The organism is Deinococcus wulumuqiensis R12, assembly GCF_011067105.1.
Taxonomy (GTDB): Bacteria; Deinococcota; Deinococci; order Deinococcales; family Deinococcaceae; genus Deinococcus; species Deinococcus wulumuqiensis.
This window is the reverse complement of sequence record NZ_CP049357.1, coordinates 2,406,599-2,452,500: the sequence shown is the minus strand read 5'-3', so window position 1 is coordinate 2,452,500 and position 45,902 is coordinate 2,406,599. Positions and strand designations below refer to the sequence as shown.

Here is a 45,902-nt window from a genome sequence, read left to right as displayed (position 1 = left end):
TAGCCCCAGTGTTCGAGCAGCGTGCGGGCGGCGCGGCCATGCAGCGCGAGCGGGTGGTTGGCGTCGATGTCGCACTCCGGGGGGGCGAGGCGCAGCAACTCGCTTTCGGGCAGGTCACGGGCGAGGTCGTGGAGGATTCCGGCGGCGTAGGCCCGTGCCACCTCGTCGGCACCGAGCCGGGCGGCTTCGGCAATCTGCTGCGCCAGGTCGGCCACCCGCAGCACGTGTTCGTAGCGCCGGGGCTTGACCATCAGCCGCACGCGCTCTTGCCACAGCGGCAGCTCGGCCAAGGCCCCCGGCAGCGCCTGGGGGAAACGGACAGCCATCACGCGGAGGGCCTCATGCGGGTTGGCGGACTCTCTCCCACACCATGTACTCAGTATACGGCAAGGCGTCAGGAAGACCGGGTGCTGCTGTCTGGGGCCGGGCCGCGCTTTGCACCCGATCCAACGAGACGCGCAGCGGAGGAAAGCGCCGTTATGCTGACCGGCGATGCCGAAATCGCCCCCCGTATCCCGCTACTACGATGTCAAACGCGACGAGCAGGGCCAGCGTTATATCGAGGTCAAGGTCACCGGCCTCGCCCTGCTGCAAAACCCGCTGCTGAACAAGACCACCGGCTTTACCCCCGAGGAGCGGCGTGAGCTTGGCCTGGAAGGACTGATTCCGCCGCATATCAGTTCCTTCGAAGAGCAGAAGCGCCGCACCTACCTGCGCTACCTCGACGCGCCCACCGACCTTGCCCGGCACGAGTACCTGCGGGCGCTGCAGGACCGCAACGAGGTGCTGTACTACGCGATTCTCGAAGACCACCTGGAGGAGATGCTGCCCATCATCTACACCCCCACGGTGGGCGAAGCGGTCAAGATGTACTCCAACAACTACCGCTACCCGCGCGGCTTTACCGTGAGCACCCAGGACATCGACCGGGTCGACGAGATGCTCGACAACGTTTCGGTCAACGACGTGCGAATGATCGTGGCGACCGATTCGAGCGCGATTCTGGGCATCGGGGACCAGGGCTTCGGCGGCATGGCGATTTCTATCGGCAAACTGGCGCTGTACACGGCGGCGGGCGGCGTTGGCCCCGACAAGACGCTGCCGGTGGAACTCGACGTGGGCACCAACCGCCAGGACCTCATCGACGACCCGCTGTACCTCGGCGTGCACCACCGCCGCTGGCAGGGGCAGCAATACGACGAGTTCGTAGACGCCTTCGTGGAGGCGGTGGCGGCGCGGTACCCCAAGGCCATCATCCAGTGGGAGGACTTTTCGCGCGGCACGGCGTTCCGGGTGCTGGAGCGCTACCGCAAAGTCATTCCGAGTTTCAACGACGACATTCAGGGCACCGGCGCGATGGCGCTGGCCGGGCTGCTGCGGGCCAGCCGCATGAAGGGCGAATTCCTGGCCGACCAGGTGTTCGTGGTGGTCGGCGCGGGCGCGGCGGGTATCGGCGTGGCGAGCGCCATTCGGCAGGGCCTGGAAGCCGAGGGCCTGTGTCCCGAAGAGGCCCACGCCCGCGTCTATGTCGTGGACCGCTACGGCCTGCTGATGGAAGGGCAGCCCGACCTCGAACCGCAGCAGATGCCCTTCGTGCGCCGCCGCGCCGACCTGCACGGCTGGAGTTATGAAGGCGAATATCCCAACCTGCACGAGGTGATTGTCCAGGCCCGCGCCACCGCCCTGCTGGGCTTCACCGGGGTGCCGGGCCTCTTCAGGCAACAGGACATAGGGGCGATGCTGGCGCACACGCCCCGGCCCATCGTCTTTCCGCTGTCCAACCCGTCGAGCCATGTCGAGGCGCGGCCCAGCGACATCGTGGAGTGGACGCGCGGCGGCGCGATTGTCGCCACCGGCAGCCCCTTTTCCGACGTGAACTACGGCGGCGAGCAGATTCCGGTCGGGCAGGGCAACAACGCCTTCATCTTCCCGGGGCTGGGCTTCGGGGCGGTGGTCAGCCGCGCCCGCGAAATCACCGACCACATGGTGATGGCCGCCGCCCTGACCCTGGCGGAATACACCACGCAGCATCACCCCCACCTCGTCTACCCGCCCATCAGCGAGCTGCGCGAACTGAGCATTCAGGTGGCGGTGCGCGTGGCAGAGCAGGCGATTCAGGACGGGGTGTGTGCCGAGCGCAAGGTGCGCAACCTCAACCGCGAGGAACTGGAAGCGGTCATCCGTGAGCGGGCCTGGTTGCCCAAGCCGCTGCCGCTTCGCCGGGGAAAAGGAGTCTGAGTTGACCGCCGCGCCCCCGGCCCTGCCCCCGCTGACCGACCACGCCGGGGCCACCGCCCACCTGTCGCGTGACGCGGTGATGGCACAGGTGATCGCGCTGTGCGGAGAACTGACGGTGCTGACCCCCACGCCGGACCCGTTCGGGCGGCTGGTGCGCAGTGTGGCGGGGCAACAGGTGAGCGTGAAGGCGGCGCAGGCGGTCTATGGCCGACTGGAAACGCTGCTGGGGACCGTCACCCCGGCGGCGCTGCTCGGCGTGACGGGGGACGACCTGCGCGGCGCGGGGCTGTCGTGGGCCAAGGTGCGCACCGTGCAGGCCGCCGCCGTTGCTGCCGAAACCGGGCAAATCGATTTCGCGCACCTCGCGCAGCAGCCCGACGCGACGGTGGTGGCCGAACTCGTCGTGTTGCCCGGCATTGGCCAGTGGACCGCCGAGATGTTTCTGCTGTTCGCGCTGGCCCGGCCCGACGTGTTCAGTTACGGCGACCTCGCGCTGCGGCAGGGGGTGGCGCGGCTGTATCCGGGCGAGGACTGGCAGGCGGTCACGGGCCGCTGGGCGCCCTACCGCTCGCTGGCCTCGCGCTACCTCTGGGCCGACAACGCGCGGCTGCGGGCGGGTGGGGCGCCGCTCTGAAGCTCAGTCCTCCTGCCCGCTCCACTCGGCGTAGGTCCGGCGCTTCAACTCGAAGGTGTCGCGGGTGTGCGTATACGTCCCGCGCCCGCCCATGCGTCCGATGAGGTCGAGGGCCGCCGTGTCCACATGGTGCTTTTCGGCGTCGAGCACGGCATCCTCGCGCAGCCACAGCGCCAGCACTTCCCCCAGGATGATGCGGGTCTGCCCTATCCGGACCGTCTGGACCTCGCGGCATTCGAGGGCGGCGGGGGCGTCCTGCACACGGGGCACCTGCACCTGACGCGAGGAGGCGAGCCGGAGGCCGAGCACCTGCGCCTCGTCCATGCCACGCGGAAAGTCGGTGGCGCTCAGGTTCATCGCCTCAGCGAGTGCCGCGCTCACCAGACTGACGGTGAATTCTCCACCGGGGCCGATGTTAAGCGCGGTGTCTTTCGGCGTGCCGTCGGGCCGGTCTCCGGGTGCGAAGGCGACGACCGGCGGCTCGGACCCCATCAGCCCGAAAAAGGAGTAGGGCGCGAGGTTGAAGCCGCCTTCGCCCTGCGTGCCCACCCAGGCGATAGGCCGGGGCACCACCGTCGCCGTGAGCAGCTTGTAGCGGGCCGACTGTGGCAGCGCGGTCAGGTCGAAGTGGGCATGCGACATGGAAGCAGGGTAGCGGTCTGCTTTACGCTGTGGGCGTGAGTGCTTCTGCCAGCTACCGTGACGCCTACGCCCGGCTTTCGCGCATCGCCGCCGAGCTGGAAAGCGGCGAGGCCGACCTCGACCGGGTGCTGCCGCTGCTCGAAGAGGCCCGCGCCGCCTACGCCGAGTGCCGCAGCCGTATCGAGGCGGTGCGGGCGGTCCTGAGCGGCGAGTGGGGACAGGGCGAAGAGGAAGAGGTTGAGGACACCGAAGACGAGGGGACAGCCTTCTGACCTGACGGGCGTATGCTCAGCCCCATGACCGACGGTGCAGTTTCGGTGCCCCCGGCCCCCGAAGAACAGTTTCCCCATGTCAACCCGCAGGTGTACCGCTTCGTGGTGGACGTGACTTTCCTGCCCGTGCTGCTTTCGGGGATGCGGCTCGACATTCACGGGCGCGAGCATGTGCCGCCGCCCGGCACCCCGCTGGTGGTCGCCGCCAACCACCAGTCGGCGCTCGACCCCTTCCTGATTGCGCGTGCCCTGCCGCCGGGCCGCTTTCTGCAGTTCATGGCCAAGCGCGAGCTGTTCGTGCCGGTCATCGGGGACATCATCCGCGCCGGGGGCAGCTTTCCGGTGGACCGCGACGGCAGCGACGTGAAAGCCATTCGCACCAGCCTGCGGATTCTGAAGGCGAACGGCACGGTGGGGATTTTCCCGCAGGGCACGCGCGGGGGGCAGGAGATTCACGGCGGGGCGGCGCTGATTGCCGCGCGGGGGCGGGCGCCGATTTTGCCCGCCGGAATCAGCCGCGACGGTCGGCGCTGGGTCATCCGGTTCGGCGAACCCATTTCGGCCCGGGGAGGCATCAAGGCCAACACCGAGGAACTGGCGCGGCGGTTGCAGATGCTCTCGCAGCCGGTGGGCCGCCGGGTCTGAACCTTCGCTCTATACTCCTCAGCAGCAGGCACAGGGAAAGTCCGGTTTCAGTCCGGCACTGTCGCGCAACGGTTTTCAGTCCGAACACCTGACCTGCTCGCGCCCTCCCCGGGCGTGCGGCCTGACCTCTCGCGGAAAGAGGGACCGCCCGGCTTTTTCGTGCGGACGTTCCCTGTTTTCGCTTCCCAGACTGGGGGGCGTTTTTTTGCGTCCCGCCGAGGAGAACCAGATGCGTACCCGTTTTGTCCTGCTGACCCTGAGTGCCGCCCTCGCCACCTCTGCGGGGGCCACCCGCTACCCGCTGAGCCTCACCGACGACCTCGGGCGCAAGGTGACGGTGAAGGCCGAACCCGCCCGCATCGTCAGCGTGCTGCCGAGCAACACCGAAACCCTGTGCGCCATCGGGGCCTGCGCCAAGCTGGTGGGTGTGGACGACTACAGCGACTTTCCCGCGCAGGTGACCAAGCTGCCCAAAGTGGGCGGGCTGTACGACTCCAACGTGGAAAAAATCGTGAGCCTCAGGCCCGACCTCGTGATTGTCAGCAAGTACGGCAAGCTGGCCGAGCAACTGGGGCAACTGGGCGTGCCCACCGTCGCCGTCAACCCCGAAACCTACGCCGACGTGTTCAGCAAAACCACCCTGCTGGGCAAAATCGTCAACCGCGAGGCGCAGGCCAAGGCGCTCAATATCCAGATGCAGCGCGACATCGCCAAGGTCGAGATTCTGACGCGAAACGCCGTGCGCAAACCCACCGCCTACTTCGAGATCGACCCCACCCCCTACTCCATCGGCCCGAACTCGTTCATGGGCGTGCTGCTGACCAAGGCGGGCGCAAGAAACGTGATTCCGGCGTCCCTGGGCGACTTTCCCAAGGTGGACCCCGAACTCATCGTCAAGCAGAACCCGCAACTGATTCTGGGCACCGACCTCAAGACCGCGAGTGCGCGTCCCGGCTGGAAAAGCATCACTGCCGTGAAAACCGGCAAGGTCATCGACATTCCCAAGGAACTGAACACCATTCTGGGACGCCCCGGCCCCCGGCTGCCGCAGGCGCTGCGCGGCCTCGCCAAAATCGTTCACCCTGAACTGTTCAGGTGAACGTGGCGGCCCTGGCGACGCGGCGTTCGCGGGCGTATGTGGCCTCGGGCACCGTGCTGCTGCTGGGGCTTTTGCTGGTCGCGGTGGTGCTCGGCACCGGCCTGGGCAGCGTGAACATCGCCCCCGGCGCGGTGCTCTCGGCGCTGTGGCAGGGCGTGACCGGGCAGGCGCTGGAGGGCGACGCGGTCATCATCTGGCAGATTCGCCTGCCGCGTGTGGTGATGGGCGTGCTGGTCGGCGCGGCGCTGAGCGTGTGCGGCGGGGCGTTTCAGGGCGTGTTTCGCAACCCGCTGTCGGACCCCTACCTGCTGGGCGTGGCGAGTGGCGCGGGGCTGGGGGCGACGGTGGCCCTGACGCTGGGCTGGCCGCATTCCCTGATTCCGCTCGCGGCGCTGCTCACGGCGCTGGCGGCGGTCACCGTCACGCTGCTGCTGGCGCGTGAGGGCCGCCGTTTTCCGCCCACGCGCCTGATTCTGTCGGGCGTGGTGGTGGGCAGCGTGCTGAGTGCGGCCACCACCGCGCTGATGCTGCGCGGCGAGGACCGGGCGCGGGAGGTGCTGGCCTACACGCTGGGCGACCTGAGTTTTTCGGGCTGGCGCGACGTGCTGACGGTGCTGCCTTACGTGGGGCTGGGCTGCGGGGCGCTGCTGCTGCTGGCCCGCGCCCTGGACACCCTGCAACTCGGCGACCTGACCGCCCGCTCGCTGGGTGTGCCGGTGGAGCGGCTGCGGCTGCTGGTGGTCGCCTGCGCGAGTCTGGCGACGGCGGGCGCGGTGGCGTATGTGGGCATCATCGGGTTTGTCGGCCTCATCGTGCCGCATCTGGTGCGTCTGGCCTTCGGCGCGGGGCACCGCACGCTGCTGCCGCTGTCCGGGCTGCTGGGCGGGTCGCTGCTGGTGCTGGCCGACCTGCTGGCCCGCACCACGCCGCTCTCGCAGGTCGGCATCGTGACCACGCTGCTGGGCGGGCCGTTTTTCCTGTGGTTGCTGAGGCGGGAAAATGGCTAGGACGCAGAGGGCAGAGGGTGGAGGGCAGAGGGCAGAAGCGCTGCTGGAGGCCACTGGTCTGCAGGTCAGGGCGGGGCCGACGCTGGCCGTGCGCGGGGTGGACGCTGAATTTCGGGCGGGCGAACTGACGGCCATCATCGGGCCGAACGGGGCAGGCAAAAGCACGCTGCTGCGCGCCCTGCTGGGCCTGAGTCCGCTGGACGGGGGCGAGGTGTATCTGGAAGGCCGTCCGCTGCGCGAGTGGAGCCGGGCCGAGCGTTCGCGGCGGCTGGCGTACCTGGCGCAGTCCGAGGGGTTGCCGAACGAAACGCGGGTGCGCGACGTGGTGACGCTGGGACGCGGCGCGGGCGAGTGGCGCTGGGGCCTGATTCCTGCCCGGCCCTGGTCACACGCCGACGAGGACGCCGTGGACGCGGCGCTGGACCGCACCGACACCCGGCAGTTCGAGGAGCGGCGCGTGACCGAACTCTCGGGCGGTGAGCGGCAGCGGGTGGCGCTGGCCCGTGCCCTGGCCGCCGAGCCGCAGATGCTGCTGCTGGACGAGCCGACCAACCACCTCGACCTCGCCTATGCCCTGGAGCTGTTGCGTTCGCTGCGGCGCGAGGTGGACGCCGGGCTGGGCGCCGTAGCCGTGCTGCACGACCTGAATCTGGCGGCCCGCGCCGACCGGCTGCTGCTGCTGCACCACGGGCAAGTCATGGCGGCAGGAACGGCGGGCGAGGTGCTGACGCCGGAGCACCTCTACCTCGCCTACGGGGTCAAGGCCGAGGTCATCGAGCGGGGCGGGCGGCTGGTGGTGGTGCCTGTAGACTGAACCCTTTTCCTTCCACCCTTTACGCTTCACAGGAACATCCATGACCCACCCCAGATACTTCCCCACCTCCGGCCACCTTCTGCTGTGCCGGGGCAGCAGTTGCCAGCAGCGCAATTCGGTTCTGCTGCACAAAGCCCTCTGGAACGCCCTTGAGCGCGACGGCGTGGCCTACTACAAGCAGGGCGGCAGCGTTCGCCTCACCGACAGCGGGTGCCTGGGCGCCTGCAAGTTCGGCCCGACCCTGTGTGTCTACCGCGAGCGTGACGGACAACTGGAGCAGGCGTGGTACGCCGGGGTGGATTTTCCGCTGGCCCGCGCCGTCGCTCAGGCCGTGCATGAGGGCAGGGAGCTGCCGAGTGAAGGGCGGTACGACAGCCCACCGAACCCCACCGGCAACCTCTGACCCTCTGTCGGCGTAGAGTGGAGCATGAGACAACCTCTCTGGCGGGCTTCTCTCGTTCTCGCGTCTCTGGTGCTCGGGGCGGCTCAGGCTCAGGGCACCCCACCCACTCCGGTCCTGGGCGCCGCGCTGTTCGAGCGGCTGACCCCCGCCGAGCGTCAGCTGCTGCTGGCGGTGGTCGGGGTGTCTGGCAGCGACCAGTTTCAGCCGGGGCAAGTGCTGCCGGGCCTGCCGTTCCCCGCGCCCACCCTGCCCGGTCAGCAGGTGGTCGGCAGCGTGAGTCAGACCGGGGGCAGCCGGGTGATCGTGCGAACCACTCTTGCTCCCACCGCCGCTCAGCAGACGGCTGAAAAAGCTCTGCGGGCGGCGGGCTGGCAAAATCTCTATCCCGACGCGGGCATGACGGGACTTGTCTTCGAATCTTCACGCCGGGGCGAATACGTCTCGCCGCTGTGCAAACCCGGCGTTCCCGGCACCCTGACGGTCTACGCTTTCGGAGGTGAGACGGGCGGTGCCCAGGTCAGCTACGGGTACAGCCTCACCGGCTTTTCGCAGAGCTGCCCGGCGAACATGCCGCAGGACGACCCCGCGCAGCTCAATTTCTATGCGCCCTACCGCAACCAGACGGTGTACCGCCCCGCCGACCGCCTGGAAAAACGCGGCCTGAAGCTGCCGCAGCTTCCCGCTCCGGACGGAGCGCAGGTCGAGAGCACCAACCTGACCTCGGGCGACACGGAGGTCAGCGCCTACACCTCGATCTACGGTTCGCAGGACACCGAGGCGCTGCGCCGCCACTACGCCGCCGCCCTTCAGGCGCAGGGCTGGCAACTGGTGGACACCCGCACCTTCGCCGGGCAAAGCGTCACCCGCTTCACCTTCCGCGCCGGCAAGGAAGAAGGGGTGGGCACGCTGTCGCTCAAGGCGCGAACCGACCTGAAAGACACCACGCGCCCGCCCCGGCACGACGTTCAGTTGGAGTTGCAACTTCCCTGAGCCGTGCCCTCTGCCGGAACTCTCGGCCATTCCGGAGCGTATTCCCAGCATGAGCAAACTCGACGGACGCATCGGTGGCCTGACCGCCGGCTATGACCTTCACGCCGACTGGGACGGCTCGCGACTCACGGGACGCATCGGGGGCCAGTTTCAGGGCAAGGACATCCGGCTGGAGGTGCAGTCGGGCGACGTGAACGGGCGCGTGGGCGGCGTCTTTGCAGGCTTCGACGTGGACGGCGACGTGAGCGGGCAGCGGGTGGACGTGCGGCTCGGTGGTCGCGTGGACGGCGACTCGCTGAGCCTCAGCATCGGTGGCGACGACGTGCGCGGGCGCTTCTCGGGCCGGATTGCGGGCAAGGACGTGGCCCTCACCCGGCGCGGCGAGCGGCTCAGCGGGCGCATCGGTGGACACGTAGACGGCAAGGACGTGACCCTCAACCTCGGCGACGTGCCGCTCGAAATCGCGGCGCTGGCGGCGGTGTGCACGTACAAGGCGCTCGAAGACACGCAGCAACAGAGCGCGGCGGCCAGCAGCTCGGGTGGGGCGAACTGAGCCCGTTCCCTCCCGCACATTCCCGCCATGAGGCGCGTGCTACGTTCCGCGACATGACCGCCCAGACCACAGCGCAGACCAGAGCCAGGACCCTCGGCGAGCTTTTGCAGACGCCCGAATACGCCGGGCGCACGCCCTTCGACGGCCAGCGCCGACTGGTGCAGGACGAGGTGCGCGACAACCTGACGCGCAAGCTCCGCAGCGGTGAAGAGCTGTTTCCCGGCGTGGTCGGCTACGACGACACGGTGATTCCGCAACTGGTGAATGCCCTGCTGGCGCGGCAGAACTTCATCCTGCTCGGGCTGCGCGGTCAGGCCAAGAGCCGGATTCTGCGGGCGATTACGGGCCTGCTCGACGAGGAAGTGCCGGTGATCGACGGGGTGGACATGCCCGACGACCCCCTCAACCCGATCGGCGCCGAGGGACAGCACCTGCTGGAAGCGCACGGACTGGACCTGCCCATCCGCTGGCTGCCGCGTGACGCCCGCTACGTGGAAAAACTGGCGACCCCCGACGTGACGGTGGCCGACCTCATCGGTGACGTGGACCCCATCAAGGCCGCCCGCCTGGGCACCTCGCTGGGGGACGTGAGAAGCATGCATTTCGGCCTGCTGCCGCGTGCCAACCGGGGAATTTTCGCGGTGAACGAACTCGCCGACCTTTCGCCCAAGGTGCAGGTCGCGCTGTTCAACATCCTTCAGGAAGGCGACGTGCAGATCAAGGGCTACCCCATTCGCCTCGAACTCGACGTGATGCTGGTCTTCTCGGCCAACCCCGAGGACTACACCGCGCGCGGCAAAATCGTGACGCCGCTCAAGGACCGCATCGGCAGCGAAATTCGCACCCACTACCCCACCGACATTCGCCTCGGCATGGACATCACCGCGCAGGAAGCCGTCAAGGAAGAGGGCGTGGTGGTGCCGCCCTTCATCGCCGAACTCATCGAGGACATCGCCTTCCAGGCCCGTGAAGATGGCCGCATCGACAAGCTCTCGGGCGTGTCGCAGCGCCTCCCGATTTCGCTGATGGAACTCGCCTGCGCCAACGCCGAGCGCCGCTCGCTGGTGTCGGGTGACTCCCCGGTGGTGCGCGTGACCGACGTGTACGCGGGCCTCCCGGCGATCACGGGCAAGATGGAGCTGGAATACGAAGGTGAACTCAAGGGCGCCGACAACGTCGCCAAAGACCTGATTCGCAAGGCGGCGGGCGCCGCATATGCCCGCAGCTACGGCAGCGCCGACACCCGCGAGCTGGAAAAGTGGTTCGACCAGGGCAACGTGTTCCGCTTTCCGCAGGGCGGCGACGCGGCGGCGGCTATTAAGGCCAGCAGCGAAGTGCCCGGTCTGAGCGACTTTGCCGCGCAGGTGGCGCAGAGCAGCGACGACGCCGTGCGCGTCTCCGCCGCCGAGTTCATCCTGGAGGGACTGTACGGCCGCAAGAAGCTCTCCCGCGCCGAGGAACTGTACGCCGCGCCGGAACCCGAGCTGAAGCGCGAACGCGGCGGACGTTGGAACTGAGCGGCTGGGGCGTTGTCCAGGGCAAGGTCAAACCGTCTAACCGTCTACAGCACCTGACATAAGAAAGAAGGGCTTGCTTTTTAGACCCTCTCCCCTTGTGGGGGACTCGTTAGAGCTGCTTGCAGAGGGCGTTGCGAAGCAACGGGACTTGAAAAGCTGCGAAGCAGAGGGGGGGCGTCCGGACCAGCTTTCTTTCTGTCAAATGCTCTAACGGCAAAAAAAGAGAAGCGTAAGCTCCGTGCCTACGCTTCTCTTTTTGCGGTTTTGCGGTTTGACTTCCAGCCGGTTCGACTTCCAGCCCTCAGAGCTGGTTGTAAGGCAGGCTGAAGGTGTCGCACTGGTTGGGGTTGCCGGTCTGGAAGCCCTTCATGAACCAGTTCATGCGCTGCTGGCTGCTGCCGTGGGTAAAGGAATCGGGCATGACCTGGCCCTGGCTCTGCCGTTGCAGGGTATCGTCACCGATGGCGGCGGCGGTGTTGATGGCCTCGCGGATGTCGTCCTGGGTGAGGTTGGCGGCGTCGGTGCCCTTGACGCTGTTGCCCCACACGCCCGCGAAGCAGTCGGCCTGAAGTTCCAGGCGCACCCCGTAGGAGTTCTGCTCGGCCTCGGTGCGGGCGGCCCGCTGCTTGCGCTCGACCTGTTCGGCGATGCCGAGTTCGTTCTGGACGTGGTGCCCGACCTCGTGGGCGATGACGTATGAGTAGGCGAAGTCGCCGCCGCCGCCCAGCCTGCGGTCCATCGTGGCGAAGAAGCTGGTGTCCAGATACACCTTGGAGTCGAGCGGGCAGTAGAAGGGGCCGGTGGCGGAGCTGGCCTGCCCGCAGGCACTCTGCACGTACTGGTCGAACAGCACCAGCGTGGGTTTGGTGTACTGGCGGTTCGACTGCTGGAACACCTGCGTCCAGGTCCGGTCGGTGCTGGCGACGATGCGGTCCACGAACTGGTACGTCTCGTCGCTCTGGCCGGTCTGCGTCTGGCTCTGCGTCTGTACGGGGGGCTGCTGCACGCCCCCGGTGACGATGCTGGGGTCCACGCCGAAAAAGTAGGCGATGAGCGCCAGAATCAGGCCGCCGATGCCGCCGCCCACCGCCAGGCCGCCGCCGGGCAGCCCGCCGCCTCCGCGTCTGTCTTCGATGTTGCCGCCGCCGGGTAAGTTTTTCCAATCCATAGCTGGACTCCTTTATCAAAAAAGTGGGCTGTCAGGCACCCTGTGGGCAAACCTTCAGCGCATCGTTTTCAGATTCTAGAGGGCAGCGGCTGATGCGGCCTTTACATGGGGTTATTCGGGCGGGGTATGAACGGGGCAGCCGGAAGCCACCGCCGCCCGCACGAAGCGCGGCGACTCCTCGCGGCCCCGGTACGAGCGGCTCCACAGCGGCGTGGTGGCGGGCGACAGCGGCGGAATCAGCCACGACCACTTGCCGCGCACCTCGCGTCCGGCGCGGGCCTCGCGCTCCTCGAAACGGACGTGGTGGGCCGTGACCGTGTGGTGGTCGGCCAGCTTGACCCCGGCAGCGTCGAAGGAATGCAGCACCGCCACGTTCAGCTCCACCAGCGCCCGGTCACGCCACAGCGTGCGCTCGCGCCGGGTGTCCAGCCCCAGGGCGCGGGCCACAGCGGGCAACTGGTCGTAGCGGTCCGTGTCGGCCAGGTCACGGGCGGCAATCTCGGTCTGGACGTACCAGCCGTTGAAGGCGCAGGGCAGAGGCAGCCCGCCCACGTCCAGCCGCATGTCGCTGATGACCGGCAGGGCGTGCCAGCGCAGCCCCAGCTCGCCTATACCGGGGCAGTCGGGGTGCGTGATAGCGATTTCCTGCACGGCGTCCGGGGGCAGCGGAAAGAGCCGGGTTTCGCCGTTCGCCTCAATCAGCAGCGGCAGCACCTCGAAGCGTGCGCCGCTCGGCTGCCAGCCGTGCCGGGCCAGCCGCGCCACGAACGGGGCATTCAGCGGGTCGTCGGCGTAGCGGATAAGTTGCGGATTGTGCAGCCGCACACCGGGGCCGAACACGCTGATAACAGGCCGGATGTGCCCGCCGCAAAAGGCGTCGTGCAGATGCTCCAGCAGCGCCGCGTAGACCGCTTCGGGTGTACCCAGCCCGCGCAGGTCGCGCACTTCCAGCGCCTCCCAGTACAGCCGCCCCACGCAGCGGGTGGAGTTGCGCCACGCGACTTTGGCCCCCCACGTCAGTTCGGCGGACGTGGGCGTCCACTCCTGCGCCGCCTCTGCCAGCCGCGCCGCCAGCCCCGGCGTACCCGTTTCGGTGTGAAACCGGGTCAGAAAGTCAGTGACTTCGGGGGGCAGCGGCGCGAGCATCCCCTCACCTTACCGAGCGGAAAGGCTGGGAATGTCCCCTGAAAGGCGATGGATGATGGGTCCGCTGCGCTGATGGATGATGGAAAGAGGGATGCCCAGCACTCATACGGATTCCGATTGAATCTGAAACTACCAGATTCAATCCGAGCGGATGCGAGTAGGAAAAAATACGGATTCTGCGATATGGATGCACAGGCGGCGCTTTCCCGACTGTGCAGGAATCAAGCGGAATCCGTATCAGTCGCCCTGCAACGTCAGCACCAGCCGCCGCGCACTGGCCCGGTCACGGTGTTCGCACAGGTAGATGCCCTGCCACGTCCCCAGCGCCAGCCGCCCCGCGCTGACCGGCAGCGTGAGTGACGGCCCCAGCACGCTCGCCTTGATGTGGGCGGGCATGTCGTCCCGGCCCTCCAGCGTGTGCTCGAACTCGGGCCAACCGTCGGGCACCGCGTGGTCGAAGTACCGCTCGAAGTCGCGCCGCACGTCGGGCGAGGCGTTCTCGTTCACCGTCAGGCTGGCCGAGGTGTGCTGAATCCAGACATGCAGCAGGCCCACGCGCACCTGCGCGAATTCGGGCACGGCGTCCACGATTTCGCGGGTCACCAGATGAAAGCCGCGCCGCTTGGGGGGCAAGGTCAGGGTGTGCTGAAACCACATGGGGAGAAGGTAGAGGGTCAAGCGTGGAGGGAGGAGGGTGACAGCGTCCCTCTACTCTTCACCCTCCTCCCTTTACCCTCTGCCTCATGCGCCGCTTTCTCACCCCCGTGCTGTTGACTCTGGGCATGTCCCTGCCCGCTGCCGAGGCCGCTTCGACCCTGACCCTGCCGGTGCAGGTGCCGCTGTCCGGCGTGCAGCGGGCCGCCAATGCCCAGGTGCCGCAGGAATTTGCCCGCATCGACCAGACCCAGACGCTGCTGGGCGGGGCTGTGCCGGTGCGGGTGCGCGGCACGGTGACCCGCACGGCGCAGGTGAGCGTGGGGGCCGACGGCGACGCGCTGGTGCTGCGCGTGCCCATCCGCGCCGAGTTCCGCGCCGAACCGGGGGGCCTGCTGGCAGGTCTTGCCCGCGACTTCGGCGGAGCGGCCACCGTCACCCTGCGCCTGACGCCGTACGTGACACCGAACTGGGACGTGGGGGTCAGGGCCAGCGCCGAACACCACTGGACCGACCCACTGGCCGTAGACCTGGGCCGGGGCATGAAACTGAGCGTGCAGTCGCTGGTGGACCCCCAGGTGCGGGCACAACTGGAGCAGCTCACGGCCCGAATCGAGCGGCAGGTGCGTGAGGGAGCCAATCTGCGACAGCGCGCCGGAACGCTGTGGGCGCGGGCGCAGCGTCCCTGGCCGCTGCCGACGCCCGAACCCGCCTACGCGCTGGTGCGTCCGCTGGGCCTGAGTGTGACCCCGCCGCGCCTGACGCCCGACGCACTGAAGCTGGACGTGGGCGCGACCCTGGACCTGGGGGCCGCGCTGGGGAAGCCGCCCACCACCGTCCACGCCTCGCCCCTGCCCGCGCTGAAGGTGGGGCCAGTCGGCACGCCGGGAATCGAACTGGCGGTGCCTCTCCGCTTGGCTTACCCCGAACTTTCGAGCCTCGCCACCCGCTATGCGCAGCAGCAGTCATTGACCCTGGACGTGCCGGGCAAACCGGTGCTGCGGGTCACGGGCGTGCAGGTGCAGCCCAGCGGCACGCGCCTTCGGGTCACGGTCAGGACGCGCCTGGACGGGCCGCTCGGCCTGAGCCTGCGGGCCACCACCGACGTGACCGGCACCCCCACCGTCGCTGCCGACGGACGCACCGTGTCGCTGCGGGGCGTGCAGGTCCAAACCCGCCGCGAGGGGCTGACCGGCAAGGCGGTGTCGTGGCTGGCCGACGCCCGTGCCCAGGCCTACCTGACCCGCGCCGCCCGCTTCGACCTCGGCCCGCTGCTCAGCCGCGCCCAGGCGCAGGCCCAGGCCGGGCTGCCGCTGACGCCGGTGCCGGGCGTCACAGTGAGCGGCAAGGTCGGTGCCTTCAGCGTGCAGGGCCTTCAGGTGCAGCCCGCTGCGTTGGTCGTCACGGCGCGGGCGGCGGGGCGCTTGCAGGCCGAGGTGAACGCCGGGGCGCTCGTCGGGAGCGGTCAGTAGGCGGGCCGCTCGACTGGGCAGTTCAACTGGGCCGCCCGGCGCGAGGAAGCCTTCACGCGGTCAGGCTCTATAATACGGATTCCGATTGAATCTGGTCGTTTCAGATTCAATCCGACTTGCAAAGCTGCGCAGCAGAGCGGATGCGAGTAGGAAAAAATACGGGTTACGCGATATGGATGCACAGGCGGCGCTTTCCCGACTGTGCAGGAATTAAGCGGAATCCGTATAAGCTGAGGCCATGCGTCGCCTCGCTTTCCTTCTCGCCGCTCTGCTGACCAGCGCCGCGCGGGACGCTGCCGCGCAGGTGCAGGTGATTCCGTTTGCTGCCCCGGCACCGGCTCTGCCGCCCGCGCCTGTTCCTGCACCGCCCGCGCCCACATCCCCCGTCGTCCCAGCCCCCGTCGTCCCAGCCCCCGTTGTTCCGGCCCCCACCCCGGCAGCCCCCAGTTCCGCGACACCCAGACCCACGACTCCCGGCCCTGCTGCCGCTCCCACCCCCACCGGCTGCACGGCGCCGCTTCCGGCGCTCGACCTGGCCGCCGCCGACCTCGCGGCGGGCGCCGACGCCTACCGTGCGCTTACCCAGCGCACCGGAGCGCCCAGCGCCTACCGCTACTGGAAGGTCAGCCCCGCACAGGTGGCCGCCACCGTGCGGCAGGCGTGCGCCCTGGGATTTGCCGGGTACGGCACCGCGCCCAGCGGCTCCCTCGTGACCGTGCTGGCGGCGCGGTGGCCGGGCGGAGTGCCCGCCGTGAACCCGGCTGCGCCCCTGCTCCCTGCCCGGTCCACGTCTGCTCCGGCGACCCCCAACACGCTGGCTTCCACCTCACCAGCCTCCCAGCCGACTGCGGAACGCTCCGTTGCAGGCCAGCCCGTCGGTCCCGTGGCGGCACGACCCGCTGCCGGGCCGCTGGAAGAACTCCTGGCGGGAATCAACGCCGCCCGTGCGCAGGGCCGCCGCTGCGGGGGAACGTGGCAGCCCGCTGCGCCGCCGCTGAAGGTAGATATCCGGCTCGTGGCAGCGGCCCAGGGACACGCGGCGGCAATGGTCGCGCAGGGCTTTGCCGACCACGTCAACCCGCGCACCGGCAGCACCCCGGACAGCCGCGCCCGTGCCCAGGGCTTTACAGGCCGGGTCAGCGAGAACATCCGCTACGGCACCCCGACGGTGGACGGCGCCCTGATCTGGTGGCTGGGCAGCGCGGCCCACTGCACCAACCTGATGAACCGCGACTGGACCCACGTGGGCGCAGGCAGCGAGGTGCAAAACGACCAGAGCACCTTCTGGGTGCTGATGCTGGGACGCGAGTAGCCCCCAGGCCTACTTTGGCCCCTTGCGGCGCGGCGCGTCGGTCGGCTGCCAGATGGCGGCCTTGCCCACCTCGGCGCCCACCTGCCGGGCGGCGTCCCAGGCCGTCGTGGGGGCCGGGGCGTCACGCAGGGCCTCTTGCTGGGCGAGTTCGGCCTCGCGCTCCTGCCGGGTGGGACCGGGGCGGCTGGGCTGACCGATCAGGGCGAGCAGCAGTTCTCGCAGGACATTCCACAGGGCGCTGAACATGCCGCCATTCTCACCCGTTTCGCGCATCATGGGGCCGATGCCGCGCCTGCTGTCCGCTTTGCCCCTGCTGCCCTGCCTTCTGCTCACTTCCTGCTCCCACGCCGGGGGCCTGCAGGTGGAACGGATGACGGCGGGGGGAATGCTCTACACCGTGGCGACGGTGGACCCAGCGCGTGACCGCCTGACGCTGCACTGGCTCAATCCGGGCACCGGCAAGCCCTACTCGTCGTTCGCGCAGCTCGGGCAGCGCCTGGGCAAACAGGGGCAAAAGCTGCTGTTCGCCACCAACTCGGGCATCTACGCGCCCGGCCCCCGGCCCCTGGGCCTGCATGTGGAAGGCGGCAAGACGCTGGTGCGGCTGAACAACGCGGGCAAGGGCGGCGGCAACTTCGCGCTGCTGCCCAACGGGGTGTTCTGGCTGCGCGGCCAGAAGGCGGGCGTGACCGAGACGCAGGCCTACAAGAAACTGGCACTCACGCCCGACTACGCCACGCAGTCCGGGCCGCTGCTGGTCGCGGGCGGCAAGCTGCACCCCGACTTCAACCGGGGCGGCACCAGTTTCAAGGTCCGCAGCGGCGTGGGCGTGTGCGCGGGCGGCAAGGTGCGCTTTGCCATCAGTGCGGGGCCGGTCAACTTCTACACCTTTGCCACTTTTTTCCGTGACAAGCTCGGCTGCCCCGACGCGCTGTACCTCGACGGCTCCATCAGCGCCTACGCCACGCCCGACACCGACACGCAGTTTGCGGAGTTCGCGGGCATCTGGGCCGTGACGAGGAAATAACGGGGGGGCCGCCCTGCCCCCGGTACACTCACCCCATGTGGACCCTCGTTCTCAACAGCGGCTCCAGCAGTCTCAAGTTCGCGCTCCTGAACCCGGCCTCCGGCGAGGTGCGGCTTTCCGGCTTGGCCGAGCGGCTGGGCGGCGGGGAAGCGACCATTCGGCTGGAACGCGGCGGCGAGAAGGTCAGCCGCTCGCTGGGCGGCGGCAGCTACGCCGAGGCGCTGAATGAGGTGCTGCGCGAGCTGGACGCGCTGGGCATCCGGCAGGAGGTGCGGGCGGTGGGGCACCGCATCGTGCACGGGGGCGAACGCTTCAGCGCCCCGGTGCTGCTGACCCCCGAGGTGCTGGACGCGGTGCGGGCCTGCGTGCCGCTGGCGCCGCTGCACAACCCGGCGAACATCGTCGGCATCGAGGCCGCGCAGGGGGCGTTTCCAGAGTTGCCGCACGTGGGCGTGTTCGACACCGCCTTTCACCAGACCATGCCCGAGGTCGCCTACCGCTACGCCGTGCCGCAGACGTGGTACCGGCAGCACGGGGTGCGGCGCTACGGCTTTCACGGCACCAGCCACGCGTATGTGGCGGGCAAGGCGGCAGAGTTGCTCGGGCGGCCCCTGCCGGAGCTGAATCTGGTCACGGCGCACCTGGGCAACGGCGCGAGCGTGTGCGCCGTGGCGGGCGGGCGCAGCGTGGACACCAGCATGGGCCTGACCCCGCTGGAGGGCCTCGTCATGGGCACGCGCAGCGGCGACGTGGACCCCGGCCTCCACGACTATCTGGCGCGGCAGGCGGGGCTGAGCCTGAGCGAAATCACGGCGGCGCTGAACAAGGAAAGCGGGCTGCTGGGCCTCTCCGGACTGACCAACGACCTGCGCGAACTGGAGGAAGCGGCAACGAAGGGCCACGCCGGAGCGCGGCTGGCGCTGGACGTGTTCGTCTACCGCCTCGCCAAGCAGGTGGCGGGCATGGCGGTGGCGCTGGGGCGGCTGGACGGCGTGGTGTTTACCGGCGGCATCGGGGAAAACAGCCGCACGGTCCGGGCGATGACGCTGCGGCGGCTGGGCGTGCTGGGGCTGGAACTCGACGAGCACGCCAACGACCACCTGCCGCGCGGCGAGGCGGGCGTGATTTCTAAGTCGGTCCAGAAGAAGTCGGGCCAGAAGAAGTCGGGCCAGGGAGAAGCGAGAGACCCGCTGGCACTCGTCATTCCCACCAACGAGGAACTGATGATCGCCCGTGAAACCGCCGTCATTGTGGGCGGGCGGGGGTACGCCCTGTGACCCCGACGGGGGAGCGGCGACTGGTGGTCGGCGTGTCGGGCGGCAGCGGGATTCCCTACGCGCTCGACCTGCTGCGGGCGCTGCACACACTGGACATGGAAACGCACCTGATCGTCAGCAGCGGCGCCAAACGGGTGATGTCGGCGGAGGGGGGGCCGCAACTTTCCGACCTGACCGCCCTCGCCAGCGTGGTCCACGATGACCGCGACCTCGCCGCCAGCGTCGCCAGCGGCAGCTTCCGCACCGGCGGCATGGTGGTGGTGCCGTGCAGCGCGGGCACGCTCGCCAAGGTCGCGCACGGCTTTGCCGACAACCTGATTTCCCGCGCCGCCCACGTCACCCTCAAGGAGCGCCGCCCACTCGTGCTGGTCGTGCGCGAGGACCCCATGCCCCGCCCGATGCTGCAGAACATGCTGGCCGCCCACGACGCCGGGGCCACACTCATGTCGGCCTCGCCGGGCTTTTACCACGCGCCGGAGTCGCTGGGCGAGCTGCTGGGCTTCGTCACCGCGCGGGTGCTCGACCAGTTCGGACTGGACCTGCCGGGCTTCCGGCGCTGGCGGGAGGACGCGTGAGGACAGGGGAAAGGAAGCGCACCGCCGCGCTGATTCCCGCCGCCGGGTCCGGCACGCGGCTGGGCCTGGGGCCGAAGGCGTTCGTGGAAGTGCGCGGCAAAAGCCTGCTCGCGCGCAGCGTGGCGGCCCTGGCCCCGTATGTGAACGAGGTCATCGTCGCTTTGCCGGAAGGTCTGGAGCTTCCCCCCGGTCTCCCGGCCCGCGCCGTCGTCGGCGGGGACACCCGGCAGGAGAGCGTGCGGCGCCTGCTGGAAGCGACGGACGCCGACACGGTGCTCGTTCACGACGCGGCGCGGCCCTTTTTGCCGGAACACGTCCTTCTGGCGCTGCTCGAAGCTGTCCCCGAAACCGGCGCGGCGACGGTGGCCCTCCCGGTGGCCGACACCCTGGTGCGCCAGAGCGCGGCGGGCGACTGGGGCGAACTGACCCCGCGTGAGGGGCTGTGGGCGGTGCAGACCCCGCAGGGCTTTGACCGCGCCGCGCTGCTGGATGCGCACCGGCAGGCCGCACGAGACGGATTTGCCGCCACCGACGACGCCGGACTGCTCGCCCGCCTCGGGGTGCGGGTGCGGCTGGTGCCGGGCGACGCCCGACTGTTCAAGGTGACGACGCCCGGCGACCTCGCGCTGGCGCAGGCGCTGGCCCGTACCCTGGACGAAGCATGACCCGTTTTTTTGCACCCGCCAAAATCAACCTCGGCCTCTCGGTGCTCGGCGTGCGCGAGAACGGCTACCACGACCTGCACAGCCTGATGGTGCCGCTGACCGTGGGCGACGAGCTGGAGATTCGGCCCGCCGAGGCGCTGACCCTGCGGGTGGAGGGCGCCGACCTGCCGACCGACGAGCGCAATCTGGTGTACCGCGCCGCCCGCGCTTACCTGGACGCGGCGGGGGTGACGGGGGGAGCCGACATCGTGCTGCACAAGCGGCTGCCGCTCGCGTCCGGGCTGGGGGGAGGCAGCAGCGACGCGGCGAGCACGCTGCTGGCCCTGGCGGAACTTTACCCTTCAGACGTGGATTTGCCCGCGCTGGCGCTCTCGCTGGGGGCCGACGTGCCGTTCTTCCTGCTGGGCGGCGCGGCGCTGGCGCAGGGCGTGGGCGAACGGTTGACCCCCATTCACGACCTGCCGCCCGTGCATTTGGTTCTGGCAAACGCGGGCGCGGAAATCAGCGCGGGCGACGCTTACCGCTGGCTGGACGAGACGGGCGATTTCAGCTCTCCCCTAAGGCTGGACGCGATTCGGCAGGCGCTGGCCAGCGGCGTAGAAGTGCCCTATTTCAACTCGCTGCAAGCGGGCGTACTGGCGCACTTTCCCAGTGTCCTGACCACGCTGGAGGCGCTGGCCGACGCGGGCCTACATTCGGTGCTGATGTCGGGTTCGGGTGCGACCTGCTTCGGGCTGGCGCGGGACGAGGCGCAGGCACAGGCTGCAGCAGGGGCGCTGGCGGCGCAGTTTCCGCAGTGGTGGGTGAAGGTGGCGCGGGTTGAGGCTTAAGGGCCGTCATTCACTGTCGGCAGCCACCAGTCGCCCGTACATCTGCTCCAGCGTCAGGGTCAGGCCCAGGCAGGGGATGTCCACCTCGCCCTGATTGCGAAGTTCACGCATGGCCCAGCCGCCGTCCGCTTGGCGCTCGTAGGCCACCACATACCGCTCGGTCTGCGAGACAATCAGGTAGGTGTGCAGGCTGGGCAAAGCGGTGTAGGCGCGGTATTTGTCGCGGCGGTCATTGTGCGCGGTGCTGGGCGACAGCACTTCCACCAGCAGGCAGGGCAGCGTTTCGTAAAACTCGCTGGGTGGGTCGTGGTCGCACGCCAGCATCACGTCGGGGTAAAAAAAGCTGTTGCTGGCGGGAATGTGCAGTTGCATTCCTTCCTGATACAGGCGGCAGTCTCGCGCCTCGGCCGCGGCATGAAGGGCCACTTGAATGCGCCCAGCGATACGCGAATGTGTGCCGCTGCCCCCCGCCTGAGCGTGCAGCGGATAAATGAAGCCGCCGACATACTCGTGCTTTACGTCGCCAGCGCGTTCGCGGCGCAGGTACTCGGCTACCGACATGGCCTGAGGGGCGGGGTCAGTCATAGGGAAAGTCTAGCGTTATACGGATTCCGCTTAATTCCTGCACAGTCGGGCCTATACAGTTGGGAAGGCGCCGCCTGTGCATCCATATCGCAGAATCCGTATTTTTTCCTACTCGCATCCGCTCTGCTGCGCAGCTTTGCAAGTCAGATTGAATCTGAAACTACCAGATTCAATCGGAATCCGTATTAGCGAATCTGAAAGCGGATTTCCTGCGGCGGAGGCGTGAGCGGCAGCCTGGCTGCTTTGGCTCGGTGCTCCGCTGGGCTAAGCTGCCGCAATTGCTCAGGCGTGAGACGGTACTCACCTGCCGGATAACCGCTGATGATGACGTGATATTCGCCCGCGTGGCTTTCGTTGGGAGCCAACGTTTTTAAGGCGGCGGGGATGGTAGGGCAAGCGTAAGTTGTTCTTGGCTTGGGCGCTTTGCCGCTTTCTATCTGCTCTGCTCCCCAGATATAGGCACAGTCCAGCGGGTCGGACAGGTTCAGCGTCCGTTTTCCCTTGTTCGTATACGTCACCTTCAGCGGGTAAAACTCTTGCCGCGTGACCCACTTGGGCGCGGAGACGGTAATTTCCAGGTCGCCCGCCCGCATGGTTTGAGTCGCCGCCTCACCCGACACTTTGGGCGCACAGGCGGTCAGGCTCAGCAGCAGCAGGGGCAAGAGGCGTCTACACATGCTTTCAGTCTGTCGGAAAGACATGACGGGAGTGTGACCCCCTCGCTTCCTTTTTCCACCCGCCGCGCTAGCCTGGGGCAGTGACCCTCTGGACTGACCCACCCGCCCCACCGTCCAGAGCGGAAGAGGAAAAAGCCGTGCAGCACGACGCCGCGCCTGCCGACCAGACGTGGCAGGTGTGCGTGCCGCTGCCCATCGCCGCGCTCGACTTTCTGCCGCCGCACGGCACATCGCTTTCGCAGGTGCCGCTGGGCTGCCGGGTGGTGGTGCCCTGGCGCGGGGGCGAGGTGCAGGTGGGGCTGGTGGTCGGGGCAGGCAACGGCGCGGGCCGTCACCGACTGCGCGAGGCGCTGGCCCTGCTCGACCCGCCCGACTCTCCCTGGGTGCCGCCCGCCACCGTGCGCGGCATGTCCGGGTGGGCGCACGAGGCCCACCTGCCCCCCGGTCTGGTGTGGGACGACCTGCTCGGCACCGGCTGGGAACTGTCGCATGTCCACGAAGTCCGGGCCGTGGCGGGGGCCGACCTCGCGCCCTACGGGGACACGCTGCCCGGAGCCGACTGGAGCCGCGCCGACCTCTACCCGCCGCTGCTGCTGGACGCGGTGCGCGAGCAGGGGCTGCTCGACGAACGCTTTTCCCCGGTCGTGCCGCAGGTCAGCCGCATCGAGGCCCGCGCCCTGGACGACGTGCCGCCCGCCGCCCGCACGCAGGTGATGGTGGCCGCCCGGCCCTGGCAGGACGCCGACCCGGAGGTGCGCTCGCCGCTGCACTGGGAAGCCGTGACCGGCGAAACCGCGCTGACGGCCAAGCAGGCACAGGCCCACGACTGGCTGCGCTTGCACGGGCCAGTGCCGGGTCTGAACGCCTGGGCCAGCGGGTCCGGCGTCGGCCTGGCGGTGGTTCGCAAAGTGGCCGAGGCGGGCTGGGCGCGGGAAACGCCGCGTGCCGTGCCCCCGCCCCCCGCCTGGACCTGGCTGCGCGAACACGGCCCGGTGTCCTCGCCTGCGGCCTGGGCCGCCGCCGCCGGGGTGCGCCCCGCCGAGGTGCGCCGCCTGATGGAAGGGGGCGGGGCCGACTACACCTTCGTCCCGGTGCCGCCGCCCCCCGCGTGGACCTGGCTGCGCGAACACGGCCCGGTGGAAACGCTCAGCGCGTGGGCGAGCGGTGCGGGCGTTCGTCCCTCGGCGGTCTCAGGTCTGCTCGCCCGAGGCTGGGCGGTGCAGGCCCAGGGTCCGGCCCCCGCCCCCGAGTTGCCCGCCGCGCCGCTGTGGAACGGGCCACCGCTGGACGACCTGACCCCGCTGACCGCCGACCCGCTGACCGAGGAAAGGCACTGGCGGCTGCACGGCGGGCGGCCCGCGTCGCGGTTTGCCACGCTCGCGCCCCGGGTGGCCCGCCTGCTGTCGCAGGGACGCGGGGTGCTGGTCGTCGCGCCCGACCACGCCAGCCTGCGCCGCGCCTGGGCCGGACTGGGAGGCCTGGCCGAACTCGCGGGCACCCGCGCCGCGCTGCTCAGCGGGCAGCTCTCGCCCCGGCAGCGTGAAGAAACGTGGCGGCAGATTCGGGCGGGCGAGGTCCGGCTGGTCGTCGGCAGCGCCCTGGCCCTGACCGCCCCGCTGCCAGACCTGGGGCTGCTGCTGGTGCTCGAAGAAGGCTCGGACGCCCACAAGCTGCTCTCCGGGTCCCGCGCCTTCGTGCCCGACGTGGCGGCGCGGGTGGCGCAGAGCTGGGGCGCGGCGCTGGGGGTGGTGGGCAGCGTTCCGGCGGTGGAAAGTGTGCCGCTGCCGGGGCTGGTGCTGCCGCCGCCACGTGCCCGCGTGCATGTGGTGGACTACGCCAAGCCCCCGGAGCAACCCGAACTCGGCCCGCTGTCCAGCGTTCACCTCACGCCCGGCGACCTGGGCTATCCCATCAGCCACGACCTCGCCCGGCTGCTGCGGCAGGTGCAGGAACGCGGCAGGCAGGCGGCGCTGCTCGCTCCCCGGCGCGGCTACTCGGCGCTGCTGCGCTGCCCGCGCTGCGACCATGTGCCGGGTTGCCCCAACTGCGACGTGCCGCTGCGGTTTCATCAGGACACCCGGCAGCTCGCCTGCCACCAGTGCGGTCACCGCCAGAGCGTGCCGGACCGCTGTGACCAGTGCGGCGAACAGATGTGGAAGGCGCGCGGTCCCGGCACCGAGTGGATTGCCGCCGAGGTGCAGAAGCTGCTGCCCGGGTTTCCGGTCTACCGGCTCGACAAGGACCGCCAGGACGACCTGACCCCGCTGCAAGAGGGCGAGGCGGGGGTGGTGGTCGGCACGCAGCTTCTGCTGTCGCAGCCGTGTCCGCCCAATCTCGCGCTGATCGGCGTCACGCTGGCCGACACCTGGCTGGGCGTGTCGGATTTCCGCGCTTCCGAGCGCTACCACCGGCTGCTGCGGCAGCTGGCCGAGTGGCACCCCGCCCGCGCCCCGCTGCTGCTGGTGCAGACCTTTCAGGGCGAGCACCCCGCGCTCAGGGTGCTGGAAACGGGCCGCGACGCCCTGGCCTACCCCGCCGCCGAGGAGCGTGTCCGCGCCGAACTGTTCTACCCGCCCCACGCCCGCCTCGCGCAAATCGAAGTGGCGGCCCGTGACCGGGAGCGGGCCAGGGTGGCGGCTCAGGCCCTGGCCGACGCGCTGCACGGGGCCGGAGCGACCGCCGCCGAGGTGCTTGGTCCGGCCCCCGCCGCCGTCGCCCGGGTGCGTGGGGCGTATGTGTACCAGCTTCTCCTGCGCGCCCGCAACGACGCCCGCCTGTCTGCCCTGCTCGCCGTCCTCGACACCCGCACCTGGGGCGCCCGCCTGCGCGTGGACGTGAACCCGCGCTCGACCTGAGCGGCAGCAGGAGGGGACAAATAAAAAAGCCGCCCTCTCGGACGGTGATAGAGAAAGAATAGTGCGGTATACGCGCGTTGTCAAGCCCATAAACGCATCCGGATTTTTGCCCACTGGCACAGAGAAGACGGCGCTGGAAGTCAGGCCGATTATTCAGGGCGCACGAGCCAGTTGCTTCTTTGCTGTCCGCCGAATCCGGGCGAAAACCAAAACGAAAAATCCGCCCTTCGCGGACGGTGATAGACAAAGAATACCGGGGTATTCACCCTTTGTCAAGGCTATACATTTGGGCATGTTTTGATCGGCTGATACGGATTCCGATTGAATCCAGCAGATTTCTGGATTCAATCCGACTGAAAGGAGTAGGAAAAAATACGGATTTCGCGATATGGATGCACAGGCGGCGCTTTCCCGACTGTGCAGGAATTAAGCGGAATCCGTATGACACGACATTTTCTGTCTTTAGCCGACCAAGCCTTCCCAGGGCACCACACACGGGGCACAAAAAAAGCCGCCCTTGCGGACGGTGATAAGGAAAGAATAGTGCGGTATGCAGCCCCTGTCAAGTCGATGCAGGGGCGGCTGTTTTTGCTGTCCAGAACGGTATTTCTACCGGTGCCTCACAGCGTGTCGTGCCCTGCCGTGCCCGGCACCCAGTGTTCGCCGCGTCCATCGACCTCGTGTTTCCAGACCGGAAGCTCGATTTTGAGGTGCTCGATCAGAAAGTCGCAGGCTTCGAGGGCGGCGCGGCGGTGCGGGCTGGCGACGCCGATGACGATGCTGGCGACGGCGGGGGCGAGGCGACCGGTGCGGTGTTCAAGCCACACCCGCAGCTCGCCGTGGCGCTCACGAGCGAGGGCGGCGGCTTCACGCATCACCTTTTCGGCCATCGGGGCGAAGGCTTCGTAGTCGATGTACTCGACGACCTGGCCCTGGTTGGGCGAGCGCACCGTGCCCACGAAGTACGCCTGGGCGCCGCATTCGGGCCGCACCAGAAAGGCGTCGGCGGCGCTCAGGCTCAGCGCGTCGGCAGTGACGCGGCAGTGGGTGTCCTCCCCGGCATCCGGGGCGCCGCCCGCCACCGGTGGCAGGAAGGCCACCTCGTCACCGGCTTGCAGGAGGTGTTCGGGGCGGGCGTAGGTTTCGTTGACCGCCACCATGCAGCCGCGCAGGTTCAGGCCATGTTCGCGCCCGAGTTGCTCGGCCACCGCCCGCACGTCGGCGCCGTCGGGCACGTCCAGGGTCAGTTCTTCCATGCCCAGCTCGCGCCTGAGGCGGGCGAAGAACACGGCGCGAATCCGCATCAGCCCTGCTCCTGGGCTTCGGCCCAGCGGCGGCGCAGGTCGTCGAAGCCCGCGTCGATTCTGGTCTGCGGGAGCAAGACCTGGGTGGTGGCGCCGTGGCCGATTTCGTCGCCCAGTTCGTTCACGGCCCGCATGGTCGCGTAAATGCGGCGGCCCTCCACCCGGTCCAGCGTCGCCGTGACCGTCACCGTCATGCCGGGCAGCGCCGAGGCGGTGTGGGTCACGTCCACCTGCGCCCCGATACCGCCCTCGCCGTCTTCCAGAAAAGGCAGGATGATCTTGCGCCCGGCTTCCTCAAAGTGTTTCGCCATCCAGTACGTCGCGTAGACCGGGTGAACCTGCCCGAGTTCGCCGAAGTCCACCGTCATGTCGGCTGTCACCGTGACCGTCAGGGTCTGGGTAAAGCCTTCGGGAATGTTTTGCATACGCTCAGCGTATCAACCGCCCGGGCCGCGCCTTTACACTGCGCGGTATGACGGTCCGAACTCCTTCCCCGCTGCCGCCCGCCAGCGGCCTGTCCGCCGCGCCGCCGCAGAAGTTCAAGGCCGGTGACCTGTTTGGCCTGATGGGTGACTCGGCCAAAGCCTTCGGTCAGGACAAGGCCCCCCGGCTCGCGGCGGCCATTTCGTACTACGCCATTTCCAGTCTCGCCCCGCTGCTGCTGTTCGCGGTCGCCATCGCGGGATTTTTCCTGAGCGACCCGGCGGTGGTGGACAAGCTGTTCGGGCCGGAAGGCAGCGTCGCGCAGAGCGTGGGCGGAGACGCCGCCGAATTCCTGCGCAACCTCGTCAGCAACCAGGAAGGCCTTCAGCGCGGCTCGGTCATCGCTACCCTGGTCGCCTTCGTGGTGACGTTCATGGGTGCCACCGGGCTGTTCGTGCAGCTTCAGGACGCCCTGAACTCCATGTGGGGCGCCGACCCGGCCCCGCCGCAGGGCATCGCCAACATTGTCAAGACGCGCGTGGTGTCCTTCCTGATGATTCTGCTGATCGGGCTGGTGCTGATGCTGTTTCTGGCGCTGAACACCTGGCTCTCGGCGCTGGCGCACACCCTGGGCGACTCGCTGGGCATCGGGGCCGTGCTGGTGCGGGTCGGCACTTTCCTGCTCTCGGCACTGCTGCTGACGCCCGTGTTCGCTGCCATCTTCAAGTTCCTGCCCGCCGTCAAGCTGGAGTGGCGCGAGGTGCTGGTCGGCGGCGCGATTACCGCCGTGCTGTTTTCCATCGGTCAAATCCTGATCGGCATCTACTTTGGCCGCGCCGCGCCGGGCAGTGCCTTCGGGGCCGCCGGGGTGCTGGTCGCGCTGCTGGCCTGGATCTACTACAGCGCCATGATCTTCTTCTTCGGCGCCGAGGCCACCTGGGTCTACTCGCAGAAATTCGGCACCCACGCGGGCGGAGCGGGCAACCCGGCCAAGAAAGCCGCGCTGAGCGAAAGCGGCGCCGACGTGGACCACGGCATGGGCCAGCAGGAGCGCGAAGCCCAGGCCGCCGCGCTGCGTCAGGGCAAGCCCATCAAGGACCACCGGGGCCGCATCATCAAGACGGGGGGCAAGACCCCGGCCCCCCGCCCTTCGGTGCCGCGTCCTGGCCGGGCGACCAAGGCCCGCTCGGGCGGCCTGCTGCCCAGCCTCGCCGCCGCCGTGTGGAACGCCTTCGCCGCGATTCTGGCGGTGCCCACCGTGCTGATTCTGGGCCTGCTCGGTCTGGGCAAGAAAAAGCGCTGAGCCGCACGCGAAAACGCCCCCGGTCTACACATGGCCGGGGGCGTTTCCTGCCGCGTACTCATACGGATTCCGCTTCATTCCTGCACAGTCGGGAAAGCGCCGCCTGTGCATCCATATCGCGGAATCCGTATTTTTTCCTACTCGCATCCGCTCTGCTGCGCAGCTTTGCAAGTCGGATTGAATCTGAAACTACCAGATTCAATCGGAATCCGTATCAGCGGCAGCGGATGTCTTCGCCGAAGTACTTTTCCGACAGTTTCTCGTAGCTGCCGTCCGCCTGCGCTTTTTTCAGGGCGCTGTTGACCCCGGCGAGCAGGGTCTTGTTGCCCTTCTGGAAGGCGATGCCGATTTTTTCCTGAAACACCAGCGACCCGATTTGCAGCTTGCCGCCCATCTTCTTGCGGGCCTCAAGTGCCACGAAGCGGTCGGTGAGGTAGGCGTCGGTGCGGCCCGCCATCAGGGCCTGAAGGGCGTCGGTGTTGTTGGGGTAGGTCTGAATCTTGCCCAGCCCCGGCAGGCTGCGGGCGCGGGTGGCGTAGGTGGTGCCGAGTTGCACGGCGAGCTTCCTGCCCTTCATATCGGTCAAGGTCTTGGGGCCGCCGGACTTGCTGACCAGCACGCCGCCCGAGCAGTAGTGGGGGCTGGAAAAGTCCACCGCCTTCTGGCGCTCGGGGGTGATGCCGTGCGAGGCGATCACCATGTCGTAGCGTCCCTGTCCCAGCCCGATGAGCAGCGTGTCGAACGAAGAGGTCTTCCACTCCACCTTCACCCCGAGTTGCTTGGCGAGCAGTTCGGCGAGTTCGGCCTCGAAGCCCACGACCTTTTTGCCCTGGGTGTAGGTGAAGGGGGGGTAGGTCGGCTCGGTCGCCACGATCAGCTTGCCGGACTTCTTGACAGTGGCGAGGTCACGCGCCGATGCCTGGCCCCCGAAGGCGAGGGCGGCAAGCACGAGAGGATACAGAGACTTCAACTTCATGCAGGCAGGCTAGCGCACCCTCCTGACGGGGGACTGAGAAAAAGAGTCATTACGGATTCCGCTTAATTCCTGCACAGTCGGGAAAGCGCCGCCTGTGCATCCATATCGCAGAATCCGTATTTTTTCCTACTCGCATCCGCTCGGATTGAATCTGAAACTACCAGATTCAATCGGAATCCGTATCATGGCGCGGTCATCCACCATGCCGGGACAGAGTCCGGAACATGGGAGACCAGCCGCGCCGAGTGCAGATTTATGCAGCCAGTTGTATGGCTCAGGCCAGCGCGTCTTTCAGCGCCGCCGCGAGTTGCTGGGGGTCGGCCTTGCCGCCGGTGGCCCGCATCACCTGCCCGGTGAAAAAGCCCAGCAGCGCGACCTTGCCGTCCCGGTAGGCTTCGACCTTGTCGGGGTTGGCGCTCAGGACTTCGACCACAGCTTTTTGCAAGTCTTCGGCGCTCAGGCCCGCGTTCAGGCCCTCGCGCTCGATGATGGTCAGCGGCGCTTCGCCACTGGCAGCGGCCCGGGCCAGGGCGTCACGGGCGACGCGGGCAGGCAGGCGGCCTTCCGCGTACTGCGCGGCGAGCGGGGCGAGGTCGGCGGCCTGCACCTTCACCGCGCCCGAACGCAGCCCCGCCACCAGTTCGTTGACCGTCCACGAGGCGACCTGCCCGAAGGTGGCGTCCTGCACCGCGCCGGTCAAAAAGGCCAGCAGCGCAGGGTCTTTGGCGACGGTGCGGGCGTCCCCCTCGGCGGCTCCCAGCGCGGTCAGGCGGCTGAATTCGGCTTCCTGCTCGGGGGTGGGCGTGTGTGCTTTGGCGGGCGCGTCAGAAGACCCCTCACCCCTAGCTTCGCTAGGCCCTCTCCCCTTGGTAGAGGGTCGTTCCACTTTCTTCTTTTCAACGAAAGCCGTCTCCGTCAGCTTTATAGCTTCAGCTTTTGCAGTCTTCGCCCAGGTGTCCTTCAACGTGATAATCCGCCCGAAGACCAGGGCGTCCTCGCGGCTGTCCACCGGGTCGCGCCAGAAGTAGCCCTGCCGCTCGAACTGGTAGCGGGTGTCTGCGGGGTCGTTCGCCACGCTCGGCTCCACGAAGCCCTGGCGAACTTGCAGGCTGTTCGGCGTCAGGTAGCGCATGAAGCCTTCGCTCACGGGCGCTTCTTCGTGCTCGGCGTCATGTTCGGACGGCCCCGCGCTGTCGTCGTCCAGTTCTTCGTTGTCGCCTTCGGGGTGCGGCACGCGGAACAGGCGGTCATACAGCCGGAACTCGGCGGGCAGGGCATGTTCGGCGCTGACCCAGTGAATCACGCCCTTGGCGCCCGCTTCCTCGCCCAGCAGCGTGGCCTTGATGTGAGTAATTGTGCCGTCTGCGTCGGTCTCCACCTCATCGGCGCGGATGATGCCCGCCCCACGCAGGCGCACCGTGCCGCCGGGGGTCAGGCGCTTGAAACCTTTAGGCGGCTCGGCCTCAAAGTCGCTGCGTTCAATGTAGATTTCGCGGGTCAAAATCACGTCGCGTACGGCCTGTTCGGGGTTGACCCGTTCGCCGCTGGGCATTGCGACCAGGCCGTCGGGCGAGTCGCGCACCACGTCGTAGGGCCAGTAGGGCAGGCTCAGGGTCTGCGGCGCGTCCAAGTTGGTGAGGGTCACGCGCAGAGGCTCCAGCACCGCCATCACGCGGGGGGCGCGGTGGTTGAGGTCGTCGCGCACGGCGTTTTCGTACACGGCGAGGTCCACCGTGCGGTTGGTGCGGTTCACGCCGATTTGGGAAGCAAAGGCCCGCATCGCTTCGGGCGTCACCCCCAAGCGGCGCTGGGCGCGGAGCGTGGGCATACGGGGGTCGTCCCAGCCGCTCACTTTGCCCTGCTGCACGAGTTGCCGAAGCTTGCGCTTGCTGGTAATGGTGTATTCCAGCCCGCGCCGCCCGAATTCGTACTGGTGGGGGCGCGGGTCGAAGCCCAGTTTCTCCATCAGCCAGTCGTAGATGGCGCGGTTGTCGATGAATTCCAGGCTGCACATGGAGTGCGTGACGCCCTCGATGGCGTCTTGCAGCGGGTGCTCGAAGTCGTAGGCGGGGTAAATCTTCCATTTGTCGCCCGTGCGAAAGTGTGGCTTATTGACGATGCGGTACAGCACCGGGTCGCGCAGCTTGATGTTCGGCGCGGAGAGGTCGATTTTGGCCCGCAGGACGTGTTCTCCGTCTCCAAATTCGCCCGCCTTCATGCGGCGCAGCAGGTCCAGGTTTTCTTCCACGCTGCGCTCACGGTAGGGGCTGGGCGTGCCGGGGGTGGTGGCGTTGCCGCGTAGACGCGACATTTCCTCGGCGCTGACGCTGTCCACGTAGGCGTCGCCCTGCCTGATCAGTTGCTCAGCGTACTCGTAGTAACGGTCGAAATAGTCGCTGGCGTAGTAGAAATGCTCGCCCCAGTCCAGGCCCAGCCACTTCAGGTCGTCCGCCATGCTGTCCACGAATTCCTGCTGGGCCAGTTCGGGGTTGGTGTCGTCCATCCGCAGGTTGAACTGCCCGCCGTACTGCCGCGCCGTGTTGAAGTCCAGCAGGCTGGCAAAGACATGCCCCAGGTGCGCGTAGCCACTGGGGTCGGGTGGAAAGCGGGTCACGATCTTGGGGTACTTGCCGCTCGCCAGGTCTTTTTCAATGATTTCGGTAATGAAGTTGGGAGCCACCAACGGGGCGTCGTGTTCAGGCTTGGGCGCGTCGGTCATGGCGTCAGAATACGCGCTGCGGTGCGGGTCGAGTCAGCCGCCTTGCCCCTGCTCGCGCTTGCGCCGAATGAACCAGACGATGGCCCCCACGACGACCACGCCCAGGATGATTTTGGAGGCAGGCCCCACGTACTGCTCGACCCGGTCGTAGTTTTCGCCCAGGGCGTACCCGGCGTAGGCGAGCGCCGCACTCCACAGCGCCGAACCGATGGCCGAGTAGATGAGGAACTTGGGCAGCGGCATTTCGCTCATGCCCGCAGGCAGGCTCAGCAGGCTGCGGATGCCCGGCACCATGCGCCCGAACAACACCGCCTTGTTGCCGTGACGGTCGAACCAGTCGTCGGCCTTCCTGATGTCCTTGCCGCTCAGGGTCAGCCATTTGCCGTGCTTGTCGGCCCAGGCCACCAGTTTGTCTTCACCGAAGGCGCGGCCTATGTAGTACAGCGGCAGCGTGCCGATGACACTGCCGAGCGTGCCCATCAGAATCACCATGCCGAGCGTCATGTCCCCCCGCGCCGCCGCGAAGCCCGCCGAGGGCATGATGAGTTCGCTGGGAATGGGCGGAAAAATGTTTTCGAGCACCATCAGCAGCAGGATGCCGAGGTAGCCCATGCTGTCCATCAGGTTTTGAATCCAGTCGGTCATAGTTTCCACAGCGTAACGGGCGGGTCACGCTGCGGGCGTCCACCACAAGGATGACTTCAGGGCGGCGAATGGCGCCATGACCGCCAGCGCCTAGACTGCCGCCATGACCTCTGCCGTCACCGTTCCCCAGGGCCTGCGAGCCGTCGTCTTCGACTTCGACGGCACCATTCTGGACACCGAAACCCGCGAATTTCACCACTGGCAGCAGCTCTACCGCGAACACGGCCGCGAACTGCTTCTCAGCGACTGGCAGCGCGGCATCGGCACCTGGGACGCCTTCGACCCCTGGGCCGGGCTGCCGGGGCACGTGCAGGCCGACCGGGAAAACGTGCGCTCACGGCTGCACGACACCATCGTCTCGGACATCGCCGAACAGGACCTGCGCCCCGGCGTGCGGGCGGTGCTGGAAGGCGTGAAGGCCGCCGGGCTGCGCCTCGCCCTGGCGACGAGCAGCGACCGCGAGTGGGTCACGGGCTGGATGCGGCAGCACGACCTGCTGGGCCTCTTTGAAGTGATGGCGACCCGTGACGACGTGCGCCGCGTCAAGCCCGACCCCGAACTGTACCTGCTCGCCGCCGAACGACTGGGGTTGCGTCCAGAGGAGTGCCTCGCCGTGGAGGACTCCTTCAACGGGGCCACCGCCGCCGTCGCCGCCGGAATGCGGCTGGTGGTCGTGCCCAACGACGTGACGCGCACCCAGCCTTTCCCCGCCGAGTGGCGGCGACTGGAGGATGGGTACGCGGGCGGCCTGGCAGCGGTGCTGGGCGACTGATACGGATTCCGATTGAATCTGGTCGTTTCAGATTCAATCCGAGCGGATGCGAGTAGGAAAAAATACGGATTCACCTCGGGTGCGGCGGCAAATGAGTGTTCAACCGAGGCCCAAACCATGTTGTGGGGGACCTTTTGCTCGGCGCTGTGGAAAGCGGTCGGAAGTGAAATCTATCCGGCGAGGGGGGACATCCACGCGATGACGAGGGCAGGACTGGAAGGCGGAGACCGCTCCCGCGCTCTGCACGGCATTTTTTCCTTCCCACTACCGCGAACCTCGCCGCACCCGAGGTGATTCCGCGATATGGATGCACAGGCGGCGCTTTCCCGACTGTGCAGGAATTAAGCGGAATCCGTATGAGCCACCACAAGCCGCCTACTCCACCTGCTCCTTGAGGTGGGCTTTCAACTCCGGCCACAGTGCCCGCACCTGCTCCTGCGCAGTTTGGCGGGCCTCCAGTTCGCGGGCCAGCAGCGCCTCACGCTGGTCAGGCAGCAGCGAGTGCTCCTCCAGCAGGCCGCGCACCACTTCGGCGTCCTGCATCCGGCCCAGGGCGTCGAGGGTGCCGAGCAGCTCCTCCGGCGGGTCGCCGAGCAGTTCCAGGGTGTAGCGGTAGTGCTTGAGCGCCTTGCGCCACTCGTGCCAGGTTTCGGGGTCTTCGGCGCTCAGCACGTCGGGCGTGTCTTCGAGCAGGGTCTGCGCTTCGTGGGCCAGGGCGCGGCGGGTGCGGCGCTTGAACTTGTCGGGGCGCTCGAAGGCGGGCGGCGGCTCGGGCCACAGCACCCCGGCCAGCAGCGCGGCGCGGCGGCGTTGCCAGTCACGGCGAAAGGCGGTGATTTCGCGTTGGGGGCGCCCCTCTTCACTCAGGGCGGCGGCGAGGTGCTCACCGGCCACATCGTGGTCACGCAGCGGGGCTACTGCGCGGCGCAGGTCGCGCCAGGCCCGCCGGACCTTTTTGGGGGCGCCCGAAACGGCGAGTTCGGCGGCCACCTTCCTCGTCAGTTTGCGGGCTTCATGCACGGCCTTCGGGTCGCCCTGTACCAGGTCGGGCCACAGCGCGTCCAGGCGCCCGGTCAGTGAAGGGGGCTGAGCCGCGCTCTTACCGGTCTTGGAGGACTTGGACATGGGGCGGTTCTAGAGTATTTGACAAAAAGACGCAACGTCTTTTTGGCGAGCGGACTGGGACAGCTCGCAGAGAGCGAGTGCAAAACACTGAGCAGGGCGGACTTGCAAAGCTGCGCAGCAGACTGGTGCAGCTCCGCAGGAGAGAATGGAGTGATGCGGGGTGCCGTTCCGCGCATCACGTAATTCGGAGAACTGCTCTAGCAGCGGCGCCGCCGTCCGCAGTTCAGAAGCGGCACAAGGCTCCTTTGGATTGACAGCGGACGCGGGGCCGCTTTCCTATTCTTTCCTATTCTTCCCGGGCGGCGCTCAGTACAGCTTGTCGATCACCTCGTCTTTCATCACGAAGCTGTGCTCCTTGCTGGGAAACTCGCGGGCGCGGACCTCGGCGGCGTAGCGGGCGATGGCCTCACGCGACTCACGGCCCAGGTCGGCGTAGCGTTTGGCGATTTTCTTTTCCTCGCCCTCGTACAGCCCCAGCAGGTCGTGGTAGACGAGCACCTGCCCGTCGCAGTGGACCCCCGCGCCGATGCCGATGGTGGCGATGTCCAGCCGCTCGGAAATCAGGCGGGCGAGTCGGGCGGGAATGGCTTCGAGCACCACCGCAAAGGCCCCCGCTTCCTGAAGTGCCAGGGCGCCTTCCAGGGTGCGGCGGGCGCTGTCGTCGTCCTTACCCTGCACGCGCAGGCCCCCCTGGGCGGCGGCGGTCTGCGGCATCAGCCCGACATGCCCCATCACCGGAATCCCGTTGCGCGACAATACCCGCACGACGTCGAGCACCTCGGGGGTCGAGCCTTCCATCTTCACCGCGTCGGCGCCCGTGTCCTGAATCACCCGCACGGCGCTGCGCATCGCGTCGGTCACGCCCGTGTGGTAGGTGCCGAAGGGCAGGTCCACCACCAGAAAGGTGTTCGGGGCGCCCCGCCGCGCCGCCTTGCCGTGGTGAATCATGTCGCCCAGCGTGACCGGCGCGGTGGAGTCGTAGCCCAGCACCACGTTGCCCAGGCTGTCGCCCACCAGAATCAGGTCCACCCCGGCGGCCTCGGCGTGGCGCGCGCCCGGATAGTCGTAGGCGGTGACCATCACCAGCGGCGCGGCGGGATGGGTCAGTTCAGGCAGGCTGCGTTTGACGCGGGCCGCAGGAGCGGATTCGGGCTGCATGGGGCCGAGGGTAGCACCCCCCTCCGGCGCCCTTCCTCAGCCCTTGATGACCTCACCGGAGTGGCCCAGGATCAGGTAGATGATCCAGCCGGTGACCGCCACGTACAGCCACACCGGCACCGTCCAGCGCACCCACATGCGGTGCCGGTCAAAGAAGGGCCGGGCGGCGGGGGCATCGATGTTGCCGAGGTTCCCAGCGGCCCGCAGCCCCTTCCAGGCGTTCCAGAGGGCGAGCAGCGCGAGCGGCAGGTTGGCGGCGGCGAGGATGATGTGGCTGATCAGCAGCGCGAAGTAGGGCAGGCGCCAGGCTTCCGGCCCCGCGTACTTCTTTTCGTACCCCAGGCCCAGGCGGGTGAGGTACAGGACCAGAAAAATGGTGGCGAGCGTGCTGGCGAGCACCATGGCCCGCATGTGCGCCTCGCGGTTGCCGCGGCGGATGAAGGCCACCCCGGCGACGAGGGCGATGCCGCTCAGGACGATGGTGATAACGGCCCACTGGTTGACGACTTCGGCGACCACACGCGCATCATAGCGGGGCCACGCGGGGACAATTTTCTGCCCCTGCAGCATCGGCGGGGGCTACAATGCACGGCGCAGATCACGCTGGCCGCACCACATTTCAGCCGCGTGAAGGGAAGGTGAAGACTTGAGCGGAACGCTGAGTGCAGGACCACGCGCCAGCGCGGGGGGGGGACAGTGGCTGCCCCGCCTCGCGTGGGCGGCCCTGATCTACAACCTGCTGGTGATTCTGTGGGGCGCGGTCGTGCGTATGACCGGCGCGGGCGCGGGCTGCGGCGACCACTGGCCGCTGTGCAACGGCGCCGTCGTGCCGCAAAGCCCCACTGTCCACACCCTCATCGAATTCAGCCACCGCCTGACCAGTGGTGCGAGCGGCCTGCTCGCCATCGGGCTGGTCGCGGTGGCCTTCCGGCAGACCCCCCGGGGCCACCCGGCCCGCTTCGGGGCGCTGCTCAGCCTGGGCCTGATCATTCTGGAAGGGCTGGTGGGCGGCGTGCAGGTGCTGCTGGGGCTGACCGCCGACTCGACCGACCCCGCACGCGGCCTCGTGCAGGGCATTCACCTCGCCAACACCTTCGCGCTGCTCGCGGCGCTGCTGCTCACGCTGCTGTGGGCCAGGGGCGAACCCCGGCTGCGGCTGCGCGGCCAGGGCCGGGTGGGGTGGCTCAGCGCCCTGGGCCTGGGGCTGACGCTGCTGCTCGGCATGGCGGGAGCGGTCACGGCGCTGGGCGACCTGCTGTTCGCCCCGGCCCCCGGCACGCCCCTCGACACCGTGCGGCGCGACTTTTCGGCCACCGCTGGCCTGATCGAGAACCTGCGGGTCATTCACCCCCTGCTCGCTGTGTTCAGCAGTGTGTATCTCGCCTGGCTGGGCGTCTGGCTGGAGCGTCTGCGTCCCGGACAGGAGGTCCGGCGCTGGACCCGCGTGGTCTGGGGCCTGCTGGGGGCGCAGATGGTCGTGGGCTTCGCCAACGTCGCGCTCAAGGCGCCGGAATGGATGCAGCTGACCCACCTGCTGCTCGCCTGCCTGCTGTGGCTGGCCCTGGTGATGCTGGTGTACCGTGCCCTGACCGGCCTGGGCGTGCAGCGCCCCACACAGGCCACTTTCCGTGGAGAACCCGTATGACCTCGACCCCGCTGTCCGATTCTGCCCCGCCGACGCAGCACGCCACCTGGCGTGACTACCTGGCGCTCACCAAGCCCAAGGTCATCAGCCTGCTGCTGTGGACCACCCTCACGGCCATGTTCATGGCGGCGCGGGGGTGGCCGGGCGAAACCTTCGGGTCGGGGCTGTGGCTGCTGGTCGTGGTCAGCCTCGCCGGATACATGTCGGCAGGCTCGGCGGGCGTGTTCAACATGATCATCGACCGCGACATCGACCTCAAGATGGCGCGCACGGCGGGGCGGCCCACCAGCTCCGGGCTGATTTCGGGCCGCAACGCCGCCATCTTCGGCACGGCCCTTCAGGTCCTGTCGTTCGTCATGCTGTGGGTCTGGGGCACGCCGCTCGCCGCCTGGATGAGTCTGGCGGGCTTCGTGTTCTACGTGGTGATCTACACCCAGTGGCTCAAGCGCACGACCTGGCACAACATCGTGATCGGGGGCGCCGCCGGGTGCTTTCCGCCGCTGGTGGGCTGGGCCGCCGTGACCGGGGACCTCGACCTCTTTGCCGGGTACCTGTTCGCCATCATCTTCTTCTGGACGCCGGTCCACTTCTGGGCGCTGGCCCTGATGATCAAGGAGGAGTACCGCGAGGTCGGCATTCCCATGCTGCCGGTGGTGCACGGCGACCACATGACCGTGGCGCAGATCGGCCTGTACGCCATCTACACGGTGGTGCTCTCGCTGATGCCGGTCTACTTCGGCGCGGTGGGCTGGATCTACTTCGTCTCCGGGCTGCTGCTCGGCGCGTGGCTGCTGCACCTGTCGTACAAGCTCTACCGCCACGTCGCTTCCGGTCAGCCTGCCGAGCGCCGGGTGGCGGTGCCGCTCTACCTGTACTCCATGCTGTATCTCGCCCTGCTGTTTCTGGCCGGGGCCATCGACCGCGCCGTGCTGGTCTGATACGGATTCCGATTGAATCTGAAACTACCAGATTCAATCCGAGCGGATGCGAGTAGGAAAAAATACGGATTCCGCGATATGGATGCACAGGCGGCGCTTTCCTGACTGTGCAGGAATTAAGCGGAATCCGTATGAGCGCCTGCTCCTCCCCAGCACCTCCCCAGCACCCTTGACCCTTCACCGACCTGCGCCTCTGGCCGGGTCGGTTCTTCGTCGCCTTGCCCCGGAGCACAATTTTTTTGGCTCGGCAGCGGCATTTGGGGGACACTTGCCTAGAGCCTGTCAGTCTAGCAATCTGACTTTTTATAAAAAATATGTAAATAGCATAGTAAGGGTGTCACGGCTGGGTGTAGAACTGGGACATGCTGTCAGAGCGAAAACCCTACAAGAGCGACCTGGACGACGAAACTTACCTCTTCATCCTGCCTTACTTTCTGCTCGCTCCAGAAGACGCTCACCAGCGCGTCTACCCGATACGTGAAGTCCTCAATGCCGCTCTGTGGATTGGCCGCACAGGGAGTCAGTGGGAGTACCTCCCACACGACTTTCCGCCATACAAAATTGTCCATCAGCAACTGATGCGGTGGTTTGAACGAGGTTGCTTCGAGAACCTCGCTCACGACCTGCATTCACTGGTTCGCGAGGACGCCCTCCTTGAGGGCGTTCCTACCGTTGCCATCGTGGATAGCCGCACTCTGCAAAGCACGCCCGAGAGTGGCGAACGTGCTGGATATGACGGTGGAAAGCGTCGTAAGGGCAGCAAAATCCACGCTGCTGTCGACACGATGGGTAATGTCATGACGTTGCTCGTCACCCCTGGCAATGAGCAAGACCGAGAGCAGGTCTATGACTTGTGCCGCGAGGTGCAGCAGGTCACTGGTGACCACATTGATGTCGTTATCGCCGACCAGGGGTACACCGGAGAGCAGCCGCAGATTGATGCTTCCTTGAACGATGTGGAACTTGTTGTGGTGAAACGCCCGACTGGAGCGACGGGCTTTGTGCTGCTTCCGTTGCGATGGGTGGTTGAACGGACATTCGCCTGGACAGCACGTTTTCGCCGTCTATCACGTGATTTGGAGAGGCTGCAAAGCAGTCTCCTCGGCTTTCACTGGCTCGCGGTATCTGTTACGCTCCTAAACAAATTAAAGCCAATTCTTGGCTCGCTAGCCTGACAGCCTCTACGGGTGCGCACTGTGTTGAGACAGTGAAAGAAGCCCCAGTCGGCGGAAACGCGGCTGGGGCTTCTGCATGCACTCCGACCACCCGCGCCCACTGACAGCAGTTCTGACAGCAACCGAGCCGCAAGAGAGCGGCCAGGACTCCCAATCAGTCCTCCCCCGAGATTTCCACCCAGACGTCTTCCGCCAGGTAGTGCGCGAACCCCTCGTCAGCCGCCACCCAACGGACGCAACTCGGCTCATGTTCGGTGTGCGCAGCCCAGACGCGAACGGTACGACCGTCCCGAGACGGGCGAAGTTCGTTGGCACCGAACGGCATTCCGTCGCACGAGTCGACGATCAAGTCACGTCCATCCAGAACGCACGCAACCTGATAACCGCGTTCGTCCGGATCATGGTCTCCGGCGAATCGGCCGCCGTCGAGGTCCTGGATCTGGGTAATCAGCATGCGCCCTCCTTCTTGAACAGACCATCCAGCGCCGTCGCTGCGCTCCCTGCCTCACCACGTTCTGCCGCCTCGACGGGCTTGGCCTTGAAGCTGTCGGCAGCAAGGCACGTCGGACCCTGCACATCGGTGCCAGCCTGCTCACCGAGAAAGCACCTGCGCGGCGCGGCTCTGGGCTTCCGCAACCTCACGAACTACATCGCCAGGAGTCTGCTCGAAGCAGGAGGATTCAGACAACACCTACACCCTCGAATGCGATGAGCCGTCAAAGGCCTGCTGGAACGAGCGGCGTCATCGTTTTCGGAACGGAAGGCATGTCCGTTCAGGCGCGCGACGGCGCGACGATCAACGAACTGTTCTCCATCGCCAAAATGACACTCGAGCGATGGCCGGCTGCGCTATGTTTGTTACGTGGTGGTCATCTGCCTACCCGCCCCCCGCCACCGAACAGGCGAACTCATCTCATAGGAGAAAAGCACATGAAACACGTGACACTGCCAGGCGGGGAAGTGGTTCCTTCAATGGGTCAAGGCACCTGGAAGATGGGCGAACGTGCCGAGCGCCGATCCGATGAGATCGCCGCGCTACGCGCCGGTGTCGAACTGGGCATGACGCTCATCGATACCGCCGAAATGTATGGCGATGGTGCGGCGGAATCGCTGATACGCGAGGCGCTGGGCAGCGTTCGCGACCAGTTGTTCCTCGTCAGCAAGGCGTATCCGCAGAATGCATCGCGCTCCCGCCTTGCCGGTGCGTGCGAGGCGAGCCTGAAGCGGCTCGGCACCGATCGGCTCGACCTCTACCTTCTCCACTGGCGGGGATCGGTGCCGCTCGCTGAGACAGTGGAGGCATTAGAGGAGCTGAAATCGGCAGGAAAAATTCGGCACTGGGGTGTCAGCAATCTCGATACCGACGATATGGAAGAGCTTGTCGCTGCCGGCGGCGGTGGCTGCGTCACCGATCAGATTCTTTACAATCTGGTCCGTCGGGGCCCGGAATTGGACCTTTTGCCGTGGCTCACCGAGCATAAAATACCGGTTATGGCATATAGCCCGGTCGAGCAGGGACGACTTTCTACGCACCCCGCTCTCGACAAAATTGCAGCCGAGGTTGGCGCAACCCCGGTTCAGGTCGCACTTTCGTGGACGTTGCGGCGCGATGGCCTCATCGCCATTCCCAAAGCGAGTTCAGTCGCACATGTGCGAGAGAACCGCGCGGCCGCCGATATCGTTCTTTCCGACGCCCAGCTTGCGACACTCGACGCGGCATTTCCCAGGCCAAGCAACCGTCGACCACTTGAAATGCTGTAGCGTGACCGACCCCATGCCTAGAAGCTGCCAAGAACACTATGCAAAAAGTGGCCTGAGATTGTTGCATAACAGAATACAAGCGGCCAGAAAATGGAATCCCACCAGTGTTGAAGGCAGACGCTCCAAGTCTCTTCCCAACCGCCTAGAGCAGTTCTCCGAATTACGTGATGCGCGGAACAGCACCCCGCATCACTCCATTCTCTCCTGCGGAGCTTTACAAGTCCGCCCTGCTCAGTGTTTTGCACTCGCTCTCTGCGAGCTGTCCCAGTCCGCTCGCCAAAAAGACGTTACGTCTTTCTGTCAAATGCTCTAAACCTAGAAAGCCAGGCAAAAGACCTCTCTACGACCCATCTTTTCGGTAGCAGAATAAAGCCTTTTACTGCGTCTGGCCGTTTGACCACAATCAGTTCCACACCTGCTTCAGCGGCTTCCAGACGGGTCTGATCACCGGTGTACCCCTGATCTGCAAAGGCAACTTCAACGTTGCCCCCTGTGGCTTCCTGAACCTCAAGGCACAGGTCAAGGACCTGTGCTCGATCCTGTTCATTCGCTGGTGTCGTCAGCACGGCCAGGAGATGGCCGAGAGTATCGACAGCCAAATGAACCTTGGTGCCCTTACGTTTTTTCGCGCCATCGAAGCCTGCACGATGGCCGCTTTCTGGCGTGCTCTGGAGTGTTCGACTATCAATGACGATCGCCGTAGGCTCGGCGTTTCTGGGCTTCTCGACACGCGAAAGGATGCGCAGGTCGTGAGCGGCATTCTCAAAGCAAGCTGCTTCAAACCAGCGGTGCGCCTGTTGGCGCACCGTTTCCGGAGGCGGAAAATCATGGGGAAGGTATTCCCACTGTGCCCCAGTACGAGCCACCCAAAGGAGAGCATTTACGGATTCCGATTGAATCTGGTCGTTTCAGATTCAATCCGAGCGGATGCGAGTAGGAAAAAATACGGATTCTGCGATATGGATGCACAGGCGGCGCTTTCCCGACTGTGCAGGAATTAAGCGGAATCCGTACATTGAGGACTTCCCTGATCGCGTATTTCCGCTGTCTTGCGTCTTGCGGACTGAGGAGCAGGTAGGGTAAGAGAAACAGGTAGGTATCGTCGTCAACGTCACTGGGATAACGGCGTCGGGTCACCACCTGATTCTGCTCTTTCCAAAGTCGCAGGCTCAAACTTCAAACGTGTTCTTGGCAGCCTCTAGCCTCATCTCCTTCCTCGGTCAGTGTGTTCGGGTCGTGGTGGACCGTCCTCTTGGCAGCGCTCACCCGCGACATCCTGACCTGATTTATCCCGTCAAATACGGTGAAATTCCGGATACAGTGAGTGGTGACGGCTTACCAATCGACGCCTATCTGCTGGGCTGGAACGAACCTGTTTCAGAGACATCAGGAACCGTGGTTGCCGTTGTAGAGCGAATCAACGACCTTGAAGACAAATTGGTGGTGGGCAAACTGGGCACCTAGAGGCTGTCAGGCTAGCGAGCCAAGAATCGGCTTTAATTTGTTTAGGAGCGTAACAGATACCGCGAGCCAGTGAAAGCCGAGGAGACTGCTTTGCAGCCTCTCCAAATCACGTGATAGACGGCGAAAACGTGCTGTCCAGGCGAATGTCCGTTCAACCACCCATCGCAACGGAAGCAGCACAAAGCCCGTCGCTCCAGTCGGGCGTTTCACCACAACAAGTTCCACATCGTTCAAGGAAGCATCAATCTGCGGCTGCTCTCCGGTGTACCCCTGGTCGGCGATAACGACATCAATGTGGTCACCAGTGACCTGCTGCACCTCGCGGCACAAGTCATAGACCTGCTCTCGGTCTTGCTCATTGCCAGGGGTGACGAGCAACGTCATGACATTACCCATCGTGTCGACAGCAGCGTGGATTTTGCTGCCCTTACGACGCTTTCCACCGTCATATCCAGCACGTCCGCCACTCTCGGGCGTGCTTTGCAGAGTGCGGCTATCCACGATGGCAACGGTAGGAACGCCCTCCTTGAGGGCGTCCTCGCGAACCAGTGAATGCAGGTCGTGAGCGAGGTTCTCGAAGCAACCTCGTTCAAACCACCGCATCAGTTGCTGATGGACAATTTTGTATGGCGGAAAGTCGTGTGGGAGGTACTCCCACTGACTCCCTGTGCGGCCAATCCACAGAGCGGCATTGAGGACTTCACGTATCGGGTAGACGCGCTGGTGAGCGTCTTCTGGAGCGAGCAGAAAGTAAGGCAGGATGAAGAGGTAAGTTTCGTCGTCCAGGTCGCTCTTGTAGGGTTTTCGCTCTGACAGCATGTCCCAGTTCTACACCCAGCCGTGACACCCTTACTATGCTATTCACATATTTTTTATAAAAAGTCAGATTGCTAGACTGACAGGCTCTACCCCTCAAACTGCTCTCATGGGCCGTGAGCCTGACCGTTCGGTAGATGCGGAAGCTCAGGGCACGGACAAGGCCGGGTCCGGTACATGGGCCGCAGCCCAGGCGGGCGGCGCATTCGCCTCCAGAACGCTTTAGACTGGAAAGGAAAGGAGCGACATTGAACACCAAACATGACCGTAAACCGGGCGGGAAACGGGGGTGGGCCACTCAGTGGACCCGCGCCGGTCTCATCGCCCTCGGCGCGGCAGTCCTGAGCAGTTGTGGGCAGGGGCAGTTCATCTTCTTGGGTGACCAAGCTGCCAGCTACAACCGCGAAATCTGGAACCTGAGCCTCTGGGCCATCGGACTGTCGATCATCATCTTCGTCGGGGTCTCGGGGATGCTGTTCTACACGGTGCAGAAGTTCCGTGAAGACCGCAACACCGCCGCGCCCCAGCAGTTCCACGGCAACAACAAGCTTGAAGCCTGGCTGATCGGGATTCCGATCATTCTGGTGCTTGGCCTGAGCGTGCTGTCGGTGCGTTCGCTGGCCCGCCTGAACCCGGTGTCGCAAGAAACCCTGGGTATCGAGGCGCTGGGGGCACAGTTCTGGTGGAACTTCTCCTACCCCGCTTCTACGGTGCAGGGCGGCAGCGTGGTAACCAACGGCAACGAAATGGTCATGCCCGCCGGACAGAAGGTGGCGATCACCACGACCAGCCGCGACGTGATTCACGGCTTCTGGGCACCCAACCTCGGCGGCCAGCGGGCGTCGATTCCCACCGTCAAGAAGGTCTGGGAACTCGACACCCAGCGCCCCGGCGTCTACCAGGGCAACTGCTCGCAGCTGTGCGGCGCCTCGCACGCCAACATGCGCTTCAAGGTCATCGCGCTGCCGCCCGAGCGCTTTGCCGCGTACAACGAAGCGGCGCGGGCTTACGTGGCCCCCACCCCCGCCCCCGGCAGCGCCGAGGAACGCGGCTACAACCTGTTCATGCAGGGCAAGGCCGACACCGGCGCCGTGGCGTGCGCTTCGTGCCACCGCGTGCAGGGCACCCCGGCAGGCGGCGTGAGCGGCCCCGACCTGAGCTTTTTCGGCACGCGCCGCACCCTGGGCGCGGGCATGTGGGAAGCCATGACCCCCCGCCACTGGGAAGAAACGGAAGTGGCCCAGAGCGCCAAGACGGAAAAGCAGTACAGCCCTGCGCAGGCGCTGCACGAGTGGATCAAGAACAGCCCCCGCGTCAAGCCCGGCAGCATCATGCCCAGCTATGACGGCAGCACCTACTTCGTGGACGGCAAGCCGATCAAGGGTGGTCTGCTGACCGATGACGAGATCGACGACGTCGCGGCGTACCTGCGCAGCCTGCGTCTGCCCGAGGAAGCCGACTACTGGCGTGGCATCCCGGTCCACGGGACCAACACCACCGCAGGAGGTTCGCAGTGACGGTTCATGCACCGCTGCCTCAGCACACCCAGACGGCAGCCAAGCGCGGCGTCTGGGAGGTCATCAAGGACTACATGATGACCACCGATCACAAGAAGATCGGTCTGCTGTACATCATCGTTTCGGTCCTGGGCTTTTGCCTGGGTGGCCTGCTGGCACTGGCGATTCGTGTTCAGCTGGCCCTTCCCGAGCAGACGCTGCTGGTGGGCACCGCCTATAACCAGGTGCTGACCATGCACGCGGCGATCATGCTGTTTTTCTTCCTGATTCCGCTGGGGCTGTTCGGCTTCGGCAACTATTTCCTGCCGCTGCAACTCGGCGTGCGTGACGTGGCGCTGCCCAGGCTCAACACCTTCGCGGTGTGGCTGTTTATCGCCAGCCTGATTCTGGTGGTCCTCGGCCTGTTCAACGGCGGCGCCCCCAGCGTCGGCTGGACCTTCTATTACCCGCTCACCATGGACGGCAACCAGACCGGCGTGAGCGTGTTCATGGTCGCGGTGATCCTCAACGGCCTGGGTTCGCTGCTCGGCTCGGCCAACTTTGCCGCCACCATCGTCAACCTGCGTGCCCCCGGCATGGGGCTGTGGAAGATGCCGATTTTCGCCTGGAGCCTCTTCGCGACCTCCATCCTTCAGCTGCTCACTCTGGGCGGCCTGACCGCCGCCGCGCTGCTGACCTACCTGGAAATCAAGCTGGGCCTGAGCATGTTCAACCCCGGTATCGGCGGCGTGCCGGTGCTGTACCAGCAGTTCTTCTGGTTCTACTCGCACCCCGCCGTGTACGTGATGCTGCTGCCCTACCTGGGCATCGGCGCGGAAGTCGCTTCCACCATGGCCCGCAAGCCTCTGTTCGGCTACCGCGTGATGGTGTACTCGATTCTCGCCATCGTGCTGGTGTCGTGCATCGTGTGGCTGCACCACATGTTCGCCGTGGGCGTGCCCGAAGCCTGGCAAATCGCCTTCATGATCTCGACCCTGATCGTGGCCGTGCCCACCGGCGTCAAGATCTTCAACCTGATCGGCACCCTGTGGGGTGGGCGCATCCTGATGCGGATGCCGACCTACTGGCTGATCGGCTTCATCTTCAACTTCCTGATCGGCGGGA

At 66.6% G+C, this 45,902-nt stretch carries 46 protein-coding genes and 3 pseudogenes (2 of these 49 running past the window's edge); 28 read left to right on the top strand and 21 right to left on the bottom strand.

Features of this window, described 5'->3' with window-relative positions; all coding sequences use genetic code 11:
- A protein-coding gene (gene yqeK / locus G6R31_RS11925) for a bis(5'-nucleosyl)-tetraphosphatase (symmetrical) YqeK (RefSeq protein ID WP_017871516.1) crosses the window boundary here: on the bottom strand, window positions 1-326 show its 5' portion. The gene continues 298 nt to the left of window position 1, outside the view; only the first 326 of its 624 coding nucleotides appear in the window; the start codon lies at window positions 324-326; its stop codon lies beyond the left edge, outside the window.
- 166 nt (window positions 327-492) lie between these two features.
- On the opposite strand from yqeK, the gene G6R31_RS11920 reads away from it, so the two are divergent.
- Together G6R31_RS11920 and alkA are read left to right on the top strand one after the other, a co-directional pair.
- On the top strand, window positions 493-2,238 hold the full coding sequence (locus tag G6R31_RS11920) for an NAD-dependent malic enzyme (RefSeq protein WP_017871515.1): 1,746 nt from the start codon (window positions 493-495) through the stop codon (window positions 2,236-2,238).
- A 1-nt stretch (window position 2,239) separates the two neighbouring features.
- Window positions 2,240-2,872, top strand: coding sequence for a 3-methyladenine DNA glycosylase AlkA (gene alkA / locus G6R31_RS11915; protein WP_017871514.1), 633 nt, complete (start codon window positions 2,240-2,242; stop codon window positions 2,870-2,872).
- Window positions 2,873-2,875: 3 nt separating this feature from the next.
- Here the strand turns inward: alkA and G6R31_RS11910 are convergent, their stop codons facing one another.
- Window positions 2,876-3,514, bottom strand: coding sequence for a flavin reductase family protein (locus G6R31_RS11910; protein ID WP_017871513.1), 639 nt, complete (start codon window positions 3,512-3,514; stop codon window positions 2,876-2,878).
- 29 nt (window positions 3,515-3,543) lie between these two features.
- On the opposite strand from G6R31_RS11910, the gene xseB reads away from it, so the two are divergent.
- From xseB to G6R31_RS11865, 9 genes are all read left to right on the top strand, one after another.
- Window positions 3,544-3,786: an exodeoxyribonuclease VII small subunit gene (gene xseB, locus G6R31_RS11905; RefSeq protein WP_017871512.1), complete on the top strand. Its 243-nt coding sequence runs from the start codon at window positions 3,544-3,546 to the stop codon at window positions 3,784-3,786.
- 24 nt (window positions 3,787-3,810) lie between these two features.
- Window positions 3,811-4,431, top strand: a complete 621-nt coding sequence (locus G6R31_RS11900) for a lysophospholipid acyltransferase family protein (RefSeq protein ID WP_225983044.1) — start codon at window positions 3,811-3,813, stop codon at window positions 4,429-4,431.
- A 229-nt stretch (window positions 4,432-4,660) separates the two neighbouring features.
- Entirely contained in the window at window positions 4,661-5,530 is an 870-nt protein-coding gene (locus tag G6R31_RS11895) for an ABC transporter substrate-binding protein (RefSeq protein WP_017871510.1), read from the top strand.
- Window positions 5,527-6,537 carry a FecCD family ABC transporter permease gene (locus tag G6R31_RS11890; RefSeq protein ID WP_017871509.1) on the top strand — a complete coding sequence of 337 codons (1,011 nt, stop codon included), beginning with the start codon at window positions 5,527-5,529 and terminating at the stop codon, window positions 6,535-6,537. Before G6R31_RS11895 ends, G6R31_RS11890 begins: the two co-directional genes overlap by 4 nt.
- Window positions 6,530-7,351 (top strand): ABC transporter ATP-binding protein, encoded by an 822-nt coding sequence (locus G6R31_RS11885; RefSeq protein ID WP_081608324.1) that lies wholly within the window; start codon window positions 6,530-6,532, stop codon window positions 7,349-7,351. The genes G6R31_RS11890 and G6R31_RS11885 overlap by 8 nt, the downstream gene beginning before the upstream one ends.
- A 40-nt stretch (window positions 7,352-7,391) precedes the next feature.
- On the top strand, window positions 7,392-7,754 hold the full coding sequence (locus G6R31_RS11880) for a (2Fe-2S) ferredoxin domain-containing protein (protein WP_017871507.1): 363 nt from the start codon (window positions 7,392-7,394) through the stop codon (window positions 7,752-7,754).
- A gap of 24 nt (window positions 7,755-7,778) precedes the next feature.
- The gene (locus G6R31_RS11875) at window positions 7,779-8,744 is read left to right on the top strand and encodes a type 1 periplasmic-binding domain-containing protein (protein WP_051056514.1); all 966 of its coding nucleotides are present in this window, start codon (window positions 7,779-7,781) and stop codon (window positions 8,742-8,744) included.
- Window positions 8,745-8,793: 49 nt separating this feature from the next.
- Window positions 8,794-9,297: a hypothetical protein gene (locus G6R31_RS11870; protein ID WP_017871505.1), complete on the top strand. Its 504-nt coding sequence runs from the start codon at window positions 8,794-8,796 to the stop codon at window positions 9,295-9,297.
- 53 nt (window positions 9,298-9,350) lie between these two features.
- Window positions 9,351-10,814, top strand: coding sequence for a magnesium chelatase ATPase subunit I (locus G6R31_RS11865; protein WP_017871504.1), 1,464 nt, complete (start codon window positions 9,351-9,353; stop codon window positions 10,812-10,814).
- Window positions 10,815-11,115: 301 nt separating this feature from the next.
- Here the strand turns inward: G6R31_RS11865 and ypfJ are convergent, their stop codons facing one another.
- The 3 genes from ypfJ to G6R31_RS11850 all read right to left on the bottom strand — a co-directional run bounded on the left by ypfJ (window position 11,116) and on the right by G6R31_RS11850 (window position 13,785).
- Window positions 11,116-11,982: a KPN_02809 family neutral zinc metallopeptidase gene (gene ypfJ, locus G6R31_RS11860; RefSeq protein ID WP_017871503.1), complete on the bottom strand. Its 867-nt coding sequence runs from the start codon at window positions 11,980-11,982 to the stop codon at window positions 11,116-11,118.
- Window positions 11,983-12,093: 111 nt separating this feature from the next.
- A complete protein-coding gene (gene nos, locus G6R31_RS11855; protein ID WP_017871502.1) occupies window positions 12,094-13,128 on the bottom strand; it encodes a nitric oxide synthase oxygenase in 1,035 nt (344 codons plus the stop codon).
- A gap of 237 nt (window positions 13,129-13,365) precedes the next feature.
- Window positions 13,366-13,785, bottom strand: coding sequence for a secondary thiamine-phosphate synthase enzyme YjbQ (locus G6R31_RS11850; protein ID WP_017871501.1), 420 nt, complete (start codon window positions 13,783-13,785; stop codon window positions 13,366-13,368).
- An 86-nt stretch (window positions 13,786-13,871) separates the two neighbouring features.
- Between G6R31_RS11850 and G6R31_RS11845 the strand changes: the two genes are divergently transcribed.
- The gene (locus G6R31_RS11845; RefSeq protein ID WP_017871500.1) at window positions 13,872-15,254 is read left to right on the top strand and encodes a DUF4403 family protein; all 1,383 of its coding nucleotides are present in this window, start codon (window positions 13,872-13,874) and stop codon (window positions 15,252-15,254) included.
- Window positions 15,255-15,492: 238 nt separating this feature from the next.
- The gene (locus G6R31_RS11840) at window positions 15,493-16,566 is read left to right on the top strand and encodes a CAP domain-containing protein (RefSeq protein WP_164993983.1); all 1,074 of its coding nucleotides are present in this window, start codon (window positions 15,493-15,495) and stop codon (window positions 16,564-16,566) included.
- A gap of 9 nt (window positions 16,567-16,575) precedes the next feature.
- Here the strand turns inward: G6R31_RS11840 and G6R31_RS11835 are convergent, their stop codons facing one another.
- Entirely contained in the window at window positions 16,576-16,842 is a 267-nt protein-coding gene (locus tag G6R31_RS11835) for a hypothetical protein (protein ID WP_017871564.1), read from the bottom strand.
- On the opposite strand from G6R31_RS11835, the gene G6R31_RS11830 reads away from it, so the two are divergent.
- Genes G6R31_RS11830 through G6R31_RS11810 form a run of 5 tightly spaced genes read left to right on the top strand, consistent with a single transcriptional unit; the run spans window position 16,841 to window position 20,940 of the window.
- Window positions 16,841-17,593, top strand: a complete 753-nt coding sequence (locus G6R31_RS11830) for a phosphodiester glycosidase family protein (RefSeq protein WP_017871565.1) — start codon at window positions 16,841-16,843, stop codon at window positions 17,591-17,593. The genes G6R31_RS11835 and G6R31_RS11830 overlap by 2 nt on opposite strands.
- Before the next feature lie 35 nt (window positions 17,594-17,628).
- Window positions 17,629-18,870: an acetate kinase gene (locus G6R31_RS11825; protein WP_017871566.1), complete on the top strand. Its 1,242-nt coding sequence runs from the start codon at window positions 17,629-17,631 to the stop codon at window positions 18,868-18,870.
- Window positions 18,867-19,445, top strand: coding sequence for a UbiX family flavin prenyltransferase (locus G6R31_RS11820; protein ID WP_029732789.1), 579 nt, complete (start codon window positions 18,867-18,869; stop codon window positions 19,443-19,445). The genes G6R31_RS11825 and G6R31_RS11820 overlap by 4 nt, the downstream gene beginning before the upstream one ends.
- The gene (ispD, locus tag G6R31_RS11815) at window positions 19,442-20,110 is read left to right on the top strand and encodes a 2-C-methyl-D-erythritol 4-phosphate cytidylyltransferase (RefSeq protein ID WP_017871568.1); all 669 of its coding nucleotides are present in this window, start codon (window positions 19,442-19,444) and stop codon (window positions 20,108-20,110) included. Before G6R31_RS11820 ends, ispD begins: the two co-directional genes overlap by 4 nt.
- Window positions 20,107-20,940, top strand: a complete 834-nt coding sequence (locus G6R31_RS11810) for a 4-(cytidine 5'-diphospho)-2-C-methyl-D-erythritol kinase (protein WP_017871569.1) — start codon at window positions 20,107-20,109, stop codon at window positions 20,938-20,940. Before ispD ends, G6R31_RS11810 begins: the two co-directional genes overlap by 4 nt.
- A gap of 6 nt (window positions 20,941-20,946) precedes the next feature.
- Here the strand turns inward: G6R31_RS11810 and G6R31_RS11805 are convergent, their stop codons facing one another.
- Window positions 20,947-21,525 (bottom strand): Uma2 family endonuclease, encoded by a 579-nt coding sequence (locus tag G6R31_RS11805; RefSeq protein WP_017871570.1) that lies wholly within the window; start codon window positions 21,523-21,525, stop codon window positions 20,947-20,949.
- Window positions 21,526-21,710: 185 nt separating this feature from the next.
- Window positions 21,711-22,187: a hypothetical protein gene (locus G6R31_RS11800; protein WP_025567542.1), complete on the bottom strand. Its 477-nt coding sequence runs from the start codon at window positions 22,185-22,187 to the stop codon at window positions 21,711-21,713.
- Between the two features lie 95 nt (window positions 22,188-22,282).
- Between G6R31_RS11800 and priA the strand changes: the two genes are divergently transcribed.
- The gene (priA, locus tag G6R31_RS11795) at window positions 22,283-25,057 is read left to right on the top strand and encodes a replication restart helicase PriA (RefSeq protein ID WP_029732788.1); all 2,775 of its coding nucleotides are present in this window, start codon (window positions 22,283-22,285) and stop codon (window positions 25,055-25,057) included.
- 620 nt (window positions 25,058-25,677) lie between these two features.
- Here the strand turns inward: priA and moaD are convergent.
- Window positions 25,678-26,361: a molybdopterin converting factor subunit 1 gene (gene moaD / locus G6R31_RS11790; RefSeq protein ID WP_017871573.1), complete on the bottom strand. Its 684-nt coding sequence runs from the start codon at window positions 26,359-26,361 to the stop codon at window positions 25,678-25,680.
- Entirely contained in the window at window positions 26,361-26,786 is a 426-nt protein-coding gene (locus G6R31_RS11785; RefSeq protein WP_017871574.1) for a thioesterase family protein, read from the bottom strand. The genes moaD and G6R31_RS11785 overlap by 1 nt, the downstream gene beginning before the upstream one ends.
- A 47-nt stretch (window positions 26,787-26,833) precedes the next feature.
- Between G6R31_RS11785 and G6R31_RS11780 the strand changes: the two genes are divergently transcribed.
- Entirely contained in the window at window positions 26,834-28,087 is a 1,254-nt protein-coding gene (locus G6R31_RS11780; RefSeq protein WP_017871575.1) for a YihY/virulence factor BrkB family protein, read from the top strand.
- A gap of 214 nt (window positions 28,088-28,301) precedes the next feature.
- Here the strand turns inward: G6R31_RS11780 and G6R31_RS11775 are convergent, their stop codons facing one another.
- The 3 genes from G6R31_RS11775 to G6R31_RS11765 all read right to left on the bottom strand — a co-directional run bounded on the left by G6R31_RS11775 (window position 28,302) and on the right by G6R31_RS11765 (window position 32,427).
- On the bottom strand, window positions 28,302-29,063 hold the full coding sequence (locus G6R31_RS11775; protein ID WP_017871576.1) for an ABC transporter substrate-binding protein: 762 nt from the start codon (window positions 29,061-29,063) through the stop codon (window positions 28,302-28,304).
- Window positions 29,064-29,337: 274 nt separating this feature from the next.
- The gene (locus G6R31_RS11770; protein WP_017871577.1) at window positions 29,338-31,782 is read right to left on the bottom strand and encodes a glutamine--tRNA ligase/YqeY domain fusion protein; all 2,445 of its coding nucleotides are present in this window, start codon (window positions 31,780-31,782) and stop codon (window positions 29,338-29,340) included.
- A 33-nt stretch (window positions 31,783-31,815) separates the two neighbouring features.
- Complete coding sequence (locus G6R31_RS11765) at window positions 31,816-32,427, bottom strand: DedA family protein (protein ID WP_017871578.1); 612 nt, start codon at window positions 32,425-32,427, stop codon at window positions 31,816-31,818.
- Window positions 32,428-32,530: 103 nt separating this feature from the next.
- Between G6R31_RS11765 and G6R31_RS11760 the strand changes: the two genes are divergently transcribed.
- Window positions 32,531-33,199: an HAD family hydrolase gene (locus tag G6R31_RS11760; RefSeq protein ID WP_017871579.1), complete on the top strand. Its 669-nt coding sequence runs from the start codon at window positions 32,531-32,533 to the stop codon at window positions 33,197-33,199.
- Window positions 33,200-33,574: 375 nt separating this feature from the next.
- On the opposite strand, the gene G6R31_RS11755 is transcribed toward G6R31_RS11760, so the two are convergent.
- The 3 genes from G6R31_RS11755 to G6R31_RS11745 all read right to left on the bottom strand — a co-directional run bounded on the left by G6R31_RS11755 (window position 33,575) and on the right by G6R31_RS11745 (window position 36,052).
- Window positions 33,575-34,324, bottom strand: a complete 750-nt coding sequence (locus G6R31_RS11755; protein ID WP_017870361.1) for a CHAD domain-containing protein — start codon at window positions 34,322-34,324, stop codon at window positions 33,575-33,577.
- Between the two features lie 306 nt (window positions 34,325-34,630).
- Window positions 34,631-35,482, bottom strand: a complete 852-nt coding sequence (panB, locus tag G6R31_RS11750) for a 3-methyl-2-oxobutanoate hydroxymethyltransferase (RefSeq protein WP_017870360.1) — start codon at window positions 35,480-35,482, stop codon at window positions 34,631-34,633.
- A gap of 36 nt (window positions 35,483-35,518) precedes the next feature.
- Window positions 35,519-36,052: a DUF420 domain-containing protein gene (locus tag G6R31_RS11745; RefSeq protein ID WP_017870359.1), complete on the bottom strand. Its 534-nt coding sequence runs from the start codon at window positions 36,050-36,052 to the stop codon at window positions 35,519-35,521.
- 76 nt (window positions 36,053-36,128) lie between these two features.
- Between G6R31_RS11745 and G6R31_RS11740 the strand changes: the two genes are divergently transcribed.
- The 3 genes from G6R31_RS11740 to G6R31_RS11730 all read left to right on the top strand — a co-directional run bounded on the left by G6R31_RS11740 (window position 36,129) and on the right by G6R31_RS11730 (window position 39,240).
- A complete protein-coding gene (locus G6R31_RS11740; RefSeq protein ID WP_017870358.1) occupies window positions 36,129-37,127 on the top strand; it encodes a COX15/CtaA family protein in 999 nt (332 codons plus the stop codon).
- Complete coding sequence (locus tag G6R31_RS11735; RefSeq protein WP_017870357.1) at window positions 37,124-38,065, top strand: heme o synthase; 942 nt, start codon at window positions 37,124-37,126, stop codon at window positions 38,063-38,065. Before G6R31_RS11740 ends, G6R31_RS11735 begins: the two co-directional genes overlap by 4 nt.
- Window positions 38,066-38,427: 362 nt before the next feature.
- Window positions 38,428-39,240 (top strand): IS5-like element ISDra5 family transposase, encoded by an 813-nt coding sequence (locus tag G6R31_RS11730; protein WP_164993982.1) that lies wholly within the window; start codon window positions 38,428-38,430, stop codon window positions 39,238-39,240.
- Between the two features lie 154 nt (window positions 39,241-39,394).
- Here the strand turns inward: G6R31_RS11730 and G6R31_RS11725 are convergent, their stop codons facing one another.
- Complete coding sequence (locus G6R31_RS11725) at window positions 39,395-39,694, bottom strand: hypothetical protein (protein WP_017872065.1); 300 nt, start codon at window positions 39,692-39,694, stop codon at window positions 39,395-39,397.
- Between the two features lie 254 nt (window positions 39,695-39,948).
- Here G6R31_RS11725 and G6R31_RS11720 point away from each other — a divergent pair, with 254 nt between their 5' ends.
- Entirely contained in the window at window positions 39,949-41,001 is a 1,053-nt protein-coding gene (locus tag G6R31_RS11720) for an aldo/keto reductase (protein WP_225983405.1), read from the top strand.
- 36 nt (window positions 41,002-41,037) lie between these two features.
- Here G6R31_RS11720 and G6R31_RS11715 read toward each other — a convergent pair.
- The 3 pseudogenes from G6R31_RS11715 to G6R31_RS11705 all read right to left on the bottom strand — a co-directional run.
- Window positions 41,038-41,145 (bottom strand): annotated as a pseudogene (locus G6R31_RS11715) (IS5/IS1182 family transposase); the annotation flags it as partial.
- Between the two features lie 152 nt (window positions 41,146-41,297).
- Window positions 41,298-41,882 (bottom strand): annotated as a pseudogene (locus G6R31_RS11710) (IS5 family transposase); the annotation flags it as partial.
- 136 nt (window positions 41,883-42,018) lie between these two features.
- Window positions 42,019-42,138, bottom strand: a pseudogene (locus G6R31_RS11705) (IS5/IS1182 family transposase); the annotation flags it as partial.
- A 45-nt stretch (window positions 42,139-42,183) separates the two neighbouring features.
- Here G6R31_RS11705 and G6R31_RS11700 point away from each other — a divergent pair.
- Complete coding sequence (locus G6R31_RS11700; RefSeq protein WP_188713269.1) at window positions 42,184-42,465, top strand: inorganic diphosphatase; 282 nt, start codon at window positions 42,184-42,186, stop codon at window positions 42,463-42,465.
- Between the two features lie 6 nt (window positions 42,466-42,471).
- On the opposite strand, the gene G6R31_RS11695 is transcribed toward G6R31_RS11700, so the two are convergent.
- Window positions 42,472-43,284: an IS5-like element ISDra5 family transposase gene (locus G6R31_RS11695; protein ID WP_010884088.1), complete on the bottom strand. Its 813-nt coding sequence runs from the start codon at window positions 43,282-43,284 to the stop codon at window positions 42,472-42,474.
- A gap of 245 nt (window positions 43,285-43,529) precedes the next feature.
- Here G6R31_RS11695 and coxB point away from each other — a divergent pair, with 245 nt between their 5' ends.
- Window positions 43,530-44,798: a cytochrome c oxidase subunit II gene (gene coxB / locus G6R31_RS11690; protein WP_017870356.1), complete on the top strand. Its 1,269-nt coding sequence runs from the start codon at window positions 43,530-43,532 to the stop codon at window positions 44,796-44,798.
- Window positions 44,795-45,902: the 5' portion of a cbb3-type cytochrome c oxidase subunit I gene (locus tag G6R31_RS11685; RefSeq protein ID WP_017870355.1), read on the top strand. It continues 1,355 nt past the right edge of the window; the window shows 1,108 of its 2,463 coding nt (coding positions 1-1,108); the start codon lies at window positions 44,795-44,797; the stop codon falls past the right edge of the window. The genes coxB and G6R31_RS11685 overlap by 4 nt, the downstream gene beginning before the upstream one ends.

What these genes read in the sequence shown, in the direction of transcription:
- G6R31_RS11850 (WP_017871501.1), bottom strand. Translation starts at nt 13,785, where the DNA reads ATGTGGTTTCAGCACACCCTGACCTTGCCCCCCAAGCGGCGCGGCTTT.
- moaD (WP_017871573.1), bottom strand. Translation starts at nt 26,361, where the DNA reads ATGCGGATTCGCGCCGTGTTCTTCGCCCGCCTCAGGCGCGAGCTGGGC.
- G6R31_RS11880 (WP_017871507.1), top strand. Translation starts at nt 7,392, where the DNA reads ATGACCCACCCCAGATACTTCCCCACCTCCGGCCACCTTCTGCTGTGC.
- G6R31_RS11785 (WP_017871574.1), bottom strand. Translation starts at nt 26,786, where the DNA reads ATGCAAAACATTCCCGAAGGCTTTACCCAGACCCTGACGGTCACGGTG.
- G6R31_RS11900 (WP_225983044.1), top strand. Translation starts at nt 3,811, where the DNA reads ATGACCGACGGTGCAGTTTCGGTGCCCCCGGCCCCCGAAGAACAGTTT.
- G6R31_RS11805 (WP_017871570.1), bottom strand. Translation starts at nt 21,525, where the DNA reads ATGACTGACCCCGCCCCTCAGGCCATGTCGGTAGCCGAGTACCTGCGC.
- G6R31_RS11775 (WP_017871576.1), bottom strand. Translation starts at nt 29,063, where the DNA reads ATGAAGTTGAAGTCTCTGTATCCTCTCGTGCTTGCCGCCCTCGCCTTC.
- G6R31_RS11840 (WP_164993983.1), top strand. Translation starts at nt 15,493, where the DNA reads ATGCGTCGCCTCGCTTTCCTTCTCGCCGCTCTGCTGACCAGCGCCGCG.
- G6R31_RS11920 (WP_017871515.1), top strand. Translation starts at nt 493, where the DNA reads ATGCCGAAATCGCCCCCCGTATCCCGCTACTACGATGTCAAACGCGAC.
- nos (WP_017871502.1), bottom strand. Translation starts at nt 13,128, where the DNA reads ATGCTCGCGCCGCTGCCCCCCGAAGTCACTGACTTTCTGACCCGGTTT.
- G6R31_RS11765 (WP_017871578.1), bottom strand. Translation starts at nt 32,427, where the DNA reads ATGACCGACTGGATTCAAAACCTGATGGACAGCATGGGCTACCTCGGC.
- G6R31_RS11835 (WP_017871564.1), bottom strand. Translation starts at nt 16,842, where the DNA reads ATGATGCGCGAAACGGGTGAGAATGGCGGCATGTTCAGCGCCCTGTGG.
- G6R31_RS11895 (WP_017871510.1), top strand. Translation starts at nt 4,661, where the DNA reads ATGCGTACCCGTTTTGTCCTGCTGACCCTGAGTGCCGCCCTCGCCACC.
- G6R31_RS11870 (WP_017871505.1), top strand. Translation starts at nt 8,794, where the DNA reads ATGAGCAAACTCGACGGACGCATCGGTGGCCTGACCGCCGGCTATGAC.
- panB (WP_017870360.1), bottom strand. Translation starts at nt 35,482, where the DNA reads ATGCAGCCCGAATCCGCTCCTGCGGCCCGCGTCAAACGCAGCCTGCCT.
- G6R31_RS11885 (WP_081608324.1), top strand. Translation starts at nt 6,530, where the DNA reads ATGGCTAGGACGCAGAGGGCAGAGGGTGGAGGGCAGAGGGCAGAAGCG.
- G6R31_RS11725 (WP_017872065.1), bottom strand. Translation starts at nt 39,694, where the DNA reads ATGCTGATTACCCAGATCCAGGACCTCGACGGCGGCCGATTCGCCGGA.
- G6R31_RS11745 (WP_017870359.1), bottom strand. Translation starts at nt 36,052, where the DNA reads ATGCTGCAGGGGCAGAAAATTGTCCCCGCGTGGCCCCGCTATGATGCG.
- G6R31_RS11720 (WP_225983405.1), top strand. Translation starts at nt 39,949, where the DNA reads ATGAGCCGTCAAAGGCCTGCTGGAACGAGCGGCGTCATCGTTTTCGGA.
- G6R31_RS11865 (WP_017871504.1), top strand. Translation starts at nt 9,351, where the DNA reads ATGACCGCCCAGACCACAGCGCAGACCAGAGCCAGGACCCTCGGCGAG.
- G6R31_RS11825 (WP_017871566.1), top strand. Translation starts at nt 17,629, where the DNA reads ATGTGGACCCTCGTTCTCAACAGCGGCTCCAGCAGTCTCAAGTTCGCG.
- G6R31_RS11810 (WP_017871569.1), top strand. Translation starts at nt 20,107, where the DNA reads ATGACCCGTTTTTTTGCACCCGCCAAAATCAACCTCGGCCTCTCGGTG.
- G6R31_RS11910 (WP_017871513.1), bottom strand. Translation starts at nt 3,514, where the DNA reads ATGTCGCATGCCCACTTCGACCTGACCGCGCTGCCACAGTCGGCCCGC.
- G6R31_RS11730 (WP_164993982.1), top strand. Translation starts at nt 38,428, where the DNA reads ATGCTGTCAGAGCGAAAACCCTACAAGAGCGACCTGGACGACGAAACT.
- G6R31_RS11755 (WP_017870361.1), bottom strand. Translation starts at nt 34,324, where the DNA reads ATGTCCAAGTCCTCCAAGACCGGTAAGAGCGCGGCTCAGCCCCCTTCA.
- G6R31_RS11760 (WP_017871579.1), top strand. Translation starts at nt 32,531, where the DNA reads ATGACCTCTGCCGTCACCGTTCCCCAGGGCCTGCGAGCCGTCGTCTTC.
- G6R31_RS11875 (WP_051056514.1), top strand. Translation starts at nt 7,779, where the DNA reads ATGAGACAACCTCTCTGGCGGGCTTCTCTCGTTCTCGCGTCTCTGGTG.
- G6R31_RS11695 (WP_010884088.1), bottom strand. Translation starts at nt 43,284, where the DNA reads ATGCTGTCAGAGCGAAAACCCTACAAGAGCGACCTGGACGACGAAACT.
- G6R31_RS11845 (WP_017871500.1), top strand. Translation starts at nt 13,872, where the DNA reads ATGCGCCGCTTTCTCACCCCCGTGCTGTTGACTCTGGGCATGTCCCTG.
- G6R31_RS11735 (WP_017870357.1), top strand. Translation starts at nt 37,124, where the DNA reads ATGACCTCGACCCCGCTGTCCGATTCTGCCCCGCCGACGCAGCACGCC.
- G6R31_RS11830 (WP_017871565.1), top strand. Translation starts at nt 16,841, where the DNA reads ATGGGGCCGATGCCGCGCCTGCTGTCCGCTTTGCCCCTGCTGCCCTGC.
- G6R31_RS11770 (WP_017871577.1), bottom strand. Translation starts at nt 31,782, where the DNA reads ATGACCGACGCGCCCAAGCCTGAACACGACGCCCCGTTGGTGGCTCCC.
- G6R31_RS11780 (WP_017871575.1), top strand. Translation starts at nt 26,834, where the DNA reads ATGACGGTCCGAACTCCTTCCCCGCTGCCGCCCGCCAGCGGCCTGTCC.
- ypfJ (WP_017871503.1), bottom strand. Translation starts at nt 11,982, where the DNA reads ATGGATTGGAAAAACTTACCCGGCGGCGGCAACATCGAAGACAGACGC.